The 50,764-nt window shown below is 73.4% G+C and carries 42 protein-coding genes; 35 read left to right on the top strand and 7 right to left on the bottom strand.

Annotated elements, in window-relative coordinates:
* Nucleotides 1-1,173: 1,173 nt before the first annotated feature.
* Together ACWGKI_RS10670 and ACWGKI_RS10665 are read left to right on the top strand one after the other, a co-directional pair.
* A complete protein-coding gene (locus tag ACWGKI_RS10670; RefSeq protein ID WP_452186807.1) occupies nt 1,174-1,584 on the top strand; it encodes a hypothetical protein in 411 nt (136 codons plus the stop codon).
* Between the two features lie 641 nt (nt 1,585-2,225).
* Complete coding sequence (locus ACWGKI_RS10665; protein WP_452186805.1) at nt 2,226-2,561, top strand: hypothetical protein; 336 nt, start codon at nt 2,226-2,228, stop codon at nt 2,559-2,561.
* 1,668 nt (nt 2,562-4,229) lie between these two features.
* Here ACWGKI_RS10665 and ACWGKI_RS10660 read toward each other — a convergent pair.
* Entirely contained in the window at nt 4,230-5,033 is an 804-nt protein-coding gene (locus ACWGKI_RS10660; RefSeq protein ID WP_452186803.1) for a hypothetical protein, read from the bottom strand.
* A gap of 221 nt (nt 5,034-5,254) precedes the next feature.
* Between ACWGKI_RS10660 and ACWGKI_RS10655 the strand changes: the two genes are divergently transcribed.
* The 5 genes from ACWGKI_RS10655 to ACWGKI_RS10635 all read left to right on the top strand — a co-directional run bounded on the left by ACWGKI_RS10655 (nt 5,255) and on the right by ACWGKI_RS10635 (nt 10,521).
* Nucleotides 5,255-6,448 carry an AI-2E family transporter gene (locus tag ACWGKI_RS10655; protein ID WP_380241337.1) on the top strand — a complete coding sequence of 398 codons (1,194 nt, stop codon included), beginning with the start codon at nt 5,255-5,257 and terminating at the stop codon, nt 6,446-6,448.
* Nucleotides 6,449-6,485: 37 nt separating this feature from the next.
* On the top strand, nt 6,486-7,076 hold the full coding sequence (locus ACWGKI_RS10650) for a GNAT family N-acetyltransferase (protein ID WP_452186800.1): 591 nt from the start codon (nt 6,486-6,488) through the stop codon (nt 7,074-7,076).
* A 126-nt stretch (nt 7,077-7,202) separates the two neighbouring features.
* On the top strand, nt 7,203-8,654 hold the full coding sequence (locus ACWGKI_RS10645; RefSeq protein ID WP_452186798.1) for a flavin-containing monooxygenase: 1,452 nt from the start codon (nt 7,203-7,205) through the stop codon (nt 8,652-8,654).
* Nucleotides 8,651-9,565, top strand: coding sequence for a bile acid:sodium symporter family protein (locus ACWGKI_RS10640; protein WP_452186796.1), 915 nt, complete (start codon nt 8,651-8,653; stop codon nt 9,563-9,565). The genes ACWGKI_RS10645 and ACWGKI_RS10640 overlap by 4 nt, the downstream gene beginning before the upstream one ends.
* The gene (locus tag ACWGKI_RS10635) at nt 9,562-10,521 is read left to right on the top strand and encodes an NAD-dependent epimerase/dehydratase family protein (RefSeq protein WP_452186794.1); all 960 of its coding nucleotides are present in this window, start codon (nt 9,562-9,564) and stop codon (nt 10,519-10,521) included. The genes ACWGKI_RS10640 and ACWGKI_RS10635 overlap by 4 nt, the downstream gene beginning before the upstream one ends.
* Nucleotides 10,522-10,526: 5 nt before the next feature.
* Here ACWGKI_RS10635 and ACWGKI_RS10630 read toward each other — a convergent pair whose 3' ends face one another.
* Entirely contained in the window at nt 10,527-11,186 is a 660-nt protein-coding gene (locus ACWGKI_RS10630; RefSeq protein WP_452186792.1) for a nucleotidyltransferase domain-containing protein, read from the bottom strand.
* Between the two features lie 275 nt (nt 11,187-11,461).
* Between ACWGKI_RS10630 and ACWGKI_RS10625 the strand changes: the two genes are divergently transcribed.
* Together ACWGKI_RS10625 and ACWGKI_RS10620 are read left to right on the top strand one after the other, a co-directional pair.
* On the top strand, nt 11,462-13,126 hold the full coding sequence (locus tag ACWGKI_RS10625; protein ID WP_380241349.1) for an ATP-binding cassette domain-containing protein: 1,665 nt from the start codon (nt 11,462-11,464) through the stop codon (nt 13,124-13,126).
* 37 nt (nt 13,127-13,163) lie between these two features.
* A complete protein-coding gene (locus tag ACWGKI_RS10620) occupies nt 13,164-14,519 on the top strand; it encodes a M20/M25/M40 family metallo-hydrolase (RefSeq protein ID WP_452186791.1) in 1,356 nt (451 codons plus the stop codon).
* An 18-nt stretch (nt 14,520-14,537) separates the two neighbouring features.
* Here the strand turns inward: ACWGKI_RS10620 and ACWGKI_RS10615 are convergent, their stop codons facing one another.
* Together ACWGKI_RS10615 and ACWGKI_RS10610 are read right to left on the bottom strand one after the other, a co-directional pair.
* Nucleotides 14,538-15,323, bottom strand: a complete 786-nt coding sequence (locus tag ACWGKI_RS10615) for a fructosamine kinase family protein (protein WP_452186789.1) — start codon at nt 15,321-15,323, stop codon at nt 14,538-14,540.
* A gap of 58 nt (nt 15,324-15,381) precedes the next feature.
* Nucleotides 15,382-15,633, bottom strand: coding sequence for a DUF5703 family protein (locus ACWGKI_RS10610; RefSeq protein WP_380241355.1), 252 nt, complete (start codon nt 15,631-15,633; stop codon nt 15,382-15,384).
* 74 nt (nt 15,634-15,707) lie between these two features.
* On the opposite strand from ACWGKI_RS10610, the gene ACWGKI_RS10605 reads away from it, so the two are divergent.
* On the top strand, nt 15,708-16,097 hold the full coding sequence (locus tag ACWGKI_RS10605; protein WP_452186787.1) for a primosomal protein: 390 nt from the start codon (nt 15,708-15,710) through the stop codon (nt 16,095-16,097).
* On the opposite strand, the gene ACWGKI_RS10600 is transcribed toward ACWGKI_RS10605, so the two are convergent.
* Entirely contained in the window at nt 16,079-17,044 is a 966-nt protein-coding gene (locus tag ACWGKI_RS10600) for an aldo/keto reductase (protein WP_452186785.1), read from the bottom strand. The genes ACWGKI_RS10605 and ACWGKI_RS10600 overlap by 19 nt on opposite strands.
* 51 nt (nt 17,045-17,095) lie before the next feature.
* On the opposite strand from ACWGKI_RS10600, the gene ACWGKI_RS10595 reads away from it, so the two are divergent.
* Together ACWGKI_RS10595 and mshC are read left to right on the top strand one after the other, a co-directional pair.
* Complete coding sequence (locus ACWGKI_RS10595; RefSeq protein WP_452186783.1) at nt 17,096-17,968, top strand: undecaprenyl-diphosphate phosphatase; 873 nt, start codon at nt 17,096-17,098, stop codon at nt 17,966-17,968.
* Between the two features lie 62 nt (nt 17,969-18,030).
* The gene (gene mshC / locus ACWGKI_RS10590) at nt 18,031-19,314 is read left to right on the top strand and encodes a cysteine--1-D-myo-inosityl 2-amino-2-deoxy-alpha-D-glucopyranoside ligase (protein ID WP_380241363.1); all 1,284 of its coding nucleotides are present in this window, start codon (nt 18,031-18,033) and stop codon (nt 19,312-19,314) included.
* Nucleotides 19,315-19,334: 20 nt separating this feature from the next.
* On the opposite strand, the gene ACWGKI_RS10585 is transcribed toward mshC, so the two are convergent.
* Entirely contained in the window at nt 19,335-20,207 is an 873-nt protein-coding gene (locus ACWGKI_RS10585; protein ID WP_380241365.1) for a PAC2 family protein, read from the bottom strand.
* Between the two features lie 105 nt (nt 20,208-20,312).
* Here ACWGKI_RS10585 and ACWGKI_RS10580 point away from each other — a divergent pair, with 105 nt between their 5' ends.
* On the top strand, nt 20,313-21,035 hold the full coding sequence (locus tag ACWGKI_RS10580; protein WP_452186780.1) for an HAD family hydrolase: 723 nt from the start codon (nt 20,313-20,315) through the stop codon (nt 21,033-21,035).
* A gap of 2 nt (nt 21,036-21,037) precedes the next feature.
* On the opposite strand, the gene ACWGKI_RS10575 is transcribed toward ACWGKI_RS10580, so the two are convergent.
* On the bottom strand, nt 21,038-21,949 hold the full coding sequence (locus tag ACWGKI_RS10575; protein ID WP_452186778.1) for a RecB family exonuclease: 912 nt from the start codon (nt 21,947-21,949) through the stop codon (nt 21,038-21,040).
* A 77-nt stretch (nt 21,950-22,026) separates the two neighbouring features.
* Here ACWGKI_RS10575 and ACWGKI_RS10570 point away from each other — a divergent pair, with 77 nt between their 5' ends.
* The 22 genes from ACWGKI_RS10570 (at nt 22,027) to ACWGKI_RS10465 (ending at nt 50,709) form a co-directional block, all read left to right on the top strand.
* Nucleotides 22,027-23,148 carry a site-2 protease family protein gene (locus ACWGKI_RS10570; protein WP_452186776.1) on the top strand — a complete coding sequence of 374 codons (1,122 nt, stop codon included), beginning with the start codon at nt 22,027-22,029 and terminating at the stop codon, nt 23,146-23,148.
* A 23-nt stretch (nt 23,149-23,171) separates the two neighbouring features.
* Nucleotides 23,172-24,224 carry a tRNA (adenine-N1)-methyltransferase gene (locus ACWGKI_RS10565; RefSeq protein WP_380241373.1) on the top strand — a complete coding sequence of 351 codons (1,053 nt, stop codon included), beginning with the start codon at nt 23,172-23,174 and terminating at the stop codon, nt 24,222-24,224.
* A gap of 189 nt (nt 24,225-24,413) precedes the next feature.
* Nucleotides 24,414-26,069: a proteasome ATPase gene (gene arc, locus ACWGKI_RS10560; RefSeq protein ID WP_452186774.1), complete on the top strand. Its 1,656-nt coding sequence runs from the start codon at nt 24,414-24,416 to the stop codon at nt 26,067-26,069.
* Nucleotides 26,070-26,206: 137 nt separating this feature from the next.
* Nucleotides 26,207-27,916, top strand: a complete 1,710-nt coding sequence (gene dop / locus ACWGKI_RS10555; RefSeq protein WP_452186813.1) for a depupylase/deamidase Dop — start codon at nt 26,207-26,209, stop codon at nt 27,914-27,916.
* Nucleotides 27,917-28,094: 178 nt separating this feature from the next.
* Entirely contained in the window at nt 28,095-28,292 is a 198-nt protein-coding gene (locus ACWGKI_RS10550) for a ubiquitin-like protein Pup (RefSeq protein WP_380241378.1), read from the top strand.
* 6 nt (nt 28,293-28,298) lie between these two features.
* Nucleotides 28,299-29,192: a proteasome subunit beta gene (gene prcB, locus ACWGKI_RS10545; RefSeq protein WP_452186771.1), complete on the top strand. Its 894-nt coding sequence runs from the start codon at nt 28,299-28,301 to the stop codon at nt 29,190-29,192.
* Nucleotides 29,189-29,911 carry a proteasome subunit alpha gene (gene prcA / locus ACWGKI_RS10540; protein WP_380241384.1) on the top strand — a complete coding sequence of 241 codons (723 nt, stop codon included), beginning with the start codon at nt 29,189-29,191 and terminating at the stop codon, nt 29,909-29,911. The genes prcB and prcA overlap by 4 nt, the downstream gene beginning before the upstream one ends.
* 34 nt (nt 29,912-29,945) lie before the next feature.
* Entirely contained in the window at nt 29,946-31,307 is a 1,362-nt protein-coding gene (pafA, locus tag ACWGKI_RS10535; protein WP_380241386.1) for a Pup--protein ligase, read from the top strand.
* A 56-nt stretch (nt 31,308-31,363) separates the two neighbouring features.
* Complete coding sequence (locus ACWGKI_RS10530; protein WP_452186769.1) at nt 31,364-32,371, top strand: FKBP-type peptidyl-prolyl cis-trans isomerase; 1,008 nt, start codon at nt 31,364-31,366, stop codon at nt 32,369-32,371.
* Nucleotides 32,372-32,378: 7 nt separating this feature from the next.
* Entirely contained in the window at nt 32,379-33,152 is a 774-nt protein-coding gene (gene hisF, locus ACWGKI_RS10525) for an imidazole glycerol phosphate synthase subunit HisF (RefSeq protein WP_380241390.1), read from the top strand.
* A gap of 10 nt (nt 33,153-33,162) precedes the next feature.
* On the top strand, nt 33,163-35,094 hold the full coding sequence (locus ACWGKI_RS10520) for an ABC transporter ATP-binding protein (protein ID WP_452186767.1): 1,932 nt from the start codon (nt 33,163-33,165) through the stop codon (nt 35,092-35,094).
* Nucleotides 35,091-36,899 carry an ABC transporter ATP-binding protein gene (locus ACWGKI_RS10515; protein WP_452186765.1) on the top strand — a complete coding sequence of 603 codons (1,809 nt, stop codon included), beginning with the start codon at nt 35,091-35,093 and terminating at the stop codon, nt 36,897-36,899. The genes ACWGKI_RS10520 and ACWGKI_RS10515 overlap by 4 nt, the downstream gene beginning before the upstream one ends.
* 130 nt (nt 36,900-37,029) lie before the next feature.
* Nucleotides 37,030-37,464, top strand: a complete 435-nt coding sequence (gene hisI / locus ACWGKI_RS10510) for a phosphoribosyl-AMP cyclohydrolase (RefSeq protein WP_452186811.1) — start codon at nt 37,030-37,032, stop codon at nt 37,462-37,464.
* A 47-nt stretch (nt 37,465-37,511) separates the two neighbouring features.
* Nucleotides 37,512-39,065 (top strand): anthranilate synthase component I, encoded by a 1,554-nt coding sequence (locus ACWGKI_RS10505; protein ID WP_380241418.1) that lies wholly within the window; start codon nt 37,512-37,514, stop codon nt 39,063-39,065.
* 42 nt (nt 39,066-39,107) lie between these two features.
* Nucleotides 39,108-39,833, top strand: coding sequence for a Trp biosynthesis-associated membrane protein (locus ACWGKI_RS10500; RefSeq protein ID WP_452186763.1), 726 nt, complete (start codon nt 39,108-39,110; stop codon nt 39,831-39,833).
* Nucleotides 39,834-39,874: 41 nt separating this feature from the next.
* Nucleotides 39,875-40,153 (top strand): HGxxPAAW family protein, encoded by a 279-nt coding sequence (locus ACWGKI_RS10495; protein WP_452186761.1) that lies wholly within the window; start codon nt 39,875-39,877, stop codon nt 40,151-40,153.
* A gap of 166 nt (nt 40,154-40,319) precedes the next feature.
* Nucleotides 40,320-41,144 carry an indole-3-glycerol phosphate synthase TrpC gene (gene trpC / locus ACWGKI_RS10490; protein ID WP_380241402.1) on the top strand — a complete coding sequence of 275 codons (825 nt, stop codon included), beginning with the start codon at nt 40,320-40,322 and terminating at the stop codon, nt 41,142-41,144.
* A gap of 94 nt (nt 41,145-41,238) precedes the next feature.
* Complete coding sequence (gene trpB / locus ACWGKI_RS10485) at nt 41,239-42,588, top strand: tryptophan synthase subunit beta (RefSeq protein WP_452186759.1); 1,350 nt, start codon at nt 41,239-41,241, stop codon at nt 42,586-42,588.
* Complete coding sequence (gene trpA, locus ACWGKI_RS10480; RefSeq protein WP_452186757.1) at nt 42,585-43,472, top strand: tryptophan synthase subunit alpha; 888 nt, start codon at nt 42,585-42,587, stop codon at nt 43,470-43,472. Before trpB ends, trpA begins: the two co-directional genes overlap by 4 nt.
* A gap of 5 nt (nt 43,473-43,477) precedes the next feature.
* Nucleotides 43,478-44,560 (top strand): prolipoprotein diacylglyceryl transferase, encoded by a 1,083-nt coding sequence (gene lgt / locus ACWGKI_RS10475; RefSeq protein WP_452186809.1) that lies wholly within the window; start codon nt 43,478-43,480, stop codon nt 44,558-44,560.
* 121 nt (nt 44,561-44,681) lie between these two features.
* A complete protein-coding gene (gene gltB, locus ACWGKI_RS10470) occupies nt 44,682-49,250 on the top strand; it encodes a glutamate synthase large subunit (RefSeq protein ID WP_452186755.1) in 4,569 nt (1,522 codons plus the stop codon).
* Nucleotides 49,243-50,709 carry a glutamate synthase subunit beta gene (locus tag ACWGKI_RS10465; RefSeq protein ID WP_452186753.1) on the top strand — a complete coding sequence of 489 codons (1,467 nt, stop codon included), beginning with the start codon at nt 49,243-49,245 and terminating at the stop codon, nt 50,707-50,709. Before gltB ends, ACWGKI_RS10465 begins: the two co-directional genes overlap by 8 nt.
* Nucleotides 50,710-50,764: the final 55 nt, after the last annotated feature.

Below are 50,764 nucleotides of genomic sequence, written 5' to 3'. Positions count from 1 at the left end.
CCCGTTCAACCCCCCTATGGCTCTGTCGTCCTACCCCCGTTCGGTGTCTATCCTGGCCGCAACGGCTGCCCCCCCCACCCCGGGGGGGGGCGCCCCTTCTGCGGTTTCGGGGCAACACAGCAGTTCCTCCGTGTGAGGACGGTCATGGAGGTCGAATCGCGCAACGCACGGAGATCGACTCGAGCGCCATCGTCGTCGGCCGCGTTGCTGCCTGGGCGGGCCCTCTAGCGCCGAATCGACCACGGGGCGAGAGTGGCAGCGATCGCGGTGCCAGCGGGCCAAGGATTTCTCCGGGGCGATCCAGGCGCGAAACCCACCCGTCCACCGGGGTCGCCTTGGCGGTCTTCTCGGCGCCGTACCCACCGGGCGATGAGGCTCATTGTGGGGGTGCTCGACGGAACCTCGTGTGGGCCGCCGGACGGCGCTGCTCCGGCCCCCTGGGCGGCTTGGCAAGTGGGTGGCAGGCGGCCGGAGGAGTAGCCCCATGTCTGAGAGGCCCGGCGCTCAGGTGGCCCTCCTCCTGCACTCGATGACCATGCTCCTCGCCCGTGCTGAGGTCGCGGCGGGCCGCGCAGCTTTCACCCGCTCGCCGTCTTCCCCGGGCAACGGTCGTCGCGGTAGTTTCCGGGCGGCTCGCAATCGAGCTCGCGGCATTCACAGTCGAATACCAGGGAAGGTGCGTTCGTGCGATCTGGTCGAGTTGTCACGTCGAGCGGCCTTGTGGCATGAGATGCCACGGTTGGCTGAAGGATGTGGCGGCCGTTCCGTGCTGCATTACATCGCGATACCGATGCTGCCGCCATCGAAGACTCAGGCCAGTCCTTGGGCCGTTGGGCATTCGGCGATGGTGCGTCAAACTGGAAAAGACCTTTCAGGCCAATATCAAAATCGACCCACAACGCGCCAGGTGTACGTTAATCGCACAAGTTGCACCGAGAACCGCTCCGGCATCTAGCTCGTGGCGACGCACGTGACGCGTTCAACGACAAAGCCATTTGATCGGGTACCGCTCGACCAATCCAGTTGTGATGCCGCAGTTCGCGGGCAAGAGAAACGGCTCATTGAGCACTTTTGGGAACAGGATGTGTTGGCTAATGCTATCAACGCGGTAAGTTTGCTGAATCCACAGCTTCAAATGTGCATGGAATCAGCATGGAACGAGGTTGGGGGACCATGAGGAGCCAGGCTCCGGAACCGGGGACGGTTATTCAGATTGCATTGCCTGACGGAAGATATGCCTACGGGAGAGTGTTGAGAGATGCGTCTGTGGCGTTCTATTCGTCAAGGTCTGACCGCCCTGGGTGCCCGCCAATAGGGGCCCGTGAGTACGAGTTTGTCGTTGGTGTCTACGAGGACGTGTTACGCACGGAGGGCGTGCCCGCTGTCGGGATGGACGCCAGTGCGGACCCGGACGACGAGTGGCCGCCGCCATATAGCGTTCGAGACGTGCTTACCGGTAGATCGAGGATCTACCATCGGGGCAAGATGGAGCCGGCAACCGAAGAGCAGGTCCGTGATTTGGAGCCTGCTGCAGTTTGGGACTGGCATCATCTCGTCGAGCGTCTCATGGCATCCGGGAAGTGAAACTGACCGCTCAACGCAGATGAGGGTTCAGCAGTCCGTGCTCGGTGAGGGGGCGAGTAGGTGAACTACGCGTGAGCGGCCGCGCGGTGGCTGGCAGGCCGGCGCAGACACTGGCGTGGGATGCGGAGGGTGAGCTGTCGAAGGTCTCGGAGGGGGCGGCCACGACGGGTCAGTTCGTGGCTTGGAGGGGGCGCGAGTAATTCACTCTGAAGGTTGCGCGGATTACTCACTCTTAGAGGAAGCGCTGGATTGATGGAGCGAAGAACGGGGAGCGCCGAAGTCGTAGAGCGAAACCAGCAATTCTATGGCGTTGTCAAAGATGTGCGAACCCCGAGAACGAATAGTCGCATTTCGAATATCCGTGCGAAGGTCGGTGCTGAACTCTGTGGGTTGACGGAGGTGGGCGCAGTAGTCCTCGGCGACGTGCACGACGACACCGTCCACCAGCGTGCTGGGCGGGGCGGCGAAGTATTGGACGAACCTCGAGCAAAACTACGGGAAATGATGCGACAGGAAGGCTGGTTCTAGTGGATAGATTTGCTGAGGTCGCGGCCACAATCCCGTTCCGGCTACCATTTGTGTTTGCAGGGCTTGCCGGACTCTTTGCGGCTGGCTGGGGGGCATTGTCAATCATTGGGCGCATGTACGGCAAGGGTCGACCAGCCCGCGTTGAGGTCGTGGCGGGGGCCATGCATAACGGTGACCTCACGGCGGCCGCTGCCCATCTGCGCTCACGGATGCCGTACCTGATGATTATGGCCGTCTGGTCGATCGTTCTTGTTCTCATCGGTGTGCTCGGCGCGAAGTTCTTGGAGTTTCAGCTAGTCATTTGCGGAAGTGCACTCTTCGCGACCTTGGTGCTTTGGGTTTGGGCTTGGTTCGAGCGAGAGTTTGCGCGCCCGGGCTGGTTCGTGCCGGTCGAGCTTCGCGGAACACCGGGGCTTCGGGTGGCGCGCAAGGGCAAGGGGCAAGCATGATGCCGACATCACGGGAACAAGGAATGACTGAGCGCGTCTTTGGGGGCAAGGTGGAGACCGCGAAGGGCCCAGCCGCGGTAACTCTTGGGCGGTGGACAATCGCTTCGGGACTAGTGGGCGGGCTTTGTGTCATCAGCATGTTTGTGGGTGGGGTTGTGACTAATTCGGCAGGTTACATGGCTTCTCCGTGGTTGATGGCGCTCATGGCGGCGGCGATTTTCTGTGTGTTCATTTTGGTAATTGTTTACCCCTGGACTTACGTGAAAGAGCAGAAGGAAATCCGAATGGGCTACACGACATATCCGCGCCACCGCAAGGATCTAGTTCAGGTCGACCCTAGGACGGGACGGATTGTCCGTTCAGCAAATGAGCCGTACCTGGACCGCGCTACGAGACGTGCGCGGTTGTCTGGGCTCCGCTCATCGGGAACTATTGACGGCTGAACTCGAAGTGCTTGCGCATACTGGTGCTGTGGGAGCGGTGTGCATACGGAGCCGGATAGACCTTTACTGGAAGTAGGGCTGTGAACGATGGTTGCGCTTTTGATCGCGGCGTTGTCCCTTATTCTTTCGCTCGGAGTTGTCGGGCTTGTGCTTAATGCGCGAATCGCGGCCTGGCTTGACGCCTTGGTGGATCGTTTGGTCGCGCCAAACGTTCGTTACAGATTGGAGTCTGCTACGGGTGGGCTCAGGCCGCGACTTACAGTTGTGATCTGTTCGACCATTTGTGTCATGTTGGGAGCGACGGGCCTGAGCGCTGCGCTGGGATCTCGATGATCCGCGTCTTCGATCCTGGACTTGGGCTGGGGACCCGCGGTGTTGACCTGTGGGCAGCGGGAGCGGTTCACGCCGTTCACATCGGGTGGCCAACCCGACGGGTGTGGCGCATGCTGCTCACCGCACGGTGATGGAGGAGATCGTCTGTGGGTACCGCACTGGGACTTCATGGAGGGGCGTAGATCGCTGAAGTCTTCGCCTGCGCTGTATCGAATAGCACTTGTGCTGGCAGCGCCTGCCAGCGTCGTGGTGGGAGGTGGATGGTTGGCAGGCGGTCGGAAACCGCACCGCCGGTTCATCGTCGGCGGCTTGTGGGACCTGATCTGGTCGGCGCTGCTGGCGAGGCGGATGTGGTCGGCGTGCGATCAGCGGCGTGACAGGTATGCGCCGACAGGAAGTTCCCCAGGAGAAGGTCGCGCCGAGCCGAGGTTGCTGCAGACGTGATGCGTGTGCCAGTTGAGACGGTATCGACGGCATGTGGTTCGCGAGGTTTGCCGTGAACAACTTGAAGCCTGGAAAGAATGAATCGGCTGGGGATACCTGCAGCCACGATGCGTGTGATGCGGCCGGGCCTGCGTGGCGACACTGCGCCCGCGAGCTTCCCTGCGCGTCGTGGAGCGCCTCACGGCGGGAGGTGTGGAGGCGCCTGAGCAGTCGGGGGCAACGCGCGGGCCCGGGCCGGGTAGGATCGGGGAAGACTTCCGGCGCGTGAGCGTCGGCGGGATCCGAATGAGACAGCGGATCGAGACGCCCCCGCGAATCCACATCGCGGGGGCGTCTCGCTGTTCGGGCGGCTGGCCGCTGTCGCGTGCGGCTCGTCCGACGGGGCACGGGCCGGTGGGCCGAGGCTCACCCCAGGCTCAGAAGCGCGATCCGCAGCCAGGAGGACCCTTCACCCCTGGCCCTCATGCCCGGCGACGAGCGCGGCGAGGGCCGCCCGCGTCTTCGTCTCCTGCGGGGCGCCGAGGTCCACCCCGTGCCGCGCGAGGAACACCTTCGTCTCCGCCGCCGCCTGGAACGCGGTGGCGGGGGAGGTCTTGCTCGAGAGCTCCAGCACGCGCTCGCCGTCGGGCAGGAACCACAGCTCGGCGACCATGCGGCGGGGGAGCTCAGGCGGTGCGAACCTCACCTTGAGCAGCGAGAGCGGGCCGAGGACGCGCAGGTCGGCCGGTGACAGGCCCGCCGGGAGCCGCTCGTCGAACACCGCGCGCTGGACCGGATCGAGCAGGTCCCGCAGACGACGGGCGTCCGCCACGAGCGCCCGGACCTCGCGGTCGGGCACCCTCCGGGTGAGCGAGCACGAGCAGGCGAAGCCCGCGGGCGAGGCGTCCACCTCGACCTTGAAGCCGTCGGCGTCCCGCGCCTGGGGCGGGGCGTCCGCGGGCAGCATCGGCCGCAGCTTGACGGTGACGTCGCCGTCCTTGCGCTGCGTGCGCCGCGCCCGCACGACCAGGCCCGCGGCAGACAGGTCCAGGCCGGGGGTGTCGACGAAGGCCACCTGCCGGATCGTCGCGTCCAGCGCGTCGATGCCGAGCCGGTCGAGCACGCGGCGGTGGTCGACGGCCGGCACGGTGAGCTTGAGCTCCACGGAGTCGACGTCGGGGAGCAGGGCGAGCAGCGCGCCGAGCTCCTCGGCGTCGTACGAGGGCACGCCGGTCCTGCTGGCTCCCCTGGGCTCCGACGGTGCGACCGCCATCGCGGGCTCCTCTCGCCGACGCCTCCGGGACTCGGGCGTGAGCCCATCGTCGTCCCGTCCACGCAGGAGCGCAGCGCGCCCGGGTCGCCAGCGACGCAATTCACCCTCCGGCACCCAGCGAGACCCTGCGGCGCCCGCGACGGCGACGCCCCGGGCGCGACCTCCCTCGTCCTGCGGCGCGGTGCGGCAGACTGGACGGACGACCGCGAGAGAGGTGCAGGGTGGCGAAGCGTTCGAACGAGAACGTCCCGGCGTGGCTGCGGACGTCGGCGGGGTGGTCCTGGCGCCTGATCGCCCTGACAGCAGCGGTCGCGCTCGTGTTCTGGGCGACCGTGCAGGTCCAGCTCGTCTTCGTCGCCGTGTTCCTCGGCCTCGTCTTCGCCTCGGTGCTCAACCCCGTCGCAGACCTCTACGCGAAGGTGATGCCCCGCGCGTTGGCGACCGCGCTCGCGATCCTCAGCGCGTTCCTCGTGCTCGGTGGCCTGATCACGTACGTCGTCGCGTCGGTGGCCGGGCAGTGGGAGAAGCTGGCGGGGCAGTTCGACACCGGTGTGCAGCAGATCCTCCAGTACCTCGAGAGCGGTCCGTTCGGCCTGTCCGTCACCCTCGACCAGATCAACGAGTGGATCGACCAGGGCCGGCAGTGGCTGACGGACAACGCCGACTCGCTCGTCAGCCAGGCGGCGCAGAGCGCCGGGTCCGTGTTCGAGGGCTTCGCCGTCTTCGCCCTGTCCATCTTCTGCACGGTCTTCTTCGTCGCGTCGGGCGGCAAGATGTGGCGCTGGTTCCTGGGCCAGCTCCCGGAGCAGCACCGCTCCCGCTGGCAGGCCGCCGCGGGCGCCGGGTGGTACAGCTTCTCGGGCTACGCCCGCGGCACCGTGATCATCGCGTTCACCGACGGCGTCCTGGCGTTCATCCTCCTGACGATCCTCGGCGTCCCGCTCGCCGCGCCCCTGGCCGTCCTTGTGTTCATCGGCGCCTTCATCCCCCTGATCGGCGCGCCGCTGGCCATGATCATCGCCGCCGTCGTGGCGCTCGCGGCGAACGGCATCGTCACCGCCCTCATCGTCACCATCGGGATCGCGCTCATCGGGCAGCTCGAGGGGCACGTGCTGCAGCCGCTCATCATGGGCAAGCAGGTCGCGCTGCACCCGCTGGTCATCGGCATCGGCGTCACGGCAGGCACCGTGCTGGCCGGGATCCTGGGCGCGATCATCGCCGTGCCGCTCATGGCGGTCGCCTGGACGGTCTTCTCCACCCTGCGCGGGGACCGGGACCACCCCGAGCTGGACGAACCCGTCGGGCTCGGCAGCGGGCCGATGGCCGTGGCACCCGTCATCCACCCGCCCGCCACCGACCCCGAGCAGGCCGGCGGGGGAGCAGCGGACGCCCCGGAGGAGACTCCGGACAAATAGCGTGAGACCGCCCGGGCCGACGTGCCACGATGCCCGGATGGAGCCGTTCGTCCTCACCACCGACCGCGTCCGCCTGTCCGTGCCCACGGCTGCCGACGTCGACCGCATCGCCGAGATCTGCACGGACCCCGTCATCGCGCGGTGGACCACGGTGCCGTCGCCGTACACGCGGGCCGACGCCGAGGGGTTCGTGGACCAGTTCGTCGCGGACGGCTGGGCCGAGGAGAAGGACTTCACGTGGGCGGTGCGCGCACCCGGTGAGGATGACGGACCGGTGCTGGCCATGGTCGGCATGTCGCGGGAGGGCGCGCCGGGCGTCCAGCCGGCCGGGGAGCTCGGGTTCTGGTGCGCGCCGGAGGCGCGCGGTCAGGGACTGATGACGGCCGCGGCACGTCTCGTCGTCGACTGGGCCGTCGACCCGGAAGGGCTCGGCCTCGGCGTCGTGCGCTGGCGCGCCAACGTCGGGAACTGGGCGTCGCGACGGGTCGCCTGGAAGCTCGGCTTCCGCTACGAGGGGATGCTGCGCCGCTTCGGCGCGCAGCGCGGCGTGCTCCAGGACACGTGGGTCGGTTCCTACGTGCCGGGCGACCCGCGCGAGCCGAACGAGCCCTGGCCCGACGAGTCCTGACCGCCTCCCCGGGGGCGGCGCCCCGCGCTTTGGGGCCCGCCCCCGCCCACCCGTACACTCCGTGCGCGCCATGACGGCGCGCAGTGTCGGCACGCAGGGCGCGCGCCGGGAGCAAGGAGGCTGGCGATGGGGCTGGAACGACGGGTCGCGGTGATCGGGGCAGGCCCTTCCGGCCTCGCCGCCGCGCGGGCGCTGGACCGCGCCGGCCTCGCGTTCGACGGGTACGAGGCGCACGACGACGTCGGCGGCCTGTGGGACATCGACAACCCGCGGTCGACGGTCTACGAGTCGGCGCACCTGATCTCCTCGCGCACCACGACGCAGTTCGACGAGCTGCCGATGGACTCCGGCGCCGACTACCCGAGCCACCGCGAGCTGCTGCGGTACTTCCGCCGCTACGCCGACGTCTTCGGGCTGCGGGAGCGCTACCGCTTCGGCACCCGCGTGGTCGCGGTCGAGCCCGCGGGCGGGGACGCGACCGGGCGCAGCGGGTGGGTCGTGCGGTCCGAGCCCACCGAGCCCGACGGGTCGGCAGCGGCGGAGCCCGTGGCGCGCACCTACTCCCACGTCGTGATCGCCAACGGCACGCTCGCCGAGCCGAACGTCCCCACCTTCGCGGGCACGTTCGACGGCGAGTTGCTGCACTCCAGCGCCTACAAGAGCGCGGACGTGTTCGCGGGCAAGCGCGTCCTCGTCGTCGGGGGCGGCAACTCCGGCTGCGACATCGCCGTCGACGCCGTCCACCGGGCCGCGTCGGTCGACCTGTCCGTGCGCCGCGGCTACTGGTTCGTGCCGCGCTACCTCCTCGGCCGGCCCACCGACACCCTCAACCAGGGTCGGCCTCTGCCCGCCCGCGTCAAGCAGGCCGTCGACTCGCGCCTGCTGCGCCTGCTCAACGGGGACCCGCGCCGCTTCGGCTTCCCGGAGCCGGACCACAAGATCTACGAGTCCCACCCCGTGGTGAACTCCCTCGTGCTGCAGCACGCCGGGCAGGGCGACCTGCGCGTGCGGCCCGACCTCGACCGGTTCGAGGGCCGTACCGTGCACTTCGCCGACGGCAGCAGCGACGAGTACGACCTGGTGCTGCTCGCCACGGGCTACCGGCTCGACTACCCGTTCCTCGACCCGCAGCACCTCGCCTGGGCCGGCCCGGGCTCGGGCACCGCGCCGCGGCTGTTCTGCAACATCGTCCCGCCGACGGCCAACGGGCTGTTCGTCGTGGGGATGCTCGAGGCGTCCGGCATCGGCTGGCAGGGCCGCGCGGAGCAGGCCGAGCTGGTGGCGCGCTACCTCGCCGCCGAGGCAGGCGGGGACGGCGGGGACGCCGCGGCGGCGGAGCGGGCCGCGCGGTTCCGGCGCCGGCTGACCGACCCGTGGCCCGATCTCACGGGCGGCTACCGGTACCTCGGGCTCGAGCGCATGAGCTACTACGTGAACAAGGACGCCTACCGGCGCACCGTGCGTCGGCTGGCGGCGGAGCTTGCACCCGCGCCACGCGGTAGCGACCAGCACTCCGCACCGGACGTCGCGCCCGACGCCACGCCGGCCGGCCCGGCTGCCGCGGAGCGTGCCGCGTGAGCATCGACGACGTCGTCCTGAACTTCTCGCCCGGGTCGATGACGGCCCTCAACGTGGTGATCGGGCTGATCATGCTCGGCATCGCGCTCGACACCGCCCCCGCGGACTTCGCGGTGGTCCGGCGCGCCCCGAAGGCGATGCTGCTCGCGCTGGTCGCCCAGCTCGTCCTGCTGCCCGCGGTCACGTTCGGTCTGACGCTCGCGCTCGACCTGCGCGCGTCCCTCGCCCTGGGGCTCATCCTCGTGGCGTGCTGCCCGCCGGGGAACGTCTCGCAGGTGCTCACCTACCGGGCCGGCGGGAACGTCGCGCTGTCGGTGTCCTTCACCGCGGTGGCGAACGTCGTGTACATCGTCGCGATGCCGGTCAGCATCGCGTTCTGGGGCGGGCTGCACCCCACGGCGTCGGCGATCCTCGCCGAGGTCAGCCTCGACCCGCTGGAGGTGCTGGCCGACGTCGTCCTCGTGATCGGCCTGCCGTTCGCCGTCGGCTTCGGGGTCCGGGCCCGCTGGCCGCGGCTCGCGGCCCGGGTGCAGCGACCGGTGCGCTGGTTCTCGCTGCTCGCGCTGGTCGGATTCATCCTGGCCGCGCTGGTCGGGAACTTCTCGATCTTCGTCACGTACGTCGGCGTCGTGGCGTTCGCCGTGTTCTGCCACGAGGCGGTGGCGCTGAGCGTCGGGTACGCCACCGGGCGGCTCGGCGGCCTCGGGCCTCGCGAGGTCAAGGCCCTCACGTTCGAGACCGGGATCCGCAACGCCGGCCTCGGTCTCGGGCTGGTGTTCGCCTTCTTCGGTGGACTGGGCGGCATGGCCGTCGTCGCCGGCTGGTGGGGCATCTGGGACATCGTCGCGGGCCTGGCCCTGGCGACCGTCTGGGCGCGGCGCTCCCGCTCCCGGCAGGAGGTGGCGGCATGAGGCGCGTCCTGGTCACCGGCGGCGCCGGGTTCCTCGGGTCGCACGCGGTGGCGGCCCTGGCGGCGCACGAGGACGTCGCGCACGTCGTCGCGGGCGACCTGCGTGAGGCGCGGGTGCCCCACGGCGCGGTGCGGGCCCGGCTCGACGTCACCGACCCCGCGTCGGTGCGCCGGGTGATCGACGAGCACGGGATCGACACCGTGGTGCACCTGGCCGCGATCGTGAACCCGGGGACGCTGGACGAGGCCGCCGAGCGCGCGGTCGACGTCGACGGCACGCGGAACGTCCTGGACGCCTGCGTCGCGGCGGGCGTGCGGCGGGTGGTGGTCTCGTCCTCGGGCGCCGCGTACGGGTACCACGCGGACAACCCGGTGCCCCTGACCGAGACCGACCCGCTGCGCGGCAACGCCGAGTTCACGTACTCGCGCCACAAGCGCGAGGTCGAGGAGATGCTGGCGCACTTCCGTGTCGTGCACCCGGGGCTGGGCCAGGTGGTGCTGCGCATCGGCACGATCCTGGGCCCGGGGGTCGACAACCAGATCACGGCGCTGTGGGAGGCGCGGCGGCTGCTGCGTGTGCGCGGGTCGGAGAGCCCGTTCGTGTTCGCGTGGGTCGACGACGTCACCGGCGCCGTCGTCGCGGGCGCGACGGGCGCAGCCACAGGGGCGTTCAACGTGTGCGGGGACGGCGTGATGACAGTGGCGGACATCGCGGCCCGCCTCGGCCGGCGCACCCTCGACGTCCCCGCCTGGGCGCTGGCCGCCGCGCTGCGCGTCGGGCACGCCCTGCGCCTCACGGTGCACGGCCCGGAGCGCGTTGGGTTCCTGCGCTACCGCCCGGTCCTGGACAACACGCGGCTCAAGGCCGAGCTCTACCAGCCGCGCCTGACGTCGCGCGAGGCGTTCGACGCGTGGGTGGCCCGCCGCGGGCGGGCAGAGGGCGCGAGCGGCGGCTGAGCAGGTCAGCTCAGGGCGCCCAGCCACGGGTGACCGGGCAGCGTGCGCGCCAGGGCGTCGGCGAGCCACGAGCGCCGACCCCGGTCGAGCGCCGGGAGCGTGGCGTCGAAGTCGCGCTGGTCCTTGGGGCGCAGCCCCTGCGCCTTGTACAGCAGCTGGATCTCCGGCTGCAGGTACGGCACCCCGTCCGCGGTCCACAGCGCGTCCGCCATCGGCATCGTGAGCCCGGGGTCGCGCTTGTAGACCCACGTGCGCGGGGTCCCGGGACTCAGCAGGATGTCGAACTCCCAGGGCGAGGTGGCGTCCCGCCGCGTCCACACCTGCCCGCAGCCCTCCGGCAGGACGTCGTCGGCTGGGCCGTCGGGGGCGTCGTCGGGGCGCAGGGGCCGCAGCGTGCCGGACGCGGCGGTCCAGGTGTGCAGCCTCGGAGCGAGATGGCGACGCAGCGCCGGCAGGTCCTGGCGCAGCGTGGCCGGGTCGATGTCCTCGTGAGGCCGTTCGACGCCCGTGAAGGCCTGCAGGGCCCACCCGCCTGCCACCCACCAGACCCCGGGATAGTCCGCCAGGAGTGCGGCGACGTCGTGAGGCGTGCGCGCCGCCCACGGGCCGTACCAGCGGTCGAACTCGTCGTCGGTCCACGGGGGTCGGGACGGTGCCGGGGTCACCGGGAGATCGTAGGCCCGGGCGTCCCCGCGGGAGCCGCGGGAAGGGAAAGAGGTTGCGCGCCGCGAGGCGGTGTGCGAACCTCGACGCCGTCCCCGCGGCTCCGCCGCGCGTGAGAGGGGACGGCTCCAGGACGAGAGGCACACACCGAGCGATGACGGGCACCCGGACCGCCTGAGCGCGTCGACCCCGAGGCTCCCCGCCTGCACGAGCAGGCCCACGGGAGCGGCGTCGACGCACCTGCCGTCCGCCGTCCCGCCACCTGCTGGAGCCTTGCGTGCCTACCACCCCGTCCTCCGTCGTCCTGCACGACCTCACCTTCTCCTGGCCCGACGGGGCCACCCCGATCGCCGGCGTCACCGGCGCGTTCTCCCGCGGTCGCACCGGCCTCGTGGGCCTCAACGGCGCGGGCAAGTCCACGCTGCTGCGGCTCGTCGCCGGACGCCTGCGCCCCACCTCCGGGACGATCACCGTCTCGGGCGTCGCCGACTACCTGCCGCAGCGGCTGACCCTCGACACCGGGGCGACCGTCGCCGACCTGCTGGGCGTGCGTGACGTCGTGGACGCCGTCCGTGCCATCACGGACGGCGAGGTGCCGCAGGATCGGCTGGCGGCCCTGTTCGACGTCGTCGGCGACGGCTGGGACGTCGAGGAACGTGCCCTCGCGGAGCTGGCCGCCGCGGGGCTCCCGTCCGCCGACGGCGTGCTCGACCGCCCGGTGGGAACCCTCTCGGGCGGCGAGGCGATGCTGGTCGCCGTCACCGGCGTCCGGCTCCGTGGCGCGGACGTCGCGCTGCTCGACGAGCCGACGAACAACCTGGACGGCGGGGCGCGCGAGCGCTTGCACGAGATCGTGCGCACCTGGCGCGGCACGCTCGTCGTGGTCTCGCACGACCGCGAGCTGCTCGAGCTCGTGGACGAGACGGCCGAGCTGCGCACCGGGGGCCTGACGACGTTCGGCGGCACCTACGCGCAGTACGAGGAGTACCTGGCCGCGCAGCAGGAGGCCGCCCGGGCCGCCCTGCGCGACGCCGAGCAGACGCTGCGCCGCGAGAAGCGGCAGCGGATCGAGGCCGAGGAGCGCATCGCCCACTCGGAACGGCAGGGACGCAAGGACGCCGCGAACAGCCGCTACGTCAAGGCCGTCGTCAACGACCGGCGCAACTCCGCGCAGAAGGCGCAGGGTGCCCGCCGCGGGGCGGCCGCCGACAAGGAGACGGCCGCCCGCGCCGCCGTCGAGGCGGCCGAGCGCTCCGTGCGCGACGACGACCGCATCGTCGTCGACCTGCCCGACCCGGGGGTGCCGGCGGGGCGCCGCCTCGCCGTGCTGCGCGGCACGGACGGGCGCGAGGTGGTCCTGGCCGGGCCCGAGCGGGTGGCCCTCACCGGGCCGAACGGCGTGGGCAAGACGACCCTCCTGGAGCGGCTCGTCGCGTCGTCGCGCCGTGCCGACGACGGCGAGCCCGGCGGGTCCAGCGAGCCCGGCGGGTCCGGCGGCGGGACCGGAGCGCGGGCCGAGGCCCTCACGGACCGGGTGGGCTACCTCCCGCAGCGGCTCGACGTCCTGGACGACGACGAGACGGTGCTCGACGCGGTACGGGCGGGGGCGCCGCACGTGGCGCCGGGGGAGCTGCGCAACCGGCTCGCCCGCTTCCTCGTCCGGGGCGACCAGACCGGCCGCCCGGTCGCGACCCTCTCCGGAGGGGAACGGTTCCGCGTCACGTTGGCACGCCTGCTGCTGTCCGACCCGCCGGCGCAGCTGCTGGTGCTCGACGAGCCCACCAACAACCTCGACCTCGCCAGCACCGACCAGCTGGTCCAGGCGCTGTCGGCGTACCGCGGCGGCCTGCTGGTCGTGAGCCACGACCGCGCGTTCCTCGCCCGGCTCGGCCTGGACGCCGAGCTGGTGCTGGACCCCTCCGGCGCCCTCTCCCGCACCTGACGGCGGGGGCGTGCCGGTCGGCCGCTACGGTGGGCGCATGACGAGCGACCCGACGACCGAGCAGAGCTCCGTGCCCTCCGTGCCCGCCCCCACCGCCGAGGACGAGGTGGTGGGGATCTGCCAGGACCTGCTGCGGATCGACACGTCGAACTACGGCAACGGGGAGGGACCGGGGGAGCGGCGCGCCGCCGAGCACGTCGCCGCGCTGCTCACCGAGGTCGGGCTCGACGTGGAGGTGTTCGAGCCGGCGCCCGGCCGCACGTCCGTCGTGACGCGGCTCGAGGGTGCGGACCCGACGCGTCCCGCCCTCGTGCTGCACGGCCACACCGACGTCGTGCCCGCGGCCGCCGGCGACTGGACGGTCGACCCGTTCGGCGGCGAGGAGACCGACGGCCTGCTGTGGGGCCGCGGCGCCGTCGACATGAAGGACATGGACGCCATGATCCTGTCGGTGGTGCGGCAGATGGTCCGCGAGGGCCGCCGCCCGGCCCGGGACGTGGTCGTCGCCTTCTTCGCGGACGAGGAGGCGGGCGGCGTCCAGGGAGCGCAGTGGGCGGTGCGGCACCGCCCGGAGCTCTTCGAGGGCGCCACCGAGGCGATCAGCGAGGTGGGCGGCTTCTCGGTGGAGGTCGGCGGGCGGCGCGCGTACCTGCTGCAGACGGCGGAGAAGGGGCTGGCGTGGCTGCGCCTGGTCGCCGACGGCCGCGCCGGGCACGGCTCCCAGGTGAACGCGGAGAACGCCGTGACCGAGCTCGCTGCCGCGGTCGCGCGGATCGGGCAGCACCGGTGGCCGTACACGCTCACCCCCACGGTGGAGAAGCTGCTGCGCGGGGTCTCCGACCTCGCCGGGCTGCCGTACGACGGCGAGGACCCGGAGGCGATCGACGCCCTCGTCGCCGCGCTGGGCCCGGCGGCGCGGTTCGTCGGTGCCACCGTGCGCCACACGTCCAATCCGACGCAGCTCGACGCCGGCTACAAGGCCAACGTCATCCCGGGCCGGGCCGAGGCCACCGTGGACGTCCGGCTGCTGCCCGGGCACGAGGAGGAGGGGATGGCGACGCTGCGCGAGCTCGCCGGACCCGGCGTGCGGGTGGAGGCCATCCACCAGGACACCGCCCTCGAGGTGCCGTTCTCCGGGGACCTGGTGGACACGATGGTCGCGTCGCTCCTGGCGGAGGACCCGGGCGCCACGGTGCTGCCCTACACGCTCTCGGGCGGCACGGACAACAAGTCGCTCTCGCGCCTCGGCATCACCGGCTACGGGTTCGCGCCGCTGCGGCTGCCCGCCGACCTCGACTTCTCCGGCATGTTCCACGGGGTCGACGAGCGCGTGCCCACCGAGTCGCTGCGGTTCGGCACCCGCGTGCTGGACCGGCTGCTGGGCACCTGCTGACGGCGGCCTGCGTCCGGGTCAGCCCGCGAGGCGAGCCAGCAGCTCTCGGGTGCGGTCCACGTAGGTGCCGCCGAACAGCACGGCGTGCACCGCGAGCGGGTACAGCTGGTGCAGCGCCACGCGCCCCTGCCACCCGGCCGTGAGCGGGCTGGCCCGGTCGTAGGCCGCCAGGGTCTCCCCGAGGTAGGGCGCGCCGAAGAGGGCGAGCATCGCCAGGTCGGCCTCGCGGTGTCCGCCGTGCGCCGCGGGGTCGATGAGCACCGCCTCGGCGGCGCCCGCCGGCCCGGGCGCCCACAGCACGTTCCCGGACCACAGGTCCCCGTGCACGCGCGCCGGCGCCTCCCGTGCCGCCGGGCCGGCGAGCGCGCCGAGCCGGCCGCACACGCGCGCCACGGCGGCCGCGTCGGCGGCGTCGAGCACGCCGCGCTCGCGGCCCTGCTCCACCACCGGCCGCAGCCGCGCGTTCGCGTAGAACGCGGGCCAGTCGCCCCACGTCCCGTCGGTCATCGGCAGCGGGTCGTCCAGGGGTCCGAAGTATCCGGCGGCTGCGCCCGGCGGAAGCACGCCGAAGCCGTCCGCCCCGGCGCGGTGGAGCACGGCGAGGCGGCGGCCGAGGTCCTGCGCGGCGTCGGGCGTCGGGTGCACCGGCCGGACCCGTTCCAGGTCGAGGTGGCCCGCGCCGACGCCGACCACCCGGGCGACCCGCGGGCCGCCCGGCACGGCGAGCCAGCGCAGCCCGGCCGCCTCGGTGACGAAGAACCCGGGCGGCGCGTGCGTGCGCGACTTGCGGAAGGAGTCGGCCATGCGTGCCACCAGTGCCGTCCGTGCTCCCCGGCCGGAGACCGGCCGGAGACGGGCCAGGTCAGAACGTGGGCGTGACCTTGATGATCTTGCGCCGCAGCCACACCCGGCGTTCGCCGCCGATGTAGAGGCGGGTGCGAGCGAGCTCCCACCGGCCGTACTCGGCTTCGTCGGTGAGCATCTTGCGTGCGTCCGGGACGCTGGTGCCCCGGTCGATCGTCAGCACGCGGAACTCGTACTGTCCGTGCTTGCGCCAGGCAGAGGTCGTGCCCTGCCGTGCGCCTGCCTGCGTGGTCGACGAGGTCGAAGCCATCCGCCGTCCTCCCGAAGTGCTCGCGAGCGATTTTCGTCTGCCCATTGTGCCCCCCGGGGCGCTACCGTCAGAGCATGACCGCTGACCCGCGTGCCGCGCTCGACCGCTTCGTCGCCGCACTGGAGGCGCACTACCACGCGGTCTCGACCCGCAGGGGCGACGACGACCCGGCGGTCGACGACGCCTACGAGGTGCTGGCCGACGCGTTCGAGGTCTACGAGGACGCGCTGGCCCAGGTGTACTCGGAGGTGACGCCGTTCTTCCTCGATGACGGCGACGACGACGGGGACGACGAGGACGAGGACGACGAGGACGACGAGAGGGACGACGAGGACGACCTCGACGCGGACCTCGACGCCGACCTCGCCTCCGACCTGGGCGCGGGGCCGCGGGGGCCCGGCGCGACGCCGGACGAGTCGGTCGGCACCGAGCCGCCCGGCCAGGCCTACCAGCGCTCGGGGTAGCCGACCTCCGGGGCGGAGACGTCGTCGAGCGCGGCGTGCACCTCGGCCGGGAGGTCGAGGTCGAGGGCGGCGAGGGACGCCCGGAGCTGGGCGGGCGTGCGCGCCCCGACGATCGCGCTCGCGACGGTGTCGCGGGCGAGCAGCCAGGCCAGCGCCACCTCCAGCGGTGCGCGGCCGAGGCCGTCGGCGGCCGTCGCGACCGCCTCGACGACCGACGACGCGGCCGCGTCCAGGTACGGGTCGACGAAGGCCGCCAGGTGCACGGACGCCGCGCGGGAGTCCGCCGGGATGGCTCGCCGATACTTGCCCGTGAGCACGCCGCGCCCGAGGGGCGACCAGGCCAGCAGGCCGAGTCCCAGCGCGTCCGCCGCGGGCGCGACGTCCCGCTCCACGCCACGCTGCAGCAGGGAGTACTCCAGCTCCAGCGCGCTCAGGCCGGTGCCGTCCGCCTCCAGGAGCGTCGCCGCCCGGGCGGCGGCCCAGCCCGGGTGGTTGGCGAGGCCGACGTAGCGGGCGCGCCCGGAGGACACCGCCAGACGCAGCGCCGACACCGTCTCGGCGAGCGGCGTCGCAGGGTCGGGGCAGGCGACGAGGAACAGGTCCACGTGGTCGGTGCCGAGCCGTGCGAGGGACGCGTCCAGGTCGGCGAGGAGGCCGGCCCGGGAGGCGTCCACCCGCGCGCCCGACCGGCCCGCACGGACGCCGCCCTTGGTGCACAGCACCAGCTCGTCGCGGGAGACCTTGCCGTCCAGGAGCGACCCGATGAGACGCTCCGCGTCACCGTCGCCGTACGTGGCGGCGGTGTCGACGAGGCTGCCGCCCGCGTCGACGAAGTCGCGCAGCTGTTCCGCGGCGTCCAGGTCGTCGGTGTCCCGGCCCCAGGTCATGGTCCCCAGGCCGAGCTCGGACACGCGCAGGCCTGTGCGGCCTACCTGACGACGCTCCATGGCGGGCCACGCTACCGGCAAACCCTGCAGGTCCGGGTAGTGTGACCGCCCGTGAATGCCTGGGAAGCGATCCTGCTCGGCCTGGTCCAGGGGCTGACCGAGTTCCTGCCGATCTCCTCGAGCGCCCATCTGCGCATCGTGGGGGAGCTGCTGGGCGGGGACGACCCGGGCGCGGCCTTCACCGCCATCACGCAGATCGGCACCGAGGCGGCCGTCCTGCTCTACTACCGCCGGACCATCCGCGACATCTGCGTCGCGTGGTGGAAGTCCCTGACGGGCACGCACGGCCGCGACCGCGCCGCCCGGTTCGGCGCGCACGACCCGCAGGCGCGCATGGCCTGGTACATCGCCCTCGGCTCCATCCCGATCGGCGTGCTCGGCCTGCTCTTCCAGGACGCGATCGAGACCTCCCTGCGCAACCTGTGGATCACGGTCACGACGCTCGTGGTCTTCGGTCTGCTGCTGGGCTGGGCGGACAAGGTCGGCAGCCGCAAGCGCCGGCTCGACGAGCTGACGCCGCAGCGGGCCGTCGCCTTCGGCTTCGCGCAGGCGCTGGCGCTCATCCCGGGCGTGTCGCGCTCGGGCGGCACGATCACGGCCGGGCTGCTCATGGGTTTCACCCGCAAGGCCGCCGCGGACTACTCGTTCCTGCTGGCCGTGCCCGCCGTCCTGCTGTCCGGCTTCTACCAGCTCGGCAAGTCCGTCGGGGAGACCCCGGCTCCTGGCGCGCCGGGCGCGGGGGCGACCCTCATCGCCACGCTCGTGGCGTTCGTCGTCGGGTACATCGTCATCATCGGCTTCCTCAAGCTCATCACCACGCACTCGTTCATGCCGTTCGTCTGGTACCGGCTCGGCCTGGCCGCGGTGGTCGTCGTGCTGCTGCTCACCGGTGTGCTGACCCCCATGGGTGGCACCACCGTCTGACAGGGCGCGGCGTGATCTGGGCGCGTGCCCGGAGCGGGTGAGACGCCCGGTAGCCTGGGCGCGTGCGTTCCTGGCCCGCCCCGCAGATCCCCGAGCTCCCCGCCCCGGCCGACGGCCGCCGCACCCCCGTCCGGGTGCACGACAGCACCACGGGCAGGCTCGTGGACCCGGCTCCCGGCGACACCGCCCGCTACTACGTCTGCGGCATCACCCCGTACGACGCGACCCACCTCGGCCACGCGAACACCTACCTGGCGTTCGACCTGCTGCACCGCGCGTGGCGCGACGCCGGCAAGGCCGTGACCTTCGTCTCGAACGTCACGGACGTGGACGACCCGCTGCTGGAGCGGGCCACCGCCACCGGCGTGGACTGGCAGGATCTCGCCGCCGAGCAGGTGGCGCTCTTCCGCGAGGACATGACCGCGCTCGGCATGGTGCCCCCGGCGACCTGGACCGGCGCCGTCGAGTCCGTCCCGGCGGTCGTCGCCGCGGTCGAGCGCCTGCTGGAGGAGGGCGCGGCCTACCGCGTCCCGGTCGAGCCGGGCGCAGGCGGGGAGGACCCCTGTCTCGGTGACGTCTACGCGGACCTGTCCGCCGACCCCGACTTCGGCCAGGTCGCCCGGCTCGACCCGCACGCGATGGCCGAGCTCTTCGCCGAGCGGGGCGGAGACCCGCGGCGCGAGGGCAAGAAGGACCCGCTCGACCCGCTGCTGTGGCGCCGCGAGCGCCCCGGCGAGCCGGCCTGGGACGGCGCGTCCCTCGGGAGCGGGCGTCCCGGTTGGCACATCGAGTGCGCGGTGATCGCGCGCGACGGGCTCGGCCTGCCGTTCGACCTGCAGGGCGGGGGAGCGGACCTGCTGTTCCCGCACCACGAGATGTCCACGTCCCACGACCGCCTGCTGGGCGGCGGCGGGGCACGCGTGCACGTGCACGCCGGCCTGGTCGCCTACCAGGGCGAGAAGATGAGCAAGTCCCGCGGCAACCTCGTGTTCGTGTCCGCGCTGCGCCGCGCCGGCGTCGACCCGATGGCGATCCGCCTGGCCCTGCTCGCGCACCACTACCGCACCGAGTGGGAGTGGACCGACGCCGACCTCGCGGCCGGCGTGGCCCGCCTGGAGCGGTGGCGCTCCGCGGTGTCCGGCAACGGCGGCCCCGACGCCACCGGCACCCTCGCGGCGCTCCGCGCGGCGCTCGCCGACGACCTGGACGCCCCCGCCGCGCTCGCCGCCGTCGACGCCTGGGCCGAGCTCGCGCTCCAGCCCGGGCGGGACACGGCCGACGACCACGAGGGCGCGCCGGGCGTGCTGGCCCGCGCCGTCAACGCCCTGCTCGGGGTGCGGCTCTAGCCGACCCTCTAGCCGAACCTCTAGCTCTTGTCGCCGCCCTTGTCCCCGCCGACGTCGCGGCGGCGCAGGTAGCGCTCGAACTCCCGCGCGATGGCCTCGCCGGACGCCTCCGGCAGGTCGGCGGTGTCCTTGGCCTCCTCCAGCTGCTGCACGTACTCGGCGATCTCGGCGTCCTCGGAGGCCAGCTCGTCGACCCCGTGCTGCCAGGCCTCGGCGTCCTCGGGCAGGTCGCCCAGGGGCACGGTCGCGGCGATGAGCTCCTCCACGCGCGTGAGGATCGCCAGCGTCGCCTTGGGCGAGGGGGGGTTCGCGACGTAGTGCGGCACCGCGGCCCACAGGGACACCGCCTGGAACCCGCGCCGGTCCGCCTCGTGCTGCAGGACGCCCACGATGCCCGTGGGGCCCTCGTACGTGCTCGGCTCGACGTCGAGCACCGCCTGCATGCCGTCGCTCTCCGTGGTGGCCGTCATCGGGATGGGTCGCGTGTGGGGCACGTCCGCCAGCAGGGCGCCCAGGGTGACGACGGTGCGCACCCCCAGCTCCTCGGCGAGCTCCAGCAGCTCGGCGCAGTACGACCGCCAGCGGAACGACGGCTCGATGCCGTGCACGAGCACGACCGTGCGGTCGGGCAGCTCGGCGACCGAGACCGTGGTCGTGGGCCAGGTGATGGTCCGCTCCCCGTCCGGCCCCGTCTCGACCACGGGCCGGTTCACCTGGAAGTCGTGGTAGTTCTCCGGGTCGAGCTCGCGCACCTGCTCCGCGTCCCAGACCTGCGCGAGGTGACCGAGCGCGGCCGTGGCGGCGTTGCCCGCGTCGTTCCAGCCCTCGAACGCGGCGATCATCACGGTCTGCCGTGCGGTGTGGCGCCCGGTGGGCTCCGGCTGGGTCGTCATTCGTCCAGCGTATACAGCACCCGGCCCGTCTGAGGCCGTGCCGCGTGGCCCGTCTCACGCGGTCGCCACGGCGGGGGCGCGGCCCCTGGTCCGTACGATGGACGGGTGCCTGAGACCTTCGCCCCCGCCCCGCAGACCTCTGTGACGACGCCGCCGGCACTGCCCGCGGCAGTCCTGTGGGACATGGACGGGACCCTCGTCGACACCGAGCCGTACTGGATCGGGGCGGAGCACGAGCTCGTCGCGGAGCACGGCGGCACGTGGAGCCACGAGCAGGCGCTGCAGCTCGTCGGGAACGACCTGACCGTGTCCGCGGCGATCCTGCGCGACCAGGGCGGGGTGGACCTGCCCGTCGACGCGATCGTCGAGCGCCTGCTGGGGCGCGTCGTCGAGCAGGTGCGCGAGCACGTGCCGTGGCAGCCTGGCGCCCTGGAGCTCCTCACCGCCCTCGCGGAGGCCGGCGTGCCCTGCGCGCTCGTGACCATGAGCTACACCGTCCTGGCGGAGGAGGTCGTCTCCCGCGGGCCCGCAGGCGCGTTCGTGACGGTCGTCACCGGCGACCAGGTCGAGCGCGGCAAGCCGGACCCGGAGCCCTACCTGATCGCCGCACAGCGGCTCGGCGTCGACCCGGCGGACTGCGTCGCGATCGAGGACTCGCCCACCGGGATCGCGTCCGCCCGGGCGGCCGGCGTCGCGACGCTGGGCGTCGAGGCGGTGCTGCCCGTGCCGCGCCTGGACGGGCTCAGCCGGGCGGCGTCGCTCGAGCCGGTCGACGTGCCGACGATCGCGCGGATCGCGGCCGGCGAGGTCGTCGACCTCACCCGCTGACCTCACCCGCTGGCGAGCTCCTGCCCGTCGGGTCCGTCGACCCCGAGCCGGGCGCGCAGCGCGCCCGCGGGGATCGCCGGCGGCGTGCCGCCGAACGCGGGGCAGAGGGCCTGGTGCGCGCACGACCCGCACAGGCGACCGGGGCGTGGCCGCCAGTCGCCCGTGCGTGCGGCGTCCTGCATCGCCGACCACAGGGCCCGCACCTTGGACTCCGTGGCCTCGAGCTCCTGCTCCGTCGGCTGGGCGCGGAGCACCTGGCCGTCGCCCAGGTAAAGGAGCTGCAGCATGCGTGGCACCACCCCGCGGTCGCGCCACAGGACCAGTCCGTAGAACCGCATCTGGAACAGCGCGGAGGCCTCGAACGCGGGGCCAGGAGCGCGGCCGGTCTTGTAGTCGACCACCCGCAGCGCGCCGTCGGGCGCGACGTCGAGCCGGTCCACGATTCCGAGCAGCAGGGGACCGCCGTCCAGCGGTGTCGCGACGCGCAGCTCCCGCGCCTCCGGCTGGAGCCGGTTCGGGTCCTCGAGGGTGAAGTAGGTGCCGACCAGCTGGCGGGCGCGGGCGAGCCAGCGCTCGGGCGTGGTCCCTGCGGCGTCGCCGTCGGCGTCGAACAGGGCGGCGTACCGCGGTTCCGCCTCGACGAGGCGTGCCCACTCCCCGGGCACCAGCGCCGCGGCCGCCTCGCGGGTCCGCTCTCCGGGCGGGGCGTCGAAGAGACGCTCGAGGACGGCGTGCACGAGGGTGCCCCGCGCCGCCGCCGACGACGCCGGCTCCGGCAGGCGGTCGACCGCGCGGAAGCGGAACAGCAGCGGGCAGCGCACGAAGTCGCTCGCACGCGACGGCGACAGCGCGGGCGGCCGGGCCTCGGCCTCCGGTGCCCCGTCGGGCAGGTCCGTCGTGGCGGTCGTCGTCATGCGCGCCACCCTACGGTCGGGCGGGGACACCCGGGCCGGGTGCCGGGACGGCCGCCGACGCCGGATAGCCTGACCGGGTGACCTCTCGCTCCCGGGGATGGGTGGTCGGCCGCATCGCGGGCGCGCCGGTCCTCGTCACCCCCTCGTGGTTCTTCGGCGCACTCGTCCTGACGCTGGTGTTCGCGCCGACGGTCCGGTCGTGGTTCGCGCCGCGCATGACGACGACCGGCGTCCTCGTGGTCGCCTTCGCGTTCGTGCTGCTGCTGTTCGCCTCCGTCTTCCTGCACGAGGTGGCGCACGCGCTGGTCGCGCGCTCGCGCGGCCACCGGGTGACGGAGCTCGCGCTGACGCTCTGGGGCGGCCACACGGCCTACACCGGTCCGGGCGGGCGACCGCTGGACGGGGTCCTGGTGGCCGTGGTGGGCCCCCTGACCAACCTCGCGCTGGCAGGGGCGTTCTGGGTGGCCTTCCAGCTGCAGCCGATCGGGACGGTGCCCTCGATGCTGCTGTTCGCCGGGGCGGTCTCCAACGCGTTCGTCGGGTTCTTCAACCTGCTGCCCGGCCTGCCGCTCGACGGCGGCCAGATCCTCGAGTCGATCGTCTGGGGCGCCACGGGCTCGCGCTCCAAGGGCACCCTCGCCGCCGGCTGGGTGGGCCGGGTCGTGGCGATCGGCGTGCTGGCCTGGGCGCTCCTGTGGCCCCTCCTGGAGGGCGGGACCCCGTCCTGGGTGACGGTCGTGTGGGCGGCGCTCATCGGCGCGTTCCTGTGGTCCGGCGCGGGCGACGCGATCAAGGGGGCGCAGACGCGCGCCCGGGTCGCGACGCTGTCCGCCCGCGGGCTCGCGGTGCCCGCCGTCGTCGTCCCGGTGGCCACCACGGTCGCCGGGGTCTCCGTGGCGGCGGCCGGCAGCCCGGGCGCCGTCGTGGCCGTCGTCGGGCCGTCCGGCGAGCCGGTCGGATGGGTGGACCCGGCCGCTGTGGCGAACGTCCCCGCCGCCCGGGCAGACGCCACGCCCGTGGAGTCCGTCGTCGTGCCGTTCCCGCCGGGTTCCGCGGTCACGTCCGACCTCGAGGGGGACGCGCTGCTCGACCGGCTCGCCCACGGGTCGTCGGGGGCGCGGGTGGTGCCGGTCCTGGAGGCGGGCCGCGTCACGGGCGTGCTCGACGTCGCACGGGTCGCCGCCGCCCTGCGCCGGTAGGGCGGCCGGTAGACTCGCCCGTCGTGACCCACGCCGATCCCGCCGCGCCCGAGAACCGACCGACCGCCGACCCGGCCCCCTCGTCGACCGGCACGGCCACCGGCGCCGACCTGCGCCGGGGGCCCCTGCGCGAGGGGGACCGGGTGCAGCTGACCGACCCCAAGGGTCGCCTGCACACGATCACGCTGAAGCCTGGCGGCACCTTCCACACGCACAAGGGCTACTTCCGCCACGAGGACCTCATCGGCCGGCCCGAGGGCTGGGTCGTCACGAACACGGCGGGGGTCGAGTACCTGGCGCTGCGCCCGCTGCTGAGCGACTACGTGCTGTCGATGCCGCGCGGGGCCGCCGTCGTCTACCCCAAGGACGCCGGCCAGATCGTGCAGATGGCCGACATCTTCCCGGGAGCCCGCGTGGTCGAGGCCGGCGTCGGCTCGGGAGCACTGACCATGTCCCTGCTGCGCGCCGTCGGCGACGCCGGCGAGCTGCACTCCATCGAGAGGCGCGAGGACTTCGCCGCCATCGCGCGGGGCAACGTCGAGTCGTTCTTCGGCGGTGAGCACCCGGCCTGGCGGCTCTCGGTGGGCGACCTCGCGGACGTGCTGCCCACCGTCGCCGAGCCCGGCACCGTGGACCGTGTCGTCCTCGACATGCTGGCGCCGTGGGAGAACGTCGACCCGGTCGCCCGCGCGCTGGTGCCCGGTGGCGTGCTGATCTGCTACGTCGCGACGGCCACGCAGCTGTCGCGGACCGCGGAGGACCTGCGCGCCGACGGCCGGTTCGCCGAGCCCCAGGCGTGGGAGTCGATGGTGCGCGGCTGGCACCTGGAGGGCCTCGCGGTGCGCCCGCAGCACCGCATGATCGGCCACACGGGCTTCCTGGTCACGGCCCGGCGGCTCGCGGACGGCGTGGCACCGCCCGAGCGCACCCGTCGTCCGGCCAAGGGCTCCTACCCCGCGCCGGACGCCGAGTGGTCCGAGGAGGAGCTCGGCGAGCGCGCCGTGTCGGACAAGAAGATCCGTCGCGTGCGCCGTGACCTCGGCGTCGCGCCCGACGCGCCGACGGCACAGGACTGAGCGCGGGGGAGCGCCCGGGGCGACGGCCGCGGGTCACGGCCCGGTCACCGGGAGGTCTCGGTCGGGCGACGTCGCGACCGCTCCGTGAAATGAACCCCCGGCCGTCGGTGTTCGTGTCTAGGGTGCTGTACTCCGGGGGCGCTTCCCGCCCGGGCAGGTGACCACCCGGGCCGCACGAGAGGGGATGCCATGACCGACAACCCTGTCCGCCCGGACACGTCGGGGCTGCCGACCGGACCGAGCCACGACGCCCAGCTCGCCCTCCTCGCCGCGAAGAACGAGCGGCTCGCCGAGGCGCTCCGCGCCGCGCGCGACCAGATCGTCGAGCTCAAGGGCCAGATCGACGAGCTCGCCAAACCTCCGGGGACGTACGCCACGTTCCTCGCCGCCCACGAGGACGGCTCGGTCGACATCTCGTCGGCCGGCCGCAAGATGCACGTCCAGTCGAGCCCCTCGCTCGACGTCGAGGGCCTGCGTCCGGGCCAGGAGGTCAAGCTCAACGAGGCCATGACGGTCGTCGAGGCCGGCGGGTACGAGCGCACCGGCGAGCTGGTGACCGTCAAGGAGGTCCTCGACGCCGAGCGCGTCCTCGTCGTCGGGCGCGCCGACGAGGAGCGGGTCGTGCGCCTCGCCGGGTCCGTGGCCGACACCACGCTGCGCGTCGGGGACGCGCTCACGGTCGACGTGCGCAGCGGGTTCGTCTACGAGGTGGTGCCCAAGTCCGAGGTCGAGGAGCTGGTCCTCGAGGAGGTCCCGGACATCGCCTACGAGGACATCGGCGGGCTGGGGCCGCAGATCGAGCAGATCCGCGACGCCGTCGAGCTGCCCTTCGCCCACCCCGACCTGTTCCGCGAGCACGGGCTGCGCCCGCCCAAGGGCGTGCTGCTGTACGGCCCGCCCGGGTGCGGCAAGACGCTCATCGCGAAGGCCGTGGCGAGCTCGCTCGCCGGCATGGTGGCGTCCACCCGTGGCGGGGACCCGACGGCGAAGAGCTACTTCCTCAACGTCAAGGGCCCGGAGCTGCTCAACAAGTACGTCGGCGAGACCGAGCGGCACATCCGCCTGATCTTCGCCCGGGCCCGCGAGAAGGCGACCCAAGGCGCCCCCGTCGTCGTGTTCTTCGACGAGATGGAGTCGCTGTTCCGCACCCGCGGGACCGGCCTGTCCTCGGACGTCGAGACGACGATCGTGCCGCAGCTGCTCGCCGAGATCGACGGCGTCGAGCGCCTCGACAACGTCATCGTCATCGGCGCCTCGAACCGCGAGGACATGATCGACCCCGCGATCCTGCGGCCCGGCCGCCTGGACGTGAAGATCAAGATCGAGCGGCCCGACGCCGAGGGTGCGACCGAGATCTTCGGGAAGTACCTGACCCCGGCGCTGCCGATCCACCCCGACGACCTCGCGGAGCACGGGGGCAGCCAGACGGAGGCGCTCGGGGCCATGATCCGCAGCGTCGTGGAGCGGATGTACTCCGAGGACGAGGAGAACCAGTTCCTCGAGGTGACGTACGCGTCCGGGGACAAGGAGACCCTGTACTTCAAGGACTTCAACTCCGGCGCGATGATCCAGAACGTCGTGGACCGTGCCAAGAAGTCGGCCATCAAGGACTTCCTGGCGACCGGGCAGCGCGGCATCCGGGTGGAGCACCTGCTGTCGGCGTGCGTCGACGAGTTCAAGGAGAACGAGGACCTGCCCAACACGACCAACCCCGACGACTGGGCCCGGATCAGCGGCAAGAAGGGCGAGCGCATCGTCTTCATCCGCACGATCGTCCAGAAGAAGGGCGGCGACGGTGCTCCGCGCACCATCGACACCGTGACGAGCACCGGCCAGTACCTGTAGCGCGTCGTCGCCCGCGGTCACGCCGCGCGCGAGGATCGAGGTACCTGTCTCGACACCGTCCCCGGGGCGGCGTCGAGACAGGTACCTCGATCTCGTTCCCGGACACCTAGGGTGGTGGCGTGAGCGTTCGTCGCGTGATGGGGATCGAGACCGAGTACGGCGTGCTGGCACCGGGGCGGCCGATGGCCAACCCGATGCTGATGAGCTCGCAGGTGGTCATGACGTACCGCGCCCTCGTGGCCAGCGCGGGCGCCAGGCCGCCGGCGCGGTGGGACTACGACGACGAGGACCCGTTGCAGGACGCCCGCGGGTTCCACCTGCAGCGCGCCTCGGCGCACCCGTCGCTCCTGACCGACGACCCGTCCCGGCCCGCGCCGTCCGGCCCGGTGGGCGGTGCCGGCGACACGCCGGCCTCGGCGCAGGTCGCGTCCGCGGCCGGGACGCCGGGCGCGTCGGCGCGGGGCAGGGCGGCGTCGCGCCCGCCCCGGCAGCAGCCGGAGGAGGTGGAGCGCCCGGCGGCCGAGGACTACGACGACCCGAGCGCCGCGAACTGCATCCTCACCAACGGCGCGCGACTGTACGTCGACCACGCCCACCCGGAGTACTCGTCCCCGGAGGTGACGGGCCCGCGCGACGGCGTCCTGTGGGACGTGGCGGGCGAGCGGGTGATGCTCGCATCGGTCCGCGCGCTCGCGGAGGTGCCGGGCGGCGACGTCGTGCTCTACAAGAACAACGTCGACGGCAAGGGCGCCAGCTACGGGACGCACGAGAACTACCTCGTCGACCGCGGCCTGCCGTTCGGGACGCTCGTCGACCTGCTGACGCCGTTCCTCGTGACCCGCCAGGTCTTCACCGGGTCGGGCCGCGTGGGCCTCGGGCCCACCGGGGCCGAGGCGGGGTTCCAGCTCTCGCAGCGCGCGGACTACATCGAGGCCGAGGTGGGGCTGGAGACGACCCTGCGCCGTCCCATCGTCAACACGCGCGACGAGCCGCACGCGGACCGGACGCGCTGGCGCCGCCTGCACCTGATCATCGGCGACGCCAACCTCTTCGAGGTGGCGACGTTCCTCAAGCTCGGCACCACGTCCCTCGTGCTGTGGGTGCTCGAGCACCTGGACGAGCTGGCGGAGGCGGGCGTGGCGGCGCGGGCCGAGCTCGCGGCCCTGCGGCTGGTGGACCCGGTCGCGGACGTGCAGCGGGTCTCGCGCGACCTGGACCTGACGGCAACGCTCGAGCTCGCGGACGGCCGTCGCCTCACCGCCCTGCAGGTCCAGGAGGCGTACGCCGACGTCGCCGCCCGGTCGGTGGCGGCGCTCGCGGCCGGGGCGTCCGACGCCGAGACCGCCGACGTGCTCGACCGCTGGCGGTCGGTGCTGGGCCGGCTCGCCACCGACCCGGCGACCTGCGCGCGCGAGGTCGAGTGGGTGGCGAAGCGCCGGCTCCTGGAGGGGATGCGCTCGCGCGACGGTCTCGGCTGGGACCACCCGCGCCTGCACGCGCTGGACCTGCAGTGGACCGACGTGCGACCCGAGCGCGGCATCTACCACCGGCTCGTGGCGTCGGGGGCCGTGGAGCGGCTCGTCGACGACGAGCGGGTCGCCGACGCGGTCCACCACGCGCCGGCCGACACCCGCGCGTGGTTCCGCGGCGAGGTCATGGCGCGCTACGCCGACCAGGTGTCCGCGGCGAGCTGGGACTCCGTCATCTTCGACGTCCCCGGGGCGGCCGCCCTGCAACGGGTGCCGATGCTCGACCCGTCGCGCGGGACCCGGGCGCACATCGGCGCCCTGCTCGACGCCAGCCCGGACGCCGCAGCCCTGCTCAAGGGGCTGCGCGGAGGCGACTGACCGGCGGCGACGCCCTTGTCGGGGCCGCTCCGGGTGCCCTGCGGGTGGACTCGTTCAGCCCTGGGCGCAACGCGCGTGGACGTCGCCGCGCAGTGTCGCCCGCAGCGCATAGGCTGACGACGCGAGACTCTCCCCGGAGCTCCTCTCGGGGACTCCGCAGCAGCGAAGGAGGCGGACCATGGCCGGTCAGGAACGGATCAACCCGCAGCACGAGGACCGCACGCCCGACGACGACGCGGGCGCCCCCGCGCCGGTGGCCCCGGCGGCGACCGAGCGGGACGCCGAGGTGGACGCCCTCCTCGAGGAGATCGACGAGGTCCTGGAGACGAACGCCGAGTCGTTCGTCCGCGGCTTCGTCCAGAAGGGCGGTCAGTGATCGCCCATGACCAGCGCTGACACCTCGGGACGCCTGCCGGACGCGTTCCTGCGTCCTGGCTCGTCCTCGTTCGTGGACTTCCTCGCGGGGTACTCCCCGGACCTCCTGCCCGGCCGACGGCCCGGTTCCGGGGGTGCGTCCGCCGAGGGCCTGGCGCCGCACGCGACCACCATCGTGGCCCTGACGTTCGGGTCCGACGACGGCGGCCGCGGCGTGATCATGGCGGGCGACCGCCGGGCCACCGCGGGCAACCTCATCGCGAGCCGGGAGATGGAGAAGGTCTTCGCGGCCGACGCGTACTCGGTGGTCGGCATCGCCGGCTCGGCAGGCGTGGCGATCGAGCTCGTGCGGCTCTTCCAGCTCGAGCTGGAGCACTACGAGAAGATCGAGGGCTCGCTGCTGTCCCTCGACGGCAAGGCCAACCGTCTGTCGACCATGATCCGCGGGAACCTGCCGCTCGCCCTGCAGGGCCTCGCGGTGGTGCCGCTGTTCGCCGGCTACGACCTCGACCGCGGGTACGGCCGGCTGTTCAGCTACGACGTCACCGGTGGCCGGTACGAGGAGCACGACCACCACACGGTCGGGTCGGGCTCGGTGTTCGCGCGCGGCGCCCTGAAGAAGCTGTGGCGACCGGGGCTCGACGCCGACGCCGCCGTCGGCGTCGCGGTCGAGGCGCTCTACGACGCGGCGGACGACGACAGCGCGACCGGCGGCCCGGACCCCGTCCGGCAGATCTGGCCCGTCGTGACGGTCGTGACGGCGGACGGCGTGCGCCGGGTGGGCGACGACGAGCTGGCGGCGACGGTCGAGCGGATCGTCGCCGAGCGAGGGGCGGCGCACCGCGCCGCCCACGGGGACCGCCCTGCGGGCGGCGGGACGCGGGGAGGTGCGCGCGCATGACGATGCCGTTCTACGTCTCGCCCGAGCAGCTGATGAAGGACCGGGCCGACTTCGCCCGCAAGGGCATCGCCCGGGGCCGCTCGGTCGTCGTCCTGGCCTACGAGGGCGGCATCGCCTTCGCGACGGAGAACCCGTCGCGGGCGCTGCACAAGATCTCGGAGATCTACGACCGCATCGCGTTCGCCGCGGTGGGCAAGTACAACGAGTTCGAGAACCTCCGGGTCGCCGGCGTGCGGTACGCGGACCTGCGCGGGTACTCCTACGACCGCACCGACGTCACCGCGCGCGGGCTCGCGAACGCGTACGCCCAGACGCTCGGCACGGTGTTCACCACGGAGTCCAAGCCGCTCGAGGTGGAGCTGGTCGTCGCGGAGGTCGGGGCGACGCCGTCGGCCGACCAGATCTACCGGCTGTCCTACGACGGCTCGGTCGCGGACGAGCACGGCCACGTGGTCATGGGCGGCCAGGCGGAGCAGCTCGGCGCGCGCGTCGGCGAGGCCTGGCACGAGGGGATGTCCCTGGCCGAGACGATCGCGCTCGCGGTGCGGACGCTCGGCGCGGTCGGGGCGGACGGCTCGGTGGCTGCGCCGGGCGAGGAGCGCCAGATCGCACCCGCCGGCCTCGAGGTGGCGGTGCTGGAGCGCGGAGGCCGGCGGCGGGCGTTCCGCCGGCTGCAGGGTGCCGCGCTGGCCGGGCTGCTCGAGCAGCCGGGCGACTGAGACGGGCGAGCAGGGCCGACAGAGGGGAGACGTCGTGGACCGCAGGATCTTCGGTCTCGAGACCGAGTACGGAGTGACGTGCGCGGCGGACGACGGGCGCGGCCTGTCCGCGGACGAGGTGGCGCGCTACCTGTTCCGCAAGGTCGTGGCGTGGGGGAGGTCGTCGAACGTCTTCCTGCGCAACGGCTCCCGCCTCTACCTCGACGTCGGCTCGCACCCCGAGTACGCCACGGCCGAGTGCGACGACGTGCACCAGCTCGTGGCGTACGACCGGGGCGGCGAGCGCATCCTCGAGGGCCTCGTCGCCGACGCGCAGGAGCGACTCGAGCACGAGGGCCTGTCGGGCAAGGTGCACCTGTTCAAGAACAACACCGACTCGGCGGGGAACTCCTACGGCTGCCACGAGAACTACCTCGTGCGCCGGCAGGGGGACTTCTCCCGGCTGTCCGAGGTGCTGGTGCCGTTCCTCATCACCCGGCAGGTGCTCACCGGCGCGGGCAAGGTGCTCGCCACCCCGCGCGGGGCGGTGTACTGCCTGTCGCAGCGGGCCGACCACATCTGGGAGGCGGTCTCCAGCGCCACCACCCGGTCGCGCCCGATCATCAACACGCGCGACGAGCCGCACGCCGACGCCGAGAGCTACCGCCGCCTGCACGTCATCGTGGGCGACTCCTCGATGGCCGAGCCCACGACGATGCTCAAGGTCGGCGCGACGGACCTCGTGCTGCGTCTCGTCGAGGCCGGGGTGCCGATGCGCGACCTGTCGCTCGAGAACCCGATCCGCGCCATCCGGGAGATCAGCCACGACCGCACCGGCCTGCACCCCGTGCAGCTCGCCAACGGCCGCACGGCCACGGCGGTCGACATCCAGTGGGAGTACTTCCACCGGGTGCGCGAGCACGTGGACAGCCACGACGGCGCGACGCCCGTCGTCAAGCAGGTGCTGGACCTGTGGGAGCGCGGGCTGCGCGCCCTGGAGTCCGGCAACCTGTCGCTCGTCGAGCGCGAGCTCGACTGGGTGATCAAGCTGAACCTGATCGAGCGGTACCAAGCCAAGCACGACCTGCCGCTGGACGACCCGCGCATCGCCCGGCTCGACCTCGCCTACCACGACATCTCGCGGACCGAGGGGCTGTACAACCTGCTCGCCGCCCGCGGCATGGTGGAGCGCGTGGTCACCGACCTCGAGGTGTTCGAGTCGACGGCGGTCCCGCCGCCCACCACGCGGGCCAAGCTGCGCGGCGACTTCGTCCGCGCCGCGCAGGAGGCGCGACGCGACTACACCGTGGACTGGGTGCACCTGAAGCTGAACGACCAGGCGCAGCGCACGGTCCTGTGCAAGGACCCGTTCCGCAGCGTCGACGAGCGCGTCGACCGGCTGATCGAGTCCATGTAGCGGCGCACGGTGGGCGTCCGCGCGGCCGGGACCGGTGGCCGTGGCAGACTGTCGCGGTGCTCCGCCGACTGACCCTCCTGCTGGCCCTGCTACTCGGCGGCTCCCTCGTCCTCGGTGGTTGCGGCTCGTCGCTGCTGGGCGGGCTGGGCGACGGGCCGTCGTCGCAGCCGTCCGTGGCACCCGTGCAGGTGTCCGGTGCCGTCGGCGAGCCGCCCGCCCTCCACTACGAGCAGCCCTACGACGTGGTGCGCCCGGGTGCACGGACCGTGTGGCCGGGGTCGGGCGACGCCGTCGTCGACGACGAGCCGGTGCTGCTGAACATGTACGCCGAGAACGGGCGGGACGGCACCGTCATCTCCAGCACGTACATCGACGCCCCGGCCTGGTACACGATGTCGCCGGAGTCGCTCGGCTCCAACCTCTACGACACGCTGCGCGGCCAGAAGGTCGGCGCGCGCATGCTGCTCGTCGAGGAGGACGACGGGGTGCCGGTCATCCTGGTGGTCGACGTGCTGCCGACCCGCGCGTCCGGCGTCGAGGTGCCCGTCGCGGACGGCCTGCCGACGGTCGCTCGGGCCGACGACGGCACGCCGACCGTCCGGGTGCCGGCCAAGGGGGCGCCTCCGGAGGACCTGCAGGTGCAGCCGCTGCTGCGCGGGACCGGCCCCCAGGTGCAGGTCGGGCAGGTCGTCACGATGCGGTTCACGGCGGTGCGGTGGAGCGACGGCAAGCAGTTCGACACGACGTGGACTCCGGGAACCAGGCCGCAGTCCGCCACGATCGGCATCGGCCAGCTCGTGGACGGCCTGGACCAGGGGCTGGTCGAGCAGACCGTCGGCTCCCAGGTGCTGCTCGTCGTGCCCCCGAGCCTCGGCTACGGTGGCACCAGCAGCGACCTCGCCGGCGAGACCCTGGTCTACGTCGTGGACATCCTGGACGCGCACTTCCAGGTGACGGAAGACGAGTCCACCGGAAAGTCCACCGGAAAGTCCGCCGGGAAGTCCCAGGGCGACGACGGCGGAGAGCCGGAGCAGCAGCCCGGCGACGACAGCAAGGAAGGGTGAGTCCCGCATGTCCGTGGCCGTCCGTGTGATCCCGTGCCTCGACGTCGACGACGGGCGGGTCGTCAAGGGCGTCAACTTCACCCACCTGCGCGACGCCGGCGACCCCGTCGAGCTCGCCGCGCGCTACGACCGCGAGGGCGCGGACGAGGTGACGTTCCTCGACGTCTCGGCGTCGTCGGGCGACCGCGCCACCATGGTGGACGTGGTGCGCCGCACCGCCGACCAGGTCTTCGTCCCGCTCACGGTGGGTGGCGGGGTGCGCTCGACGGAGGACGTCGACCGCCTGCTGCGCGCCGGCGCGGACAAGGTGGGCGTGAACACGGCCGCCATCGCGCGCCCCGAGCTGGTGGCGGAGATCGCCGCCCGGTTCGGGCGCCAGGTCCTGACGCTGTCCGTCGACGCCCGCCGCGTCACCGGGGGGACGGTCACGCCCTCCGGCTTCGAGGTGACGACCCACGGCGGTCGCCGCGGCACCGGCCTCGACGCCGTCGAGTGGGCGGCGCGTGCCGCACACCTCGGCGCGGGCGAGATCCTGCTGAACTCCATGGACGCCGACGGCACCACCGCGGGCTTCGACCTCGAGATGCTCGCGGCCGTCCGGGAGCGGGTCGACGTGCCCCTCGTGGCGTCGGGCGGTGCCGGGGAGCCGGAGCACTTCGTGGCCGCGGCGCGCGCCGGCGCGGACGCGGTGCTCGCCGCCAGCGTCTTCCACTTCGGCGCCCTGACGGTCGGGCAGGTCAAGGACGCGCTCGCCGCCGCCGGCATCGAGGTCCGTCGATGAGCGGCTGTCGATGAGCGGCAGTCCCGGCACCGGCGCCCGTCGTCCGGAGGGGCTGACGCTCTCCGGTTCGCGGCTGCGCCGCTCGTGGACCCTCGTGTGGCGGGGCATGCGATCCGAACCCCGCCTGTACGTGCTGGCGGTGGGCGCCTCGGCGGTGTTCGGCGCGGCCACGGTGGCGGTGAGCCGCGCGGTCGGCTGGGCCACCGACGCCGTCGTCGTGCCCGCCGTCGCGGGGGACACCGCCGCGCAGGGGCGCATCTGGCTGGCCGGCCTCGTGCTCGCCGCCGTCGCCCTCACCCTCGCCCTCGGCGTCGCCGGCCGGCGTGTCTGGGCGGGCTACGGGTTCGCGGCCATCCAGGCGCACCACCGACGCGGCCTGTCCGGGCAGTACCTGCGCCTGCCGGTCTCCTGGCACCGCGCGCACCCGGCAGGGCGGCTCCTGTCGGCGGCGAGCGCCGACGTCGAGGCCGCCACCGGCGTGTTCAACCCGCTGCCCTTCGCGCTCGGCGTCGTCGTGATGATCGCCGTCGCCGCCGGGATGCTCCTGGCGGTCGACGTGTGGCTCGCCGTCGCGGCGCTCCTGGTCGTCCCGGCCGCCGTCGCCGCGAACGTCGTGTTCCAGCGGCACATGACGCCCGCCGTGACGCGCGCGCAGCAGCTGCGCGCCGAGGTGGCCGACGTCGCGCACGAGTCGTTCGAAGGGGCGCTCCTGGTCAAGTCGCTCGGCACCGCCGGCCGGGAGGAGGCCCGGTTCGCGGAGCGTACGGACGCGCTGCGGGCCGCCAACGTGCGCGTCGGCACGGTGCGGGCGATGTTCGACCCGGTCATCGAGCTGCTGCCGTCCCTGGGCACGCTCGTCGTGCTCGGCGTGGGGACCTGGCGGGCGTCGGTCGGGGCCGTCGACACGGGCGACGTCGTCACCGCCGCCTACCTGCTGACCGTCATGGCGGTGCCCGTGCGCGCGTTCGGCTGGGTCCTCGGTGAGCTGCCGCGCGCCCTCGTGGGCTACGACCGGATCGCCGGGGTGCTCGACGCCCCGGTCACCCTCGTGGCCGGCGAGCACGCCCTGCCCCGGGCGGGGGGCGGGCTGGGGGTGCGGCTCGACGGCGTCGGCGTCGACGTCCCGGCGGCCGGGGCCACGTCCACGCTGCTCGACGGCGTGGACCTCGACGTGGCGCCCGGCGCCACCGTCGCCGTGGTGGGCAGCACCGGGGCGGGCAAGACCACCCTGGTGTCGCTGCTCGCCCGGCTGAGCGACCCCACCCGGGGACGGGTGCTGCTCGACGGGGCCGACGTGCGGGACCTCGCCGCCGGCGAGATCCCCGCGCAGGTCGCGCTCGTCACCCAGCAGACCTTCGTCTTCGAGGACACCGTCCGCGCGAACGTCAGCCTCGCCGACGTCGGGGACGACGGCGCGCCCGACGACGCCGCCGTCTGGGAGGCGCTGCGCGTGGCCCGCGTGGACGACGTCGTGCGCGAGCTGCCGGGCGGGCTCGACGCACCCCTCGGCGAGCGGGGCGCCAACCTGTCGGGCGGCCAGCGGCAGCGGCTCGCCATCGCGCGGGCGCTGGTCCGCCGGCCACGGCTGCTCGTGCTGGACGACGCCACCTCGGCGGTTGACCCGCGCGTGGAGTCGGAGATTCTCGGCTCCCTGTCCAGCGTGCGTGCCGCCGACGGTGCACGCGCCACGACGGTCGTCATGGTCGCCTACCGCATGTCGTCGGTCGCGCTGGCCGACGTCGTGGTGCACCTGGAGGGCGGGCGCGTGGTCGACGTCGGCCGGCACGAGGAGCTGCTCGACCGCGACGACGGGTACCGAGCGCTGGCCACCGCCTACGAGCGGGAGACCGCCCGGCGGGCACGCGAGGTCGCGGACGAGCGGGCCGCCGGGCAGGACGTGGACGACGCCGGACCGGAGCAGGACGGGGAGGGGGCCGCATGAGCGAGTCGCGCATCGCCGCCGCCAGCGACCTGGGCGTGCTCGCCACCCTCCGCCGAGGCGTGCAGATCTCCCCGCAGATCGTCGACGGCCTGTGGGTCACGCTGGCGCTCGCGGTCCTGGCCGCCGCGGGGCGCGTCGTCGTGCCCGTCGCGGTGCAGCGCACGATCGACGACGGCATCCTCGCCGCGGGTGGTCCCGACGCCGGGCGCGTCGCCCTGCTCACGGGGCTGGCCGCGGGGGCGGTGGTCGTCGCCGGCCTGTGCACGGCCGTGGTCAACGTGCGGCTGTTCCGCCGCACGGAGGCCGGCCTGGCGGCGCTGCGCGTGCAGGCGTTCCGGCACGTGCACGACCTGTCCACGCTGGCGCAGGGGACGGAGCGGCGGGGCGCGCTGGTGTCGCGGGTGACCTCCGACGTCGACACGATCTCGCTGTTCGTCCAGTGGGGCGGCATCCAGCTGCTCGTCTCCACGCTGCAGGTCCTCGTCGCCACGGCACTCATGGCGGTGTACTCCTGGCAGCTGACCCTCGTGGTGTGGGCGTGCTTCGTCCCGCTGTTCCTCCTGCTGCGCCGGGCGCAGGGCTCGGTCAACCGGGCCTACGCGGCCGTGCGGCAGGCCGTCGGCGCGATGCTCGGCGCGATCTCCGAGGCCGTGGTCGGCGCCGAGACCGTGCGTGCCTACGGCGTGGCCCGCCGCACGGGCCGCCGGGTGGACGCGGCGATCGAGGAGACCCGCGCGACACAGGCTCGCGCCCAGCTCCTCGTGTCGACCGTGTTCTCGAGCGGTGTGCTGGTCGCCAACCTGGTGCTCGCCGTGGTGGTGGTCGTCGGCACCCTGCTCGGGGTGGGCGGGGGGCTCACGGCGGGGCAGGTGGTGGCGTTCCTGTTCCTGGTGCAGCTCTTCACCGGGCCCGTGCAGCAGGCCACCGAGATCCTCAACGAGCTGCAGAACGCGGTGGCCGGCTGGCGGCGCGTGCTCGCCGTCCTGGAGACGCCGGTCGACGTGGCGGAGGCCGCGGACGCCGAGCCCAGCCCGCGCGGCCCCGCGGCGGTGACGCTGCGGGGTGTCCGGTTCGCGTACCCGGGCGGCCCGGAGGTGCTGCACGGGGTGGACCTGGAGATCCCCGCGCGCCGCAAGGTCGCCGTCGTCGGGCGGACGGGGTCCGGCAAGACGACGGTGGCCAAGCTCGTCACCCGGCTCATGGACCCGACCGCGGGCCAGGTGCTGCTGGACGGTGCCGACCTGCGCGGCCTGACCCTCGACTCGCTGCGGGAACGCGTGGTCCTGGTGCCCCAGGAGGGCTTCCTCTTCGACGGCACGGTCGCGGAGAACGTGGCGTACGGCCTGCGGGGCGACGACGCCGCGACCGGGGCGGGGGGTGCCGCGGTGGCAGCACGGGTCGCGGAGGCGGTCGACGCGCTCGGGCTGACGGACTGGGTCGCGGGCCTGCCGCAGGGCCTGGCGACCCCGGTCGGGCAGCGCGGCGAGGGGCTCAGCGCGGGGGAGCGGCAGCTGGTCGCGATCGCCCGCGCCTACCTCGCCGCGCCGGACCTGCTGGTGCTGGACGAGGCCACCTCCGCCGTGGACCCCGCCGCCGAGGTCCGGATCGCGCGGGCGCTGGACTCGCTGACCTCGGGCCGGTCCACCCTGACGATCGCGCACCGCCTCTCGACTGCCGAGGCGAGCGACCTCGTCGTGGTCGTCGACGAGGGCCGGGTGGTCGAGGTCGGCGGGCACGCCGAGCTGGCCGCGGCGGGCGGCGTGTACGCCCGGATGCACGCGAGCTGGGTGGCGCAGACGCGCTGAGCCTCCCGGGCCGCGGGCGGGGGACGCTGACCGGCGGACCTCGTCCCGAGGGGCGTCGCCGACGTGTCAAGATGCTCGGGTGACCACGCCCGCCCTCCCCGACGCACCCCTCGGCGCCGCGCACGACACCGTGCACGGCACCGCGCACGACGCCTCGCTCGACCCGGCGGTCGCGGCACGGCTCAAGCGCGACGAGCACGGCCTCGTCGCCGCTGTCGTGCAGCAGCACGACTCGGGCGAGGTGCTCATGCTGGGCTGGATGGACGACGAGGCGCTGCGCCGCACCCTCACCGAGGGCAGGGTGACGTTCTGGAGCCGGTCGCGGCAGGAGTACTGGCGCAAGGGGGACACCTCCGGGCACGCCCAGCTCGTGCGGTCCGTCGCCCTGGACTGCGACGGCGACGCCCTGCTCGTGCGCGTGCACCAGGTGGGCGCCGCGTGCCACACCGGCACCCGCACCTGCTTCGAGGCGGGCGGGGACCTGGGAGCCGTCGTCGCGCCCCTCCCGCCCGCGAGCCCGACCCCCGCCGACAGCCCGACCGACACCACCCAGGAGGACCGGTGACCACGCCCGCCGTCACGCAGCCCCACCCCGCCCCCGAGGCCGCCCCCGTGGCAGGCCCCTCGGCGCAGGACCTGGCGTGGGGCGCGACGTGGCCGGGCCTGGGCACGTTCCGCGCGCTGGCCGCCGACCGGCGCGTGATCCCCGTGGTGCGGCGCGTGCTGGCCGACGACGTGACCCCGGTCGGCCTTTACCGCACCCTCGCGCAGGACCGCCCGGGCACCTTCGTGCTGGAGTCCGCCGAGTCGTCGGGGGGCTGGTCGCAGTGGTCCTTCGTCGGGGTCGACTCGCGAGCCACCCTGACCGCCCGTGACGGGCAGGCCGTGTGGCACGGTGACGTGCCCGCCGGCATCCCCACCGAGGGCGACGTCGTCGACGTGCTCGGCGCGGCGCTGGAGGCGCTGCGCACGCCGCCCGTCGAGGGGCTCCCGCCGCTGACGGGCGGGCTCACCGGCGCGCTCGGGTGGGACGTCGTGCGGCACTGGGAGCCGACGCTCCCGGCGAACGCCCCCGACGAGCTCGGCGTGCCGGAGGTCGCCCTGAGCCTCGCGACCGACCTCGTCGCGATCGACCACCACACCGGCACCGTGTGGCTCATCGCCAACGCGATCAACGGCGACGGCACCGACGAGCGCGTGGACGAGGCGCACGCCGACGCCGTGGCCCGCCTCGACGCGATGCAGGCGCGCCTCGCCGCCCCGGCTCCCGCCGTGCCGACGGTGCTGCGCAGCCCGGACGAGGTGGCCGAGCCCGACCTCGAGTTCCGCTCCACGCGGGCAGAGTTCGAGGCGGCGGTGCGATCGGGCCAGGAGGCGATCCGCGACGGCGAGGTGTTCCAGGTGGTGCTCTCCCAGCGCCTCGGCCTGGACTGCCCGGCGGCGCCGCTGGACGTCTACCGGGCGCTGCGCACCATCAACCCCAGCCCGTACATGTACTACTTCCGCCTCACCGGGCCGGACGGGCGGGAGCTCTCCGTCGTCGGGTCCAGCCCGGAGACGCTGGTGAAGGTGACCGACGGGCACGTGACGACGTACCCGATCGCCGGCTCGCGTCCGCGCGGGGCCACGGTGGAGGAGGACGTCGCGCTCGGTGAGGAGCTGCTCGCCGACCCGAAGGAGCGCGCAGAGCACCTCATGCTGGTCGACCTGTCGCGCAACGACCTCGTCAAGGTGTGCGAGCCGACGTCGGTCGAGGTGGTCGAGTTCATGGCCACCCGCCGGTTCAGCCACATCATGCACCTGTGCTCCACCGTCGTCGGCCGGCTGCGGGCCGGTGCGACGGCGCTCGACACGCTGCGCGCGACGTTCCCCGCGGGCACCCTCTCCGGGGCGCCCAAGCCGCGGGCGATCGCGCTGATCGACGAGCTCGAGCCCGCGTCCCGCGGGATCTACGGCGGCACCGTCGGGTACTTCGACTTCGGCGGCAACATGGACATGGCCATCGCGATCCGCACGGCGTGCATCCGCGACGGCCGGGCGTGGGTGCAGGCCGGCGGCGGGATCGTCGCGGACTCGGTGCCCGCGCTGGAGTACGAGGAGTCGCGCAACAAGGCGGCCGCCGCGGTGCGCGCCGTGCAGCTGGCCGCGCGGTTCCGGGCGCTGTGAGCCGTGCGCACGACTGACGGGCAGGACGGACGGACAGGGCAGATGGACGGTACGGACGACATCGACCACATCGACGAGGCAGCGGGCACGGCCGGCCCCCACCCCACCCGGGGCCGCGGGCCGCTGCGTGCACGGTCGCGCGCGGTGTGGGCGGTGGTCGCCGTCGGCGGGCTCACCCTGGCGACGGCGTCGCCCACCTGGGTGAGCACCACCGTGTCGACGGCGCTCGAGCCGACGGTGGACATCACCGTGCCGGGCACGACGGCGGCACCTGCGGTCGCCGCTGCCGCGCTCGTGGTCGTCGCCGGCGGCGTCGCGCTCGCGATCGCCGGCCGCGCGGCGCGCTGGGTGGCGCTCGTCGTGGTCGCCCTGGCGGGCGCCCTCGCCGCGGCGTCGGCACTGACCGTGCTGGCCGACCCGCTGCCCGCCGCGACCACGGGGGCCTCGGACACGGCCGGGGTGACGGACCTCACCTCACCGGTCGCGGTGGCGGTGTGGCCGTGGCTGACCGTCGTGCTCGGCGCCCTGGCGGTGGTCGTCGTGGTGCTCGCCGCCGCCGGCGCCCCGGCCTGGGGAGCGACGTCCGGGCGCCACGAGCGCGCGCCCGCGACGCCTCGGGCGGGCGCTGCCGAGACCGGTGCCCGGCCCGCGGCCACGGCCCCGGGCGCGACGGGGGCGGCGCAGGACGCCGACGAGGCCGGACAGCACGACCCGCACGACGCCTGGGACGCGCTCTCCCGGGGCACGGACCCGTCCGCGGACCGCTAGGCTGGACCGCGCACCACGTCACGAAAGGGCATCACATTCCAATGACCGACAACCGCAACGCCGAGGTCGCCTACCTGCCCCCGGCCGTCCCGCCCACGAACCACGGCCACACCACCGCCGCGTGGACGGCGATGATCGGCATCATGGTGGGCGTGGCCGTCGGCGCCGTGGGGATGCTCCCCGACGTCTCCGACGTGTTGGTCTGGGTGGGCGCCGTGATCGTCGCGGGCGCCCTGGTGCTCGGCGCCGTGCTGCGCAACCTGGGCTTCGGCCAGGCGAAGCCGGGCGTGACGCCCCGCAAGGCGAGCTCGCGCCACTGAGCGCAGGACCTGACGTGCCACGGCGCGCGGCCTCCGCGAGGAGGGTGCGCGCCGTCGGCGTCCCACCGGCGTCTCACGGTCGGAGACGTGTCCGGGCCGTCCCGCGGACGGGCCTACGATGGCTGGCAGGACGTCGGTGCGGCGTCACGGGACGGGGAGGCAGACCATGACGGTCCTGGAGGACATCGTCGCGGGGGTCCGCGAGGACCTCGCGGTGCGCCAGGCGCGGACGTCGCTCGACGAGCTCAAGGAGCGCGCAGCACGCGTGCCCGGCGCGCTCGAGTGCTGCGGACGCCTGCTCTCGGAGGACCGGGTCGCGGTGATCGCCGAGGTGAAGCGATCCAGCCCCAGCAAGGGCGACCTGGCACCGATCTCCGACCCGGCGGCCCTGGCCGAGGAGTACGCCCGCGGCGGCGCCAGCGTGATCTCCGTGCTCACGGAGCAGCGGCGGTTCGGCGGCAGCCTCGCCGACCTCGACGCGGTGCGCTCCCGGGTGGACGTCCCGGTGCTGCGCAAGGACTTCGTCGTCACGCCTTACCAGGTGTGGGAGGCGCGCGCCCACGGGGCGGACCTGGTCCTGCTGATCGTCGCGGCCCTGGAGCAGACCGTGCTGACGTCGCTGATCGAGCGGGTGCACTCGCTCGGCATGACGGCGCTGGTCGAGGCCCACACCGCGGACGAGGTGCGCCGGGCGCTGGACGCCGGCGCCCGCGTCGTCGGGGTCAACGCCCGTGACCTCAAGACCCTCGAGGTAGACCGCTCGACCTTCGCGCGGCTCGCCCCGCTCATCCCGGACGACGTCGTGCGCGTCGCCGAGTCGGGCGTGCGCGGACCGCACGACGTGCTCGACTACGCGCGCTCGGGCGCGCACGCCGTCCTCGTCGGGGAGGCGCTGGTCACCGACGGTGCGCCGCGCCGCTCCGTCGCCGACCTGGTCGCCGCGGGGCAGCACCCCGCCCTGTGGTCGGTCCGCCCGGCGGCCCAGCCGTGACGTCCGCCCGGACGGCCCGCGGCGGGCCGCTCCGGTGGTCGTAGGACGCCGCACCGCCGAGGTCCTGCCGACCGGTACCCTCGGACGACCCTTCATGCAGACCCGCCGAGCGGTGACGACGAGAGACGGAGGACCCGTGCCCGAACAACCCGTACGGGAGGCGCTGACCGAGACCCTGGCGCACCAGGTGCTCGGGCGGCTGGCGGACGTCGAGGGCCCGTACTTCGGGCAGTTCGGCGGCCGATTCGTGCCCGAGGCCCTGATCGCCGCGCTCGACGAGCTCGAGACCGAGTACCGCAAGGCGCTGGGCGACCCCGCCTTCACCGACGAGCTGGCCCGGCTGCACCGTGAGTACACCGGCCGTCCGTCGCCCCTGACGGAGGTGCCCCGCTTCGCCGCGCACGCCGGCGGCCAGCGGGTCTTCCTCAAGCGCGAGGACCTCAACCACACGGGGTCGCACAAGATCAACAACGTGCTCGGCCAGGCGCTGCTGGTCAAGCGGATGGGCAAGACCCGCGTGATCGCGGAGACCGGCGCCGGCCAGCACGGCGTCGCCACCGCCACCGCGGCCGCCCTGCTCGACCTCGAGTGCGTCGTGTACATGGGCGAGGAGGACACGCAGCGCCAGGCGCTCAACGTCGCCCGGATGCGGCTGCTCGGCGCCGAGGTGATCCCGGTCAAGATCGGGTCGCGCACCCTCAAGGACGCGATCAACGAGGCGCTGCGCGACTGGGTGGCCAACGTCGAGACCACCCACTACCTGCTGGGCACGGTCACGGGGCCGCACCCGTTCCCGGAGATGGTGCGCGAGTTCCACCGCATCATCGGCGAGGAGGCGCGCGCCCAGATCCTCGAGCGCGCCGGGCGCCTGCCCGACGTCGTCGCGGCGTGCGTGGGTGGCGGGTCGAACGCGCTGGGCATCTTCAACGCGTTCCTCGACGACGAGGGCGTCGCGCTCTACGGGTTCGAGGCGGGCGGCGAGGGCGTCGAGTCCGGTCGGCACGCCGCGCGGTTCTCCGGCGGCGCCCCGGGCGTGCTGCACGGCGCCCGCTCCTACCTGCTGCAGGACGACGACGGCCAGACGCTGCCGAGCCACTCCGTCTCGGCGGGCCTGGACTACCCGAGCGTGGGGCCGGCGCACTCGTGGCTGCACGACCTGGGCCGGGCCACGTACGAGCCCGTGACCGACGACGAGGCCATGGAGGCGTTCCGCCTCCTGTGCCGCACCGAGGGGATCATCCCCGCGATCGAGTCCGCGCACGCCCTCGCCGGGGCGCTGCGCGTCGGCCGGGCCGCCGCGGAGGCGGGTCGCACCGACGAGATCGTCCTGGTGAACCTGTCGGGTCGCGGCGACAAGGACGTGGCGACCGCGGCGCGCTGGTTCGGGCTTCTCGACGAGCAGGCCGACGCCGACGCCCCGGGGACGCCGGAGGGGGACCAGTGAGCACCAGCACCGACGCCGCACCGACGGCCGTGTCGCCGGCGGCCTCGCCCACGGCCGCGCGGCTCGACGCCCTGCGTGCCGAGGGGCGCGCGGCCCTCGTCGGCTACCTGCCCGTCGGCTTCCCCGACGTGGACCGCTCGGTCGAGGCCGTCCTGGCGATGGTCGAGGCCGGGGTGGACGTCGTCGAGATCGGCGTCCCGTACACCGACCCCGTCATGGACGGGCCCGTGATCCAGCGTGCCGCGGAGTCGGCGCTGGCCGGCGGGGCACGGGTCCGCGACGTCTTCCGCGTGGTGGAGGCCGTGGCCGAGAGCTCGGGCGGCCGGGTGCCGGCCCTCGTGATGACGTACTGGAACGTGGTGCTGCGCCAGGGTGTCGACGTGTTCGCGCGCGACCTCGCCGGCGCCGGCGGCGCGGGCCTCATCACTCCCGACCTGATCCCCGACGAGGGCAAGGAGTGGATCGCCGCCTCCGACGCGCACGGGCTCGACCGCGTCTTCCTCGTCGCCCCCAGCTCCACCCCCGAGCGGCTGGCGCTGACCGCGCGCGCCTCGCGCGGCTTCGTGTACGCGGCGTCGACGATGGGCGTGACCGGAGCGCGGGCCCAGGTGGGCCCGCGGGCCGAGCAGCTCGTCGCGGACACCCGCGCGGCCGGCGCCGAGCACGTGTGCGTCGGTCTCGGCGTCTCGACGGGCGACCAGGCGGCGGAGGTCGGCCGGTACGCCGACGGCGTCATCGTCGGGTCGGCCTTCGTGCGCCCGCTGCTCACCGACCAGCCCTGGTCGCAGCGCCTCGACGCCCTGCGGGCGACGGTGGCGGACCTCGCCGACGGCGTGCGCCGGTCGCGCCGGGAGCCGGCCCTGCCCTCGGAGGAGCGTCCGTGAGCCCCGTGATCCTCGCGGCGTCCGTGCACGCCGCCGTCCCGAGCCCGCCGCAGCACACCTGGTACCTCGGCCCGGTCCCGATCCGGGCGTACGCGCTCGCCATCCTGGCGGGCATCGCGGTCGCGATCTGGATCACCACGAAGCGCTGGGTCGCCCGGGGCGGCGTGGCGGACGACGTGCTCGACATCGCGTTCTGGGCCGTGCCGTTCGGCATCGTCGGCGGCCGGCTGTACCACGTGATCAGCACCCCGGAGCCCTACTGGGGCGAGGGCGGGGACCCGGTACGGGCCCTGTACGTGTGGGAGGGCGGCCTGGGGATCTGGGGCGCCGTCGCGCTCGGCGCCATCGGGGCGCTCATCGGCTGCCGCCGCAAGGGCGTGCGGCTGAGCAGCTTCGCCGACGCCCTGGCCCCTGGCCTGCTCGTGGCGCAGGCGATCGGGCGCCTCGGGAACTGGTTCAACCAGGAGCTCTTCGGTGCCCCCACGACCCTGCCCTGGGGCCTGCGGATCGACCCGCAGTACCTCCCGATCGACCCGTCCACGGGCGCGGCGTACGCCGAGGGGACGCTCTTCCACCCCACGTTCCTGTACGAGCTGCTCTGGAACCTCGCCGCGGCGGCGTTCCTGGTCTGGCTCGACCGTCGGTACAGGCTCGGTCATGGGCGGGTATTCTGGGCCTACGTCGCGCTCTACACTCTCGGCAGGGTGTGGATCGAGATGCTCCGCATCGACACCGCCGAGCACGTGCTCGGGCTGCGTCTGAACGTGTGGACGTCGATCATCGTGGGCCTCGGGGCCCTCGTCGCGTTCGTCCTCATCGGCAGGCGTCACCCGGAGCGGGAGGACGGGGTCGAGCTGCCGGGTCGCGGACGCGGCGGGCAGGTGGGGGAGCAGGACACCCGGGACGGGTCGGCGCAGGCCGACGCGGACGACCAGCAGAACACCGAGCTCGACACCTCGAGCACCGCGCACGCCGGGGCCGCCACGGGCGCCCCCGGCCGGGACGACCGCCGCGACAGCGGTGGCGGCCCGCACCGTGCCGACACGGACGGCGCCGGACCCGACCAGGGTCCGGCCGGCCGCGCCTGAGGCGACTCCCTCCCGGGGTACCACCCGGGTGGGGCGCCTGATGTTTCCGACGGGCCGACGACGTCCCGACCACCATTGAGCATGACGCGCCCGCGTGCGGGCGTGCAGGAGGACGGTGTTGATGACCACGCCGCAGCATCGGGTCGCGCGGCCCTCGGCCCAGGGCCTCTACGACCCCACGGCAGAGCACGACGCGTGCGGTGTCGCGTTCGTCGCGACCCTGCGAGGGACGCCCGGCCGAGACATCGTGGACGCGGGCCTGACGGCCCTGCTGAACCTCGACCACCGCGGAGCGGTGGGCGCCGAGGAGAACAGCGGTGACGGGGCAGGGATCCTCACGCAGATCCCGGACGCCTTCGTCCGCGACGTCGTCGCGGCGGAGCTCCCGCCCGCCGGCCACTACGCGATCGGCATGGCCTTCCTGCCGCAGGACGTGGCCGAGGCCGACGCCCTCGCGCGCCAGTTCGAGGCGATCGCGGCGGAGGAGAAGCTCGACGTGCTCGCGTGGCGCGACGTGCCGGTGACGGCCGACCTGGTCGGCCCGACGGCACGCGCGTCGATGCCCCTGTTCCGGCAGGTCGTCGTCGCGGCGCCGTCGCGCGAGCTGGCGGGCCTCGAGCTCGACCGGCGCACGTACCGCCTGCGCAAGCGCGCGCAGCACGAGCTGGACCTGTTCCTCGCGTCCCTGTCGAGCCGCACCCTGACGTACAAGGGCATGCTCACGACCGCGCAGCTCGAGCCGTTCTTCCCGGACCTGTCCGACCCGCGCTACGCGTCGGAGATCGCGCTGGTCCACTCGCGCTTCTCCACGAACACGTTCCCGTCATGGCCCCTGGCGCAGCCGTTCCGGCTCGTGGCGCACAACGGCGAGATCAACACGGTGCGCGGCAACCGCAACTGGATGGCCGCCCGCGAGGGGACGCTGGCCAGCGAGGAGCTCGGCGACCTCACGTCGCTCCTGCCGGTGTGCACGGAGGGCTCCAGCGACTCCGCGAGCCTCGACGAGGTGCTGGAGCTGCTCCACCTGGGCGGGCGCTCCCTGCCCCACGCGGTGCTGATGATGCTCCCGGAGGCGTGGGAGAACCACGCCGAGATGGACCCCGCGCGCCGGGCGTTCTACCAGTACCACGCGAACCTCATCGAGCCCTGGGACGGGCCCGCCTGCCTCACGTTCACGGACGGCACGCTCATCGGTGCGGTCCTGGACCGCAACGGGCTGCGCCCGGGGCGCTACTGGGTCACGGAGGACGGGCTCGTCGTGCTCGCGTCCGAGGCCGGTGTCCTCGACCTCGACCCGGCCACGATCGTGCGCAAGGGCCGCCTGGAGCCGGGCCGCATGTTCCTGGTCGATACCGCCCAGGGACGGATCGTCGAGGACGACGAGCTCAAGTCGCAGCTCGCCGCCCAGCGCCCCTACGCGCGCTGGATCGAGGAGAACTCGATCTCGCTCGAGTCGCTGCCCGAGCGTGAGCACGTGGCGCACAGCCCGGCCTCGGTGCAGCGGCGCCAGCGGGCCTTCGGCTACACCTCCGAAGAGCTCAAGATCATCCTGACCCCGATGGCGAACCAGGGCGCGGAGCCCCTCGGCGCCATGGGGTCGGACACGCCGGTGGCCGTGCTCTCCAGCCGGCCGCGCCTGCTGTTCGACTACTTCACGCAGATGTTCGCGCAGGTGACCAACCCGCCGCTGGACGCGATCCGCGAGGAGCTCGTCACGTCGATCGGCGGCGCGATCGGTCCCGAGCCGAACCTGCTGTCGGACGACCCGAAGCACGCGCGCAAGCTCGTGCTGCCGTTCCCGGTGCTCGACAACGACGAGCTGGCCAAGATCGTGCGCATCGACCGCGACGAGCGCCTCGAGGGCGAGTTCCGGGCGCACATGGTCCGGGGCCTGTACGAGGTCTCGGGCGGCGGACGTGCGCTCCAGGCCCGCCTCGAGGAGATCTTCGCCGAGGTCGACGCCGAGATCGAGGCGGGGGCCACGCACATCGTGCTGTCCGACCGTGACTCGGACTCCGAGCTGGCGCCGATCCCGTCGCTGCTGCTCACGAGCGCCGTGCACCACCACCTCCTGCGCCGGCAGACCCGCACGCGGATCTCGCTGGTCGTCGAGGCGGGGGACGTGCGCGAGGTGCACCACGTCGCGCTCCTCATCGGCTACGGCGCGGCGGCGGTCAACCCGTACCTCGCCATGGAGACGGTCGAGGACCTCGCGCTGCGCGGGTACCTCGACGTCAGCCCCGAGAAGTCCGTCGCGAACCTCATCAAGGCCCTCGGCAAGGGCGTGCTCAAGGTGATGAGCAAGATGGGCATCTCGACGATCATGTCGTACCGGGGCGCCCAGATCTTCGAGGCCGTCGGGCTCTCGCACGAGCTGGTGGACGACTACTTCACGGGGACGACCAGCCGGCTCGCCGGCATCGGGCTCGACGTCATCGCGGCCGAGGTCGCGGCGCGCCACGCCGAGGCGTACCCGGCGTCGGGCAACCACAAGCCCCACCAGCGACTCACGAGCGGCGGCGAGTACCAGTGGCGCCGGGACGGCGAGGAGCACCTGTTCGACCCGGAGACCGTGTTCCGGCTCCAGCACGCCACGCGCACGGGCCGGATGGACATCTTCCGGCAGTACACGCGTCGCGTGGACGAGCAGTCGCGCCGGCTCATGACGCTGCGCGGCCTCCTGCGGTTCACGCCCGACCGTGAGCCGGTCCCGATCGACGAGGTCGAGCCGGTCAGCGAGATCGTCAAGCGGTTCAACACCGGCGCGATGTCCTACGGGTCGATCTCGGCCGAGGCCCACGAGACCCTCGCGATCGCCATGAACCGTCTCGGCGGGCGGTCCAACACCGGTGAGGGTGGCGAGGACCCGGAGCGCCTGTACGACCCCGAGCGTCGCTCGCGGGTCAAGCAGATCGCGTCCGGCCGGTTCGGCGTGACGAGCGAGTACCTCACGCACGCGGACGACATCCAGATCAAGCTCGCCCAGGGCGCGAAGCCGGGCGAGGGCGGCCAGCTGCCCGGCCCCAAGGTGTACCCCTGGGTCGCCCGGACGCGGCACTCCACGCCCGGCGTCGGCCTCATCTCGCCGCCGCCGCACCACGACATCTACTCGATCGAGGACCTGGCGCAGCTGATCCACGACGCCAAGAACGCCAACCCGTCGGCCCGTGTGCACGTGAAGCTCGTCTCCGAGTTCGGCGTCGGCACCGTGGCCACGGGCGTGTCCAAGGCGCACGCGGACGTCGTGCTCATCTCCGGCCACGACGGCGGTACGGGCGCGAGCCCGCTGACGTCGCTCAAGCACGCGGGGACGCCCTGGGAGATCGGCCTGGCCGAGACTCAGCAGACCCTCGTGCTGAACAACCTGCGCGACCGCATCGTGGTGCAGGTGGACGGCCAGATGAAGACCGGGCGCGACGTCGTCGTGGCCGCGCTGCTGGGCGCCGAGGAGTTCGGCTTCGCCACGGCGCCGATGGTGGTCTCCGGCTGCGTCATGATGCGCGTCTGCCACCTCGACACCTGCCCGGTGGGCGTCGCGACGCAGAACCCGGAGCTGCGCAAGCGGTTCACGGGCAAGCCCGAGTTCGTGGTGAACTTCTTCGAGTTCATCGCGCAGGAGGTCCGCGAGCACCTGGCGTCGCTCGGCTTCCGCTCGATCGAGGAGGCCGTGGGTCACGTCGAGGCGCTCGACACCCGCAAGGCCGTGGACCACTGGAAGGCAGAGGGCCTGGACCTGGCCCCGGTGCTCGCCGCCCCGTCGGCGGCGGACGGCGCCGTCCTGCACCAGGCGGTGACACAGGACCACGGTCTGGCCAAGGCGCTCGACAACCAGCTGATCGACCAGGCGCGGCCCGCGCTCGAGGACGCGCTGCCGGTGCGGATCGAGCTTCCCGTGCGCAACGTCAACCGGACGGTCGGCACCATGCTCGGCCACGAGGTGACCAAGCGGTACCGCGGCGCCGGCCTGCCGGACGACACGATCGACGTCACCCTCACGGGCTCCGCCGGCCAGTCGCTCGGCGCGTTCCTCCCGCACGGGGTGACGCTGCGCCTGTACGGCGACGCCAACGACTACGTCGGCAAGGGCCTGTCGGGCGGCCGCATCGTGGTCCGCCCGGACCGTTCGGCCGTGCTCGAGGGTGCTGCCAACGTGGTGGCGGGCAACGTCATCGGCTACGGCGCGACCTCGGGCGAGATCCTGCTGCGCGGTCGCGTCGGCGAGCGTTTCGGCGTGCGCAACTCGGGCGCCACGCTGGTCGTGGAGGGCGTGGGCGACCACGGCTGCGAGTACATGACCGGTGGCACCGTGCTGGTGCTCGGCCCGACGGGCCGCAACTTCGGCGCGGGCATGTCGGGTGGTGTCGCGTACGTGCTCAACCTGCGCGACGTGGCGATGAACACGCAGTCGGTGGCCGCGGGCGAGCTCCAGGTGGGGCCGCTCGACGACGCCGACTGGGACAGCGTGCGCGCCCTGCTGGAGCGGCACCTCGCGGAGACCGGCTCGCCCGTGGCGGCCGAGCTCCTCGAGGACGACGGCGCGCGGGCGCGGTTCTCGCGGGTGCTGCCCGCGGGCTGGGCCCGCGTGCGGGCGGCGCTGGCCGAGGCCGAGGCCGCCGGGAAGACGCTGGGCGAGGGCGACGACTTCGACCCGGCGATGTGGGAGCAGATCATGGAGGTGGCGCGTGGCTGACCCCCGCGGATTCCTGAAGGTGCGGGAGCGCGAGCTCCCGCCGAACCGCCCGGTCGAGGTGCGGCTGCGTGACTGGAAGGACACGCACGCCCACCGGGAGGACGGGCAGCCGTTCCTCAAGGAGCAGGCGGGACGCTGCATGGACTGCGGCATCCCGTTCTGCCACCAGGGCTGCCCGTTGGGCAACCTGATCCCGGAGTGGAACGACCTGGTGTGGCGCGGTCAGTGGGCCGACGCCGTGGAGCGTCTGCACGCGACCAACAACTTCCCCGAGTTCACCGGTCGCGTCTGCCCGGCGCCCTGCGAGACCAGCTGCGTGCTCGGCATCAACCAGCCCGCGGTGACGATCAAGAACGTCGAGGTCTCGATCATCGACGAGGCGTTCGCCCGCGGCCTGGTCACGCCCCAGGTCCCGCAGCGCCTCACGGGCTCGACCGTGGCCGTGGTGGGGTCCGGCCCCGCGGGCCTGGCGGCGGCCCAGCAGCTGACCCGGGCGGGCCACACCGTCGTCGTGTACGAGCGCGACGACGCCATCGGTGGCCTGCTGCGCTACGGCATCCCGGACTTCAAGCTGGAGAAGCTCCACATCGAGCGCCGGCTGGCGCAGATGGAGGCCGAGGGCACCCGGTTCCGCCCGGGCGTCGCCATCGGGCGTGACATCACGTGGGACGCGCTGCGCCGCCGGTTCGACGCCGTCGTGGTGGCCACCGGCGCGACCGTGCCGCGCGACCTGGCGCTGCCGGGCCGCGACCTGCCGGGCATCCACTTCGCGATGGACTTCCTCACGCCGGCGAACAAGGCCGCGGCGGGGAACCCCGTCGAGGGCGCCCCGACGGCCGAGGGCAAGCACGTCGTGATCATCGGCGGCGGCGACACGGGCTCGGACTGCCTGGGCACCTCGCTGCGCCAGGGTGCGGCGAGCGTGACGACCCTGGCGATCGGCAAGAAGCCGCCGCTCGAGCGTCCGGCGGGCCAGCCGTGGCCGACCGACCCGATCGTGTTCGAGGTCTCCACGTCTCACGAGGAGGGTGGGGAGCGCAGCTACCTGGCCTCGACGGTAGAATTCGTGGGCGGCGAGGACGGGAACGTCCGGGCCCTGCGGGTCGCGGAGACGGAGTACCTGCCGGACGGCCGCCGGGTGCCCCGGGCGGGCACCGAGCGGGAGATCCCCGCCGACCTGGTCCTGATCGCGATGGGCTTCACCGGTCCGGAGACGGACGAGCTGGTCACCCAGACCGGCGCGGAGCTCACCACCCGCGGGCTGGTCCGGCGCGGCGACGACTACGCCACCAGCCTGCCCGGCGTGTACGCGACGGGCGACGCGGGTCGCGGGCAGTCCCTGATCGTCTGGGCGATCGCGGAGGGCCGTGCGACGGCGGCCGCGGTCGACGCCTACCTGCAGGGCAGCAGCGAGCTGCCCGCGCCGGTGGGCCCGCGGACGGTCGCGCTGCGAGGATAAGAAGTAGAACGAAGAAGCAGTACCCGGGTGCCGATCGGCACCCGGGGGCCGCCCC

This window comes from Isoptericola sp. NPDC055881 (assembly GCF_053615895.1).
Note: the sequence above shows the minus strand (reverse complement) of the source record. Positions and strands in the feature narration are given on the sequence as shown.

Bases quoted from the DNA above. Each gene is read 5' to 3' on its own strand.
- ACWGKI_RS10670 (WP_452186807.1), top strand. From the start codon at position 1,174: ATGAGGAGCCAGGCTCCGGAACCGGGGACGGTTATTCAGATTGCATTG.
- ACWGKI_RS10665 (WP_452186805.1), top strand. From the start codon at position 2,226: ATGTACGGCAAGGGTCGACCAGCCCGCGTTGAGGTCGTGGCGGGGGCC.
- ACWGKI_RS10660 (WP_452186803.1), bottom strand. From the start codon at position 5,033: ATGGCGGTCGCACCGTCGGAGCCCAGGGGAGCCAGCAGGACCGGCGTG.
- ACWGKI_RS10650 (WP_452186800.1), top strand. From the start codon at position 6,486: ATGGAGCCGTTCGTCCTCACCACCGACCGCGTCCGCCTGTCCGTGCCC.
- ACWGKI_RS10645 (WP_452186798.1), top strand. From the start codon at position 7,203: ATGGGGCTGGAACGACGGGTCGCGGTGATCGGGGCAGGCCCTTCCGGC.
- ACWGKI_RS10635 (WP_452186794.1), top strand. From the start codon at position 9,562: ATGAGGCGCGTCCTGGTCACCGGCGGCGCCGGGTTCCTCGGGTCGCAC.
- ACWGKI_RS10620 (WP_452186791.1), top strand. From the start codon at position 13,164: ATGACGAGCGACCCGACGACCGAGCAGAGCTCCGTGCCCTCCGTGCCC.
- ACWGKI_RS10615 (WP_452186789.1), bottom strand. From the start codon at position 15,323: ATGGCCGACTCCTTCCGCAAGTCGCGCACGCACGCGCCGCCCGGGTTC.
- ACWGKI_RS10610 (WP_380241355.1), bottom strand. From the start codon at position 15,633: ATGGCTTCGACCTCGTCGACCACGCAGGCAGGCGCACGGCAGGGCACG.
- ACWGKI_RS10605 (WP_452186787.1), top strand. From the start codon at position 15,708: ATGACCGCTGACCCGCGTGCCGCGCTCGACCGCTTCGTCGCCGCACTG.
- ACWGKI_RS10600 (WP_452186785.1), bottom strand. From the start codon at position 17,044: ATGGAGCGTCGTCAGGTAGGCCGCACAGGCCTGCGCGTGTCCGAGCTC.
- ACWGKI_RS10585 (WP_380241365.1), bottom strand. From the start codon at position 20,207: ATGACGACCCAGCCGGAGCCCACCGGGCGCCACACCGCACGGCAGACC.
- ACWGKI_RS10575 (WP_452186778.1), bottom strand. From the start codon at position 21,949: ATGACGACGACCGCCACGACGGACCTGCCCGACGGGGCACCGGAGGCC.
- arc (WP_452186774.1), top strand. From the start codon at position 24,414: ATGACCGACAACCCTGTCCGCCCGGACACGTCGGGGCTGCCGACCGGA.
- dop (WP_452186813.1), top strand. From the start codon at position 26,207: ATGGGGATCGAGACCGAGTACGGCGTGCTGGCACCGGGGCGGCCGATG.
- ACWGKI_RS10550 (WP_380241378.1), top strand. From the start codon at position 28,095: ATGGCCGGTCAGGAACGGATCAACCCGCAGCACGAGGACCGCACGCCC.
- prcB (WP_452186771.1), top strand. From the start codon at position 28,299: ATGACCAGCGCTGACACCTCGGGACGCCTGCCGGACGCGTTCCTGCGT.
- prcA (WP_380241384.1), top strand. From the start codon at position 29,189: ATGACGATGCCGTTCTACGTCTCGCCCGAGCAGCTGATGAAGGACCGG.
- hisF (WP_380241390.1), top strand. From the start codon at position 32,379: ATGTCCGTGGCCGTCCGTGTGATCCCGTGCCTCGACGTCGACGACGGG.
- ACWGKI_RS10520 (WP_452186767.1), top strand. From the start codon at position 33,163: ATGAGCGGCAGTCCCGGCACCGGCGCCCGTCGTCCGGAGGGGCTGACG.
- ACWGKI_RS10515 (WP_452186765.1), top strand. From the start codon at position 35,091: ATGAGCGAGTCGCGCATCGCCGCCGCCAGCGACCTGGGCGTGCTCGCC.
- ACWGKI_RS10500 (WP_452186763.1), top strand. From the start codon at position 39,108: ATGGACGGTACGGACGACATCGACCACATCGACGAGGCAGCGGGCACG.
- ACWGKI_RS10495 (WP_452186761.1), top strand. From the start codon at position 39,875: ATGACCGACAACCGCAACGCCGAGGTCGCCTACCTGCCCCCGGCCGTC.
- trpC (WP_380241402.1), top strand. From the start codon at position 40,320: ATGACGGTCCTGGAGGACATCGTCGCGGGGGTCCGCGAGGACCTCGCG.
- trpB (WP_452186759.1), top strand. From the start codon at position 41,239: ATGCAGACCCGCCGAGCGGTGACGACGAGAGACGGAGGACCCGTGCCC.
- gltB (WP_452186755.1), top strand. From the start codon at position 44,682: ATGACCACGCCGCAGCATCGGGTCGCGCGGCCCTCGGCCCAGGGCCTC.